Origin of the sequence: Lentihominibacter sp., from assembly GCF_046951855.1 — a bacterium.
GTDB lineage: Bacteria > Bacillota > Clostridia > Peptostreptococcales > Anaerovoracaceae > Lentihominibacter > Lentihominibacter hominis.
Window position 1 is genome coordinate 1 of sequence record NZ_JBKTXS010000011.1, and the last position, 57,671, is coordinate 57,671.

Here is a 57,671-nt window from a genome sequence, read left to right on the forward strand (position 1 = left end):
CCGCACCGCCGACAATGAATTTTGGAGTAACCTTGCAAGGGAAAGCCAGCAGGAGTTTAAGCGGAGCGGCACAGAGGGCAAATGTATCGAAGCAAGGGAATTGATTATCGCCCTGCCCGAAGTTTATACAAGATACGAGCCGCAGGAAGTCCTTGAAGATTTTACGGAGGAGTTCCGCAAGAGATATGGTGTGGAGTGCGTGTCAGCCCTCCACCACAACAAACGCAAAACCAATTATCATATCCATCTTATCTTCAGCGAAAGAAAACTGCTTCCTGAGCCTGACATCAAGAGAGCCACACGCAGCGTGTTCTATGATGAAACGGGCAAAAGGGTACGCACCAAGAAAGAAATCACAGGGGAGGACGGGCAGATACGCAAAGGCTGTACCGTCATTAAAAAGGGCGAGGTTTACGAAAGCCACCTCTTTACCGTGAAAGATGATAAATTCAAAAGCGAGCCTTTTCTTCGGGAGGTAAAAGAGATTTACACTGACCTTATCAATCGCCATATTGCTGATCCCGAACAGCAGTTAAAGGTATTTGATAAGAACAGCGTTTATCTTCCCACCAAGAAAATCGGTAAGAACAATCCCAAAGCCGCCGAGATTGAAGCCGACAACGCCGCAAGGCAGGAATGGAACAGGACGGCGGATATGGCATTGTTATCGGGGATTGAGGAAACAAAGATACTGGAAATCAAGAAAGAGGAAATCCACCAAAAGGCAAGTCAGTCCATTAAAGAAAAGGGCTGGCTGCCTACCTTGTTCCGCAGCATTATCGGCAGGGCAAAGGAGCTTCTGCAAAGCCTTATCCGAGAAAAGGATATGCCGCCCAAGCCTACGCTGGATATGGATATGGCGGAATTTCGACGCATGAAAAATCTGATGATAAAGGCGCAGGAGGGCGCAAGGGAAATCCGCCGTTTGCAGGACGATGTTCTCCCGAAACTGAAAGCGCAGCTTGCAGACACAAAGGGGCTTTTCAAAGGCAAGGAGCGTAAAGCCCTGTCCGAGCAGATACAGCAGACGGAAAAGGAAATCGCTGCAAAACTGGATATGCTGCCCGATATTCTGAAAGAGGACGGTTATCCCGATGTGCAGGCGTTCATGCGTACTTTCCGAGAAATGGAAAGCGTTGTGGAACAGTACAGCCGTGACCTTGCCGAGTGGGAGCGTCAGACCAGCAGGAAACCGTCAGCCGCCGCCAAAGAGCAGCGCAGACCACCCGAAAAGCAGAGCGTATTAAAACATTTGCGGGAGATACAGGATAAAAATAGGCAGAAACCACCCCAAAGACAGCGCAAAAAATCCATTGACAGAGATAGCCGATAGATATGGAAAAACCGCCGTTATGGTGTTACCCATAGCGGCGGTGGTACATAATTATTTGCTGACTGCAAGCGTGATTTTCATATCCTGAACATTGATGATTGTTTCTTTTTTGCACTTCGGACAGTAGAGAGGAAAGTTTCTCATCTCAGTATTTTCCTGTATCATTGTTCGGGTTTTATTGCCGCAGACAGGGCAAAGTATCCATTCTGTTTTCATAATGTCGACCTCTTTGCGTTTCTCACTAATGGGAAAATATGAAATCTATATCATTCAATTTCAGTTAGAAATCTAAATTCCCCAATCCTGACTAATCATTTGCAGCTTTACCATATGCGGATAAATTTTGCCTGTGTTCATCAGTTTTTCCGGCGTTCCCTGTTCGGCAACCGTACCGTTTGAAAGCACAACCACTTTATCTGCGCCGCTTACGGTACGCATACGGTGGGCGATAACAAGTACGGTCTTGTCCTTTATCAGTCTTGACAAAGCAGCCTGTATCAATGTTTCATTTTCCACATCAAGACTTGCCGTTGCTTCATCAAGTAAGATAATAGGGGAATTTTTGAGAAAAGCGCGGGCGATTGAAATTCTCTGCCTTTCCCCGCCAGACAATTCGCAACCATTTTCACCAATCATACTGTTATACCCGTCTGGGAGCTTTTCTGCAAATTCTTCACAATTTGCTAGTCTTGCCGCCGCAATTACTTCTTCGTCGGTCGCGTCCTTTCTGCCTATTCTGATATTCTCCATGATTGTGTTGTTAAACAGCGTCACATCTTGAAATACGATAGAGTACAGAGACAGCAAGGTTTCCGGCTCTATTTTCGATATATCCATACCACCGACAGTAATCTTCCCTTTGTTTATGTCCCAAAACCGCGAGGCAAGACGCGACACCGTAGTTTTTCCGCCGCCGGACGGTCCGACTAAAGCGGTAACTTCTCCCTGTTTTGCCGTAAAAGACACATCTTTCAATACGGTTTCCCCAGTATTATAAGCAAATCCTACATGGTCGAATACAATGTCATAACCTTTATTTATCAGTTGATTTTCCCCTGTCTGAATAGGTTGGTCAAGGATTTCGTTCATGCGGTCTATGTTCGTTTTCGTAGAGATTACCGCAGCAAGATTTTGCAATGCGCCTTCAAGCGGGGCATAAAGCCTTGAAGCTACAAGCAAGAACATAAAAAACAGCGGAATATCAATTTCTCCACGAATAAGCAGCGTAGAGCCTACAAGCGCAACCGTAGCAATTCCAAACTTTAATATTAGTGTTGAAGAAACAACAAAAAGTGCTGTTCCAAGTTCTGTTATAATGTGCCGTTTTTCTACATAGTCAATTTTTTTGTCAAGTCCTTTCAGATAACTTTCTTCCGCATTGTTTGATTTCAAGTCCTGTAAACTTTCGATACACTCTTGTACACCGCTTTCAAGCGCGACATTTGCCGCTACAGATTTACAGTTAAAGTATTCCTGTATGCGAGCTGAAAAGAATGTGATTGTAAATGCAATCGGTAAAACCCACACCGCCGCAAGAGCCATTCGCCAGTCGTAAGCAAAAAGGCAGATTGCAATTAGTGTTGTTGAAATGAGGGAGCCTGCCAATGCGGGTACATAATGGGAGAATGCAGTTTCAAGCGTAGCACAGTCTCCCATAATAGAATTGGTTAAATCCGCAAGGTCTTTTTTGCCAAAAAAGGACAACGGGATTTTGCGTAGCCGTTCCGCTAAGGATATACGCCTTACCCCGCTTTCCACATAAGTCGCTAAGTAAGTGGCGTTATATTGAAACCAAGTCGCAATAAATATAAGGCATAAGCAAACCAAAGAACCAACCGCATAAAAAGCAATGCGGCTTCCATTCAAGTTCCCATTCATGGTGTCAATGACAAAGTAATAGAGCAATCCCACAGGGAGCATAAAGGATATATCCTGTACGACGCAGGCAATACAGCCTTTTATCAAATCGACAGCCCCCTGTCTTGATAATGCAAAACGTCTTTGCAATGTCTTAATCATGCGTTTACCTCCTTTGCAATCTTCCATTCTGCCGCTTCGGAATAATCCTTCCACATTTTTGTAAATATGCCGTTTCTTTCTATCAGTCCGCTATGTGTGCCGCTTTCGACAATTTCACCGTCTTGCAGTACATAAATGCAATCCGCGTCTGTGATTGACGACAACCTGTGTGCAATCATAATGACGGTCTTTCCCTTTGAAAGCGCGGATAAAGCCTGCTGTACGCGCACCTCATTATCGGGGTCGGCAAATGCGGTCGCTTCATCAAGGATTATGATAGGCGCATTTTTCAAAATCGCGCGGGCAATCGCTATTCTTTGCTGTTCGCCGCCGGACAGATATACGCCTTTTGCGCCGACAACCGTATCAATGCCATTCGGTAATTTTTCAATAATATCCAAGCACTGTGCAGCTTCCAAAGCATGGGCGATTTCTTCGCGTGTAGCGTCAGGCTTTGCCATACGCACATTTTCCAATATGGACGCTTTGATAAGTCGGCTGTTCTGAAATACAAAGGACACCTTATTCATCAATGTTTCTTTCGGAATGTCGCATATGTCGATATTCCCTATCAGTACGCGCCCTTTTTGCGGGTCAAAAAATCTTGTGACGATATTTGCAAGCGTTGTCTTGCCGCCGCCGGACGATCCTACCAATGCGACTGTCTGCCCCGGTTTTATGGAAAGAGATACATCATTGAGCGCGTTTTTCTTTCCGTCATAGCTGTAACTAACGTGTTCTAATGTAATCCCATTATCTTTAGGGATATTATTCACGCTGCTTTCAGATAATGGTTTTTCGTTCAGCACTTCATTAATCCTGTTAATTGCGTCGCCTACAATCATTGCGTCCTCGCTCATAAACATAATTTTTGTGAGCGTCGTACCAATGACGGGCGTAATCACAATATAGAAAATAAGGTTTAACAGAAGTTCATTTGTTACGCCGCCCCTTGTAAAGAGAATACCTCCGGCAATCAGAAACGCGAATACACTGTTAATTGCCGTTGTATAGAACATCATAGGCAGACGCAGCCCCTTTGTGTATGCGATTACCCATGTTTCGTAATTGTCTATCGCGTTTTTGAAGCGTTTGAAAGAAAAGATTGTCTGTCCGAAAGTCTTTACTACGGGTACGCCCCGCACATATTCAACGGCTTCATTTGACATATCGGCAAGCGCATTTTGATATTGTTCCATTCGCTTTTCCATGTCTTTTCCTGTCATTTTCATCATAATCAGAAAACCAAGCACAACGGGAACAAGGCTTAAAAGCCCTAACCGCCAGTCAAAAGCAAGCAACAGGAAAAGTAGCCCTATAGGGGTGGCAATCGCCCCCGCTTTGTCGGGAAGCCTGTGTGCAAGATACGTTTCCGTAGCAGCACTGGAACCGTTTACTATTCTCCGCAGCTTTCCACTTCCATACTTCTCCGTTACTCCGAGCGGCAATGCTGCAATATGGCGCATAAGCTCTTTTCGGATATTAGCGGCAACCCGGAACGCGCTCAAATGCGAACACATCAAAGCGGCTATGTAAACAACAATAGAGATAACTGCAAACAATACGGCAGACCAACCGTAGCCTGTGACATTCTCCGCCTGTGAGAAGTCCGGGGAAACCTCCAGTATGTCGTGAATAATACACCATATATACCAAAAAGGTACAAGAGCCAACAGTGCACTCATTACAGACAGTACCCAAGAAAGATAGGTCAATATCTTATGCCCTCCGGCATAACCCATCAGTCTTGATAGATTTGACTGTTTTTTCATTGATAAAACCTCCTTGAAAATTTTTTATGATACGAGAACAAAATGAACGTCCTCCAATATCCTCATTTCAGTTAGTGTTGCCCTTGTGAAGTTAGCAGTAACTAACCTGTGTATAAAAATTATAGGGCAGATTGCCCTAACGAATTTATTCATTTTTATTGCCCCATAATTTTCATCCACCCGGCGGTATAGAAATCTCTCATTTCTTTCAAATAGTGCTTTGCTTCTTCAAGAGGCATTTCATGTATAATCAGCTCAAAAAATGTATTAAACATTCCTGTAATCAAGATATGCTCCAACCGTTCATCAATGGGGGGAGCAGGTCTGCCTATCTTTTCAAGAACTGCTAAATAATCATGTGTTCCTTTTGTTTCTATTTCCACCATTTCATCAATCAATTTTGAAAAACGTGTTCCCTCCGAACAGCAAAGTATGAGCTTAAATTCATTCAAGTGTTCATAGGCATACAAGAGCATTTCATACATACATTCGCCGGAAGTAGAAGTAAGATTGTTAGGTTGTTCTTCTGGCGGAATTTCAGCAAATTCTTTTTGAGCCTTGCAAAATCGTTCCAGTAAAAAATTGTAGTGTTCGCCTACCAATGCTTCAAACAAGTCCTCTTTACTATCATAATAGCCATATAAAGCCCCTGTGGTTACGCCTGCTTTTTTAGCAATATTTCGTAATGAAGCAGATGTGAAGCCTTTTTCAAGAAATTCCTGTATAGCAGCCGATAAAATCATCTGCAATGTCGTTTTTTCTTCGTTGCTCATTTTTAATCCTCTTTTTATAACACTGTTATATAACATCGTTATAATAGCACCTCGCAAAAACTTTGTCAATTCCCCAATATTATTTTCCACTATCCAAATATCATTTTCTGTCTGCTCAGAGATGTAAATTTCATTATCTTTTTGTTTGAAAAGGTGTTAAATGACCGTCTTTCAGTTAACACCCCTTGAAAGTGCGTTTACCCCCCCCATATATTCTAGGACTTTCGCCTGTTTCGTCCATTTGCCCTCGTAAATTGTGCCCCTTGTTAGATAACGGGGACTTTGAATGGCTTGCAAGCATGACGGGATTACTTCGCCAGTTGCTGAAATTGTGAGCGTATCCGTTAAGTATATCAGGTAAAATTTAAAAATTGTTTTACTTTCGAGCAACCACACAAAGCCAGCCTTTAGCATTTTTGTTCGTTTCTATATGCGTAAATCCTGCTTTTTCCAAAGAATATTTAATCTCTTTGGAAGTATAAATTTTCATTCCTTTTATAATCTCTGTCCATTTTTTATCTTTGTCATTTTCGCCATTTGACTCATTACAAACCATAAAAATTCCACCTTTTTTTAGCACTCTATATATCTGGCTAAAACTTTGGTCAATATCAGACCAAAAATATATTGTTTCAAAAGCAGTTGCTAAGTCAAAGGTTTCATTGGCAAAAGGAAGTTCCTGCACATTTCCTTGCAGAATTTCACAATGCTTTCTTTCTACTGCAAATTTATTAACTTTTTTTGATTTTCTAACACTAACCTCTGAATAATCAATGCCAAAAACTTTACCCTTTGGACTTTTTTCTAATAGTTTTTTTATATTTGCACCACCACCGCAACCAACGTCTAATGATATATCGTTCTTATTAATTTTTATATGCTTCAATCCCCATTCTGCCATAGGAGAATGACCTATATTCATCATATTAACCATAAGGCTTCCGCCAAGTCCTTTAGGTTTACAAGTGTTTTGAAAAAAAGACATAATTACACCTCTCCTTACATCAATCAAGTTAGCTTTGACTAATTCATTCTATCATTATTATAAAATTCGTGCAATAAAGTCTTAAAATAATTGCAGAAATGAGATAGTGTATTTACGCAGGTTTTCTCAATTTAGTATCTGTTTTCAAGTCAAAGAGGGTAGACAAAAAATATTATCTGCCTACCCTCTTTTTCATCTTATAAGCGTTACATTACTATGCGTAGATAATTTCTGCATTGACGATTTCTCTTGCTCTTGCCTGTATCTCGTTTATTCTGCCAACCCACAACATCGGGCGTTCTGTTTTGAGCTGTTCAGTAACGCCCTCCTTATCAGCCATTTGCTCAACCAATCGAAACATCATCTCCGTTGCCTGTTCGTCAATATCAGCAAGATAACTGTTCAATCTGCCACTTGTGAGTAGCGTGATGTAAACTGCTTTCTTGCATTCCTGTAAATAGCGTTTGTGTCGCTGTCCCCATAAGCCGATAGGCTTGTTTTCTTTTTCGGTTGGTAAAGTAAGGCAAGGAATATAATAATCCCCCTGCAATTCATACCAAAGTCCGTTGCTTTCATCGTAAATATATTTCTCCATAGTGTTATCCTCCAAAATAATCTATTCGCACATACATCACAGTTTCCCGATTACCACACTTTGTTATATTGTGTTATCAGATTTTTCTGCCCTTGATTTTGCCCTTATGATTGTGCAGAACAAGGGTAACATTGTGTGAAATCATATAAAGGGATAAGGTGGACTGATTGCGATAAATCCTTTATTTTCAAGGCTTTCGGAGGATTTTATTAAAACTCTATGAGGTGCGATAAACACCTGTGAAATTATGAATTTCTAATTATTATTTAAACGAAAAGACATATGCATAGATTATGGAGGATACAGAACCATTGAATTGTACAAAGAAAGAGATAAAGATTATTTAGAAAGATCAGGAATTTTTAACGCCCTCAGATATTATTTAAATAAAGTTGAAGATTTTGTAAAAGCAAACAGTCAATGACATGTAAAATATAGTTGAAAAGGAGCCGAAAGGCTCCTTTTTTATGTAAAATATTCAAAAGTAGTTTATAATCTGTGTTTTTTTGCCAAAAATCGAACATGTGTTTACAATAAATAATTGAGGTGTTATAATGAAAACTAAAGATTTTAAACGGCGTTGCCGAGATGAAGTTTTCAGTGAAACATGCCCACAGAGGGGCACGTTATAATGAAAACTAAAGATTTTAAACGGCGTTGCCGAGATGAAGTTTTCAGTGAAACATGCCCACAGAGGGGCACGTTATAATGAAAACTAAAGATTTTAAACGGCGTTGCCGAGATGAAGTTTTCAGTGAAACATGCCCGCAGAGGGGCACGTTATAATGAAAACTAAAGATCTGTCAGATATGCAGAAAGGATTTTTTTCCATGAGTCAATTTAAAGTGATATCGGATTTTGATCTGATGGGAGATCAGCCTAAGGCAGTGGATACTCTTGCCAATGGCATAATGGAGGGTAAACGGGCTCAAACGCTGATGGGTGTTACAGGTTCCGGAAAGACCTTTACGATGGCAAAACTTATAGAACGAGTACAGAAACCAACATTGGTTATTTCACATAATAAAACACTGGCGGCTCAGCTTCATGGGGAATTCAAAGAATTTTTCCCAAACAATGCTGTAGAATATTTTGTTTCGTATTATGATTATTATCAGCCGGAGGCGTATGTTGCTTCCACTGATACGTATATTGAGAAGGACTCTGATATAAATGCAGAAATAGAGAAACTGAGGCATTCGGCTACTGCAGCTCTTTCCGAGAGGAGAGATGTCATAATAGTAGCAAGTGTATCCTGTATATATGGACTGGGAAGTCCTATAGACTACGAGAATCAGGTGATATCTCTGAGGCCCGGGATGGAAAAGGACAGACAGGAACTTATGCGCAAACTTGTGGACATACAGTATATACGAAATGATATTGCTATGGAAAGAGGAAATTTCAGAGTAAGAGGCGATACCATAGACATATATCCTGCAGGCGCTGAAAATGCAGTAAGAGTGGAACTTTTCGGTGATGAAGTAGAGAGCATTAAGGAGATCAATCCTGTTACAGGTGAAATAGTAGGCATCAGAAATCATGTGGCTATTTATCCTGCTTCTCATTATGTTACAAGTAAAGAGAATATCGATAGAGCGGCAGTAACTATAAATGAAGAACTGGATGAGCGTATCAAATGGTTCAGAGACAGAGGGAAACTGATAGAAGCCCAGCGTATTGAACAGAGAACCAGATACGATGTTGAGATGCTCAGAGAAGTTGGTACATGTAAGGGAATAGAGAATTATTCGAGGCATATCACAGGACTGAAGCCTGGATCTAGGCCATATACGCTGATAGATTATATCCCTGATGATTTTCTTATAATAATAGATGAATCTCACGTAATGCTTCCTCAGCTTCGAGCTATGTATGCAGGAGATCGTTCCAGGAAACAGTCTCTGGTAGACTACGGATTTAGACTGCCGTCGGCTCTTGATAACAGACCTCTTAAATTTGAGGAATTCAATCAGCTTGTAAACCAGATAGTTTATGTTAGTGCGACACCTGCGCCTTATGAAAGGGAGCAGAGCGGAGGGATTTCCGCAGAGCAGATCATAAGGCCGACAGGCCTTCTCGATCCTGTTATAGAGCTTCACAGTACGGAAGGGCAGATGGATCATTTGATCGCAGAGATCAATAAGACGACAGAACGCGGTGAAAGAATTCTTGTTACTACGCTTACAAAGAAAATGGCCGAGAGTCTTACGGATTATTTGAAAAATGTTGGAATAAAGGTCAGGTATCTTCATTCCGAGATAGATACTCTTGAGAGAATGGAGATTCTGAGAGACTTGAGGCTTGGGGTGTTTGATGTTTTAGTGGGAATTAATCTTCTGAGAGAAGGTCTTGATATACCGGAAGTCTCTCTTGTGGCTATTCTCGATGCTGATAAAGAGGGTTTTTTGAGAACCGAAACTTCGTTAATACAGACTATAGGAAGAGCGGCGAGAAATGTTGACAGCAGAGTAATAATGTATTGTGATGGCATAAGCGCGGCAATGAAATCAGCTATAGATGAGACGGAAAGACGGCGAGAGATACAGGATAGATATAACAGGGAACACGGAATAACCCCGAAAAGTGTTAAAAAAGCCGTTAGAAGTGTGATAGAGGCAACCAAAGTAGCGGAGGAAGAAGGTAAGTATGAAGGCAAGAGTCCTCTCGAACTTACAAAGAAAGAACTCAAAATCTATATAAGCAGGCTTGAAGATGAGATGAAACAGGCGGCGGCAGATTTGCAGTTTGAGCGTGCAGCGCAGCTGAGAGATATGGTATTTGAGTATAAGGCTAAACTGTAATATGGATAAAAAGAGGAATATAATATGGCTAAAGATATTGTAATAAAGGGAGCTAAAGAAAATAATCTGAAAGGTATAGATGTGACTATACCAAGAGATAAGCTTGTGGTTCTCACAGGATTATCAGGTTCAGGAAAATCGTCACTGGCTTTTGATACCATATATGCTGAAGGTCAGAGAAAATATATGGAGAGTCTGTCATCATATGCCAGACAATTTTTGGGACAGATGGAAAAACCCAATGTGGAATATATAGAGGGTCTTTCGCCTGCAATTTCCATAGATCAGAAGACGACTAACAAAAATCCAAGATCGACAGTGGGAACCGTTACCGAGATATATGATTATCTGAGGTTGATGTATGCCAGAATCGGTATACCGCACTGCCCTGTATGTGGAAGAGAAATTACGAGTCAGACCATAGATCAAATTGTGGAGCTTCTGGCAATGGAAGGTGAAGGAACGAAGCTTACTATTCTTGCGCCTGTCATAAGGCAGAGAAAGGGACAGCATGAAAAGGTTCTGGACCGGATAAAGAAAGAAGGATTTACACGGGTAAGAATTGATGGCGATATAAAGATACTGGGCGAAGATGAAGTTAAACTTGAAAAGACCTTTAAGCATACTATAGAAATCGTTGTGGACAGGATCAGAGTAAAGGACGGGATACAGAGCAGACTGTCAGACGCATGTGAATTGGCTATCAGTCATGGCGAGGGACTTGTTCAGGTAATAGTAGATAAAAATGGGAATATAGAAGAGAAAACATTCAGTACCAGCTTGGCATGCCCTGAACATGGAGTAAGTATAGAGGAATTGGAACCCAGAATGTTTTCTTTCAATAATCCTATGGGAGCATGTCCTGAATGTAATGGGCTTGGATTTATACAGAGTATAGATCCCGATTTGATAATAACAGATCAGGATAAGAGCATAAACGATAAGTGCCTCAGCAATGTATTTGCGACTATGGAATATACAAGTTTTTATTGGCAGGTGATAAAAGCTTTAGCTGATAAATATCATGTTGATATGGATACGCCTTACAGAGATTTACCAAAGAAGTTTAAAGATGTGCTTCTGTACGGTACCGGTGACGAAAAGCTGCAATATGTCTATACGAACAGAAACGGTGATACTCAAAACAGGAATCATACTTTTGAGGGTATAATAAATAATCTTGAGAGAAGGTACAGAGAGACCGGATCTGAATGGATTAAAGAAAAGATGGAAAAATATATGAGAGTGACCGAGTGTCCGGTCTGTAAAGGTAATAAGCTTAAACCAGAGCTACTGGCAGTAACTGTGGGCGGAAAAAATATAATGGAATTCTGTGATATGTCGGTTGCTGATGCGATAGAGTTCGTAAAAAATCTTGAGCTTTCCGAGACTCATATGAAAATAGCCGAGGAGATAATTAAAGAGATTCGAGGACGTTTGACTTTTCTTGCTAATGTAGGTCTGGATTATCTCACACTGTCAAGAGCATCGGCTACTCTTTCAGGTGGAGAATCACAGCGTATAAGGCTGGCTACTCAGATAGGTTCCGGATTGGTGGGAGTTTTGTATATACTTGATGAACCGAGTATAGGGCTTCATCAGAAGGACAATGAAAAACTTCTTGAAGCACTCAGACGTCTGACAGATATAGGAAATACACTGATAGTAGTGGAGCATGATGAAGATACCATGTATGCTGCCGATCATATAGTGGATATAGGTCCGGAAGCCGGGATAAACGGCGGAGAGCTTGTAGCGCAGGGTACTGTTGAGGACATAATGAAATGTCCGAGATCTGTTACAGGACAGTATTTAAGTGGGAAAAAGAAAATAACTGTGCCGGAGATAAGAAGAAAAGGAATCGGCAAATTTTTGGAGATAAAGGGAGCTGCAGAAAACAATCTTAAAGGTATAGATGTCAAGATACCTCTTGGTGAAATGGTATGTGTCACTGGAGTTTCGGGATCAGGAAAAAGCAGCCTTATAAACGAGATCCTTTATAAGGCAGTGGCCGCGGAAATGTATGGGAGTAAAGATAAACCGGGTAAATATAAACGAATAAACGGTCTTAAAAATATTGATAAGATTATAGATATAAATCAGGCGCCTATAGGCAGGACTCCGAGATCCAATCCAGCTACTTATACAGGGGTATTTACTCATATAAGAGACCTGTTTTCACAGCTTCCGGAAGCAAAACTGAGAGGCTATGGAAAAGGAAGATTCAGTTTCAATGTTAAAGGCGGCAGATGTGAAGCATGTAATGGGGATGGGATCATAAAGATTGAGATGCATTTTCTTCCTGATGTTTACGTTCCATGTGAAGTATGTAAGGGAAAACGGTATAACAGAGAAACGCTGGAGGTTAGATACAAAGGCAAGAGTATATTTGACGTACTGGATATGAATATTGAGGAGGCCGCTGAATTTTTCCAGAATATACCGACAATATCAAGGCAGCTTCAGACACTTATAGAAGTAGGACTGGGATATATTAAACTTGGGCAGCCGAGTACGCAGCTTTCGGGAGGAGAGGCGCAGAGAATAAAACTTGCAGCCGAACTTTCTAAAAAAAGTACCGGCAAAACTCTTTATATATTGGATGAACCTACTACAGGACTTCATTTTGCTGATGTGGATAAGCTCATATCAGTGTTGGATAAGTTAGTGGATGCTGGTAATACAGTTGTAGTTATAGAACATAATTTAGATGTCATAAAACGTGCAGACTATGTAATAGATTTGGGTCCTGACGGAGGATTCAGGGGAGGAAAGATTATAGCGCAGGGAACTCCCGAGGAGATTGCTGAAACTGAAGGATCCTATACAGGAGAATTTTTAAAAAAGGTATTGTATTAGGTATTTATGGGAGATTGGTGGGGAACATGTACAAGAAGTTCATACAGAACAACTATGAAGAACTGCTGGGTATTCTCAATTGTCTTAAGGTCGGTGTATACATTACTGATAATGACGGTAATACTTTGCTGCTTAATGATGAATCATGCAAAACAGGAGGATTGGCAAGGGATGAGACTGTAGGAAAGAATATGCGTGAACTTGAGGATACAGGGTTTGTAGAGAAATCTGTTTCCCTTGAAGCTTTGAAGAGCGGAAAAGAGGAAGCGCTGATACAGAATCTTGGAGATGGAGATAAAGTATATGTAACTGGGATACCCTTATATCATGATGATGATGTGGATATAGTGATCTGTACTGAAAGAGATATAACAGAAACACTAACTTTGAAGGAGCTTTTGGAGGAAAAAAATAAAGATAATGCCAAGATAAAAGAAGAGATAGAGTATCTGCGAAGACAGAATATAGTAATGTGGGGAAATATGATTGCGGAAGATCTGGAGACAAAGAAACTTGCTGAAAAAGCTATGCGTGTAGCTAAGCTGGATACTACTGTACTTCTTACAGGAGAATCGGGAACAGGCAAAGAGGTATTTGCTAATTTTATATATCAGAACAGCGGCAGGGTAGGAAAACCTTTTATAAAGGTTAACTGTGCTGCCATACCGGAAAACCTCATAGAGTCAGAATTGTTTGGTTATGAAAAAGGAGCTTTTTCGGGAGCTGATAAAAATGGAAAGATAGGTTTGTTTGAGATGGCTAATCACGGAACGCTGTTTCTCGATGAGGTGGGGGAGATCCCTATTCATCTTCAGTCAAAACTGCTTAGGTCTATACAGGAAAAAGAGATAATGAGAGTGGGAGGAATCAAGACAATTCCGGTGGATATAAGATTTATAGCGGCAACCAATTGTGATCTTAAAGAAGCCGTTTCCAACGGCACTTTCAGAAGAGATTTGTATTATCGTCTTAATGTTATGCCTATAGAACTTTCTCCACTTAAGGGAAGAAAAAAGGATATAGAGGCTCTTTGTATATATTTTGTAGATAAATTCAACGTTGATTATAAGATGAATAAAATGATTTCCGCAGAGGCGATGAATGTGCTTCAGGAGTTTGATTGGCCCGGTAATATAAGAGAGCTTGAGAATGTCATGGAAAGAATTATGATAAGTTCAGATGATGAAATCATTACGAAATCTCATGTAGAGAGGGCAATCGGAATAGCGACAGATTCTGTGGGAATGGACTTGTCTAATCTCGAAGGAAAGAGTATGGAGCAGCTTTTGGGTGAATATGAGAAATATATATTGGAAGCTATGCTTTCAAAGTATAAACGGGCAAGTGATGTCGGAAGGGCTCTTAAAATCAATAAGTCCACATTATCAAGAAGAATGAAAAAATATGGCATAGAATGATTAGTTTCATAATTGAAACTAAAAAGTTTTATAATTGAAACAAAAAAGATGAAAAAGAATGTAAAACAGGCGAATTGTTTTAAAAATGAAACAAATTGCCTGTTTTTGTATGAAAATGATAAAAAATAAATAGCTTTTATATATGGAAAAGGGATAATATATACAGAGAATATTGAAAATTCAATATTCACAAAAAAGTTTTTTCTGTTGGCATGGCTTTTGCGTTATATATTTTTGTCGCGATACAAAACAAGGATCCTATCAAATCATGAAGGAGGACTTAAATTATGAAGGTATTGATCGTAGGTGCAGGAGGACAGGGTGGAGCTTGCGCATCTATCTTGGCAAGGCAGGAATCTGTTGAAGAAATAAGAATTGTTGACTTGAAGGAAGAGACTGCCAAGGCTGTAGCCGATAAGATCGGGAACGCTAAAGTTAAAACAGGTTCTGTGAATGCCACAGATCCGGATGATGTGGCAAGGGCTGCAGAAGGCGTGGATGTAGTTGTAGATATGGTTATGCCGTGGATGGCAACTTATGTGATGAAGGGTGCTTTAAAAGCTAAAGCAAATTATATCAATACAGCTTTTGATGATCCTTACTGGGATGAATTCCTTGAAGGAAAATCCATAGATGAACTCACTCTCTGCAAAGAATTTAAAGAGGCAGGACTCACCGCGTTGTTCGGATGTGGATTTGCTCCGGGAATGACTAATGTATTGGCAAGAAAGTTTGCCAATAAACTTGATTCTGTGGAAAGCATAAAAATGAGAGTCGGAAAAGCTAATCTTGTTCCGGGGGAAGGTCCTTATGACTGGGTACTTCGTCCATGGAATCCTGGATGGTCTCCGAAACAGGCCCTTGTAGACTGTGCATCTCCTACTTATGCACTGGAGGATGGCAAATACGTGAAGTATCCGCCTTTCGGAGGAATAGAAATGTGTGATTTTCCTGAACCTGTGGGAACACTTCCTGTGACACATCATTCTCATGAAGAGATATACAGCATGCCAGCCACCTTTAAAGGAGTAAAGGACCTGGACTTCAAGTATTATATGATGTATCAGCCTGCGATTTTTTATGCTTCAGGCTTGTGTTCTCAGGAGAAGATCAAAGTAGGCGATGTTGAGGTGGCTCCTATAGATGTGGTAGCTTCAATGGTTCCGCCTCCGCAGAACAATATATTCGGAGCGACAGATGAAGAGCTTGCAGAGGCTGATAAGAGAGCATTCATAGAACTTATCGTTGAAGTCAGCGGTGAAAAAGACGGAAAGAAAGTTACTTACAAGGCGAACTGCCCTAAGATGAATGCTCCCGGCCCTGAGCTTAAAAAGCTCTTTGGAACAGCTCTTGTTTATGTGGCGCTGCCTTTAGCTATAGGAACGACTATACTGGGAGATACTGAATTAAAGAAGGGTATCGTATTCTCAGATGAACTTGATCCGGATGATTTTCTCAAGAGAATGATGGATACAGGTTATCCATACAAATGGAAAGAAAGTGTTATAGAAGGATAAATTGATTTGTTTCATAAAACTGGAAAGGTTAAATCAGGTGGCAATATGGTCAAGCGTTTACAGGGAAAAAAGATTGAAAGTAATTTCTTGCATACTGATATAGTACGCAATAGAGAAGATGCTGTCAAAGAGAAGATCAAACTTCTTCATGGAAGTATTTTCGGCAAACCTCTGATCAAATTTGATGTTAACTCCATGACAGACGTATGGGTGCCTTATTGCTATCTGGTTTATCATTTTGACCTCAAAGGGAATAGTTACTTTAGCAGGAAGCGGCCGTCACGTGAAGGCAAGGTGGCTGTGGTGTTTGATCTGAACGAAGTTCATCCGATGCAATATGATATATATGAAAACGGAGATCTTAAATTCGTCGGTAAAAAGACACAAGAAGACCATCGTGAAAAATTGAAAGCTAATATTTCTTATAAAGAAATACTGGAAAAAACAGAGGACCATATCCAGATGAGGATAATGAAAAGGTTTTATGGTAAAAAGGGAGATCTGGACCTGATAAGCAAACAGGATTTTTTTAGACCCGCAGTTGAGCTCGAGGTTGTTTATAGGGGAGAGAATGTAAACAAGAGATATGTGTATCTTGATGAATTCGGTATTCAAAGCGAACATATACTGGGTTTGAAGTATCGAGTAGAACACAAATCTTGATTTAGGAATTTATGTATGGAGGAAGAAGATATGATAGATTTTACAAAGATGTGGTCTGGACTGGATTGGGGTGTCATCGTTCTTTACTTTGTTTTTATCATTGCTGTCGGTTTGACCATGAGAAGACGGGCAAGCAAAAATATGAAAAGTTATTTTGTAGCGGCCAGACGTTTGACAATACCTGTGCTTATCGGTGTGGGCGCGGCTAGCTGGATTGATTCGTGGTCCATCGTAGGTCTGGCTGAATGCGGCACTACCATGGGTATTTGTATTTTATTTATATATGTTATACCTAATACTATATTAAGACTGCCTCTTGCTTTATGGATAGGACCTTTAGTCAGAGATAAAATGCCTGACTGGGTAATAACAATGCCTGATCTGATGCAGTATATGTACAGCAAAAATACTAAACTGGTCATGGCCATGGGTATGCTGTGTACTATACTTTATGAAGCCGCTTTGCTTACTGCAGGCGGACAGGTGATATCATACGTCACCGGGATAAACATGTGGGTTGCATTTGCAATATTAGGAGTAATAATAGTACTTTATACATCACTTTCAGGAATGTTTGGTCTTGCTGTTACTGATATGGTACAGTTCGTTATAATGTCTATTGCGGCAGGTGTCCTTTGTTTCGGAATGTATACGCATTTTGATGGATTTGGAACTATATTCCAGCAGGCGCATGAGATAAATCCTAATCTTACATCGCCTTCCGGTGGACTGAGTGTCATGGAAATACTTTCATGGGCGATAGGTGCTGTTGCAATGTATGCTAATTCACAGTCATATCAGAGATTCGGATCGTCTAAATCAGGAGGAGATATCAAAGTATCATACTCATGTATAATGCTATTCAGCGTTGTTTTCAGTACTGTAATGGTACTCGCAGGGATGGCGGCTCTCGTTCAGTATCCTGAAATTGCAGCTCAGTCACCGTCTCAGGCATTCTGGGCTATAGTGTTTGAAACATTACCTATAGGTCTTAGAGGGTTGTTTGTAGCAGCGCTGCTGTCGGCCGTTATGTCTACAGTAAGTGCAGATTATTTGATTGCAGGAGCAGTTGTGGTACATGATATATACAGAGGGTTCATTAATAAGAATCTTTCTGATAGGGGTGAAGTAATCGCGACTAAAGTAGTAATCGCAATAATGGGTATTGTTATAATTTTTGCAACATATTTCTGGCAGGATGGTATTTCGAAAGCGTACTACTATATTGGAGGATTCCAGGTGGCCGCATTCTTTGTACCTCTTATGTTCGGACTGTTTTACAAAAAGAAAACACCTGCGGCCGGTTTCTGGAGCTTATTGCTGGCGATAGTTATGTATATGGTTTGGCAGTTTGCGCTGCAGTGTCCTGCAGGAATACCTACCAACTTAGCCTGCATAATTTTCAGCATAATAACTTATATAGTTATTTCTAAAGTTACCTATAAAGAAAATAAGCAGTTAGAAGCGTAAGGAGGTCAATTATGGATAAGAAAACAGAATCCAGAAAGCAGAAACTGGCGTACTTTTGGACAGCTGCCACTGTTGTAGCTTCAATTATTATAGGAGCCGGTGTTATTACTCATTCGGCGCAGGTACTTCCGCTGTTTCTGGCTATAGTAGCAATTTTATTCGGTCCTGTATGCGGGGTGCTGTATTTGATGGAAATAAAGAAAGGCGTACTGGCCGTTGATGATGATGAATAGGAGCGCTGAAAAAATGAGAAAAAAAGCTTTCAGATGCAGGAATATATATACTGCCGTGACAGATGAACTGATAGACGGATATGTAGTAACGGACGGGAACAAAATAATATTTGTCGGCAGCCAAGAGGACAGCAAGGAATATATTGATAGCAATACTGAAGTATTTGATGTGTCGAATAATTTCATCATGCCGGGATTTAATGATTTTCATGTACATCTTGTCAGTGCAGGTCTTCTTGAGGCAGATGGAATACTCAGATATACCAGATCAGAAGAAGAGGCCGCAAGATATCTGTGGGATTTGCATAAAGATGCAGCAGGAAAGAGTTTTATAATGGGCGGCGCATGGGATCCGCTTTTGTGGCCGGATCAGAAGATGCCTACAAAAGAAAGTCTTGATAAGTATTTTCCTGATATACCGGTGTTTCTTCTTAATAAAGAATGCCATGGTGCATGGGTAAACAGTGCTGCATTAAGGAGATTTGGGATAGATAAAAATACTCAGGATCCTTTGAATGGCTTTTATGGAAGATATGAAGACGGTGAACCTGACGGATATCTGCATGAAATGGCTGCAATAAATCTTCAGAAAAAAATATTTGAATCTATTAGTGATGAAGAATTAGCGCAGTATAGCAAGACATTAATAGATACTGCAAACAGACATGGGATAACATCTTTGGGAGATGTTGCGGGAACATCTCCCATGAGAGAAAATGCTTATAAGATAATAGAGGATAGTGGGCAGCTTACTGCCAGGATACATTTTTTCCCTTTATTTGATGAAGGAGTGGAAAGTGTTTTGGAAAAGAAAGTGAAGTATAACAGCTCAAAGCTCAGATGCAACGGAGTAAAAGCTTTTATAGACGGCACGCCTCAAGGTTATTCCGGGTATATGCTTAAAGATTACTCTGATCGTCCGGGAGAGAAGGGATCGCCTATGATAGATCCCGGGGAATTTATACAGCAAGTCTGCGATTTTCATAAAGCAGGTATTCAGACGAGAGTTCATGCCTGTGGAGATGCAGGGGCAAGGCTTTGTTTGGATGCTGTTGAGGAAGCTTACAGACGGTATGGAAGGACGGATTTGAGACATTGCGTAGAGCATCTGGAAGCTATGGATCCGGCAGATTTGGAACGTTTTGGAAATCTGGGAGTAATAGCATCAGTGCAGCCGGAACATATGCCTAAATATGATTTTGATCAGCATCCATTTCATAAAATTTTAGGTGAAGAGAGAATGAAATATTCATGGCCCTTTGAATCTATACGAAAAAGCGGAGGTGTTCTGGCATTCGGTACCGATTGCCCTGTAGTGGATATTTCTCCTTTCAGAGGAATTTTTCGGGCAGTGACAAGGCTTACCAATGAAGGTGAGCCTCAGGGCGGATGGAATCCTTGGGAAAAAGTAAGCATTCATGAAGCTCTTAAGGCATATACGTTCGGAGGAGCATACGCATCATTAAGAGATTATGAACTTGGAACCATCGGAGTCGGCAAACTGGCAGATATGGTTATAACCGAACATAATCTGTTTGAATGTGCAACGGATAGACAGGCAATGTTTGATATGAAGGTTGTCATGACAATTATGGACGGTGAGATCGTATATAACTCATAAAGCTTTGGGCGAAAATGAAATGAGGTAAAAATATGGATCAAGTTGTTGATTATGGTCTTTTGACTCTGCTGCCGCCGCTAGTGGTTATAGGTATGGCGCTGCTGACAAAAAGAACCATTGAACCGCTGATTGTAGGAGGTGTGCTTGCCTTTGTAGTGGCAAAGGGAGTAAATTTTATTCCATCATATTTGGAAGCTCTGTATTTTACGATATCAGATAATGCGTCAATGCTGGTGACTATGGGACTGTTCGGAAGTTTGGTTATGCTGTTTGAAAAATCACGAGGTACTTTCGGCTTTTCGAAAATAGTCGAAAGACTGGCCAATAAACCGGAAAAGTCACTGATGACAACATTTTTTCTGGGGATCGTCGTATTTATGGATGATGCCTTGAATATTATGACGCTGACATCAGCAATGAGAGGAGTGTGTGACAGACAGAAAATACCGAGAGAAATGTTCGCATATGTTACAGCTTCTACAGGCGCTCCTGTGTGTGTATTGCTGCCGCTGTCGACCTGGGCGGTATTCTTTGCAGGAATTTTTTCAGAACAGAAAGAACTGCAGGTATATGGATCAGGCATGGATATTTATATCCATGCCATGCCATTTATATTTTATGGGATGACAGCTCTTATAGTAGTGCCTCTTGCTATATATGGCGTAATTCCTAAACTGGGAACAATGAAAAAAGCATATGAAAGAGTAGCTGCAGGAGGAAATGTTTATTCAGAACAAAGTGCTAAATTCAATGTGGTGAAGGAAGAAAATGGGTTAGAAGAGAATAATGGAAAAGATGGAAAGATAATAAATTTCCTTGCTCCAATGATCGTATTGATTGCAGTTGCCGTGATTACCGGAGAAGTTTTATTCGGTTTGATTGCTGCTATAATATTGGCTTTGCTCATGTATCTTCCTACCAAAACAATGAGTTTTACTGAATTCGGAGATGCTTTTGTAAACGGATTCGGATCAATGACTCCTATGCTTTTTATCATTGTCTGTGCTCTGACTATGAAGATGGGATTGGATGAAATAGGTCTTCCGGCATATGTCATAAATGCTGTACTGCCGTATATGAGTGCCGGACTATTCCCGGCGATAGCTTTTGTTGTAGTAGCGGCTTTGGCCTTTGTTACAGGAAGCAACTGGGGAATACCAGCCATCACGGTGCCGATTCTCATTCCATTGGCAGCAGCTACAGGTACTAATGAGCTTTTAGTATTGGGCGCTATCCTTTCGGGAGGAACATTTGGAAGTCATGCATGCTTTTATTCTGATTGTACAGCTCTGACTTCCCAAGCTTGCAAAATGGAAAATTTGGACCATGCACTGTCGCAGCTGCCATATGCTGTGATATCGGCAGTAGTAGCGATCATGCTGTTTATAGTATTTGGATTTGTGTTGTAGTTTTGTTGCAGCAGGTGAGATCATATGTCGAATAAGTACATAGTTTTAGCAAATGCAGGAATTTTATTTATAGCAGTTAGCTGGGGACTGAACTTCAGCGTGATCAAGTGGGCGTTATCGGATATTACACCATTGTATTATTTGACTATGCGGTTTCTTCTATCAGGAATATTGCTGGCAGTAATTTTTTTCAGACTGGTATGTAAAATGAAAAAATCGGAAGTATACTGCGGAATATTCTCAGGCATTTTCCTGGCCGCTTCCTTTACGGCACAAACTGTCGGATTGCAGTATACGACACCGGGAAAGGCCGGATTTTTGGCAAATGCATGTGTAGTAATAGTGCCGTTTCTGATATGGCTGTTTTATAAAAAACGGCCGGAAAAGAATGCGCTTGTGGGTGCCTTTATAGCCTTTGCCGGACTGGCGGTAATGTCACTGACCGAGAGTTTCACCATTCAGCTGGGGGATTTCTTACAGCTCATGTGTGCATTGTGTTTTGCCGGACAGATGATGGTTATAGACCGCTATGCCGAAAATGTGGATCCTGTAAGGATGTCAGTAGTACAGGTAATATCAGCAGGTTTGATAACATTGATATTTGCCTTGATTCTCGAACCTGTTCCGGATTTATCGGCAGGAAGCTTTCCGGTAGCTGTAGCCGTAGGATATGGCGTGATATTCTGCACAGCACTGTCTTTTGTGATTCAGGGATATGCTCAGAAAGTCATAAAACCATCTAATGTATCTATCATATTATGCTTTGAGGCTGTGTTTGCCTTTGTTTTCGCTATAGGTTTCGGATACGAGCAGGTGACATTCAGGAATGTGGCAGGAAGCGTGATGGTTATAGGAGGATTTATGATTTCACAGATAAGTTTAAAGCAGCCATACGGAAAAGAACTCAATTGAGTTTTTATAAAAATTATCTCCAACAATAATTACTTGTAACAGGCAGGCGGGATTTTACCGTCTGTCTGTTATTTTGTTTAAACTATTGACTTATCCCTTAGGGCAGAGTTCATAATTTAATTGAGCAAGTGCATTATATGAAAAAGGAGGCGGATTTTATGAAATCTATTATCAATGAACCTGTTATTGTGAATGACGAAAAAACCACACTGGTTAGAAATGCTATAGAGCACAGAGCCACATGGTTCTATCTGCTGCTGGAGGAAATAAGAAAAAGAGGAATGGATATGGAGGATATAGGGAGGTCGGCAATATATGAATGCGGCTGTTTTCATGGGATGGAAAGAATATTAAAAAACTGTGAGAATCCGGAAAACCTGCGTTCATTTTTGAAAGTTTTTGCAGATGAAACAGGTCAAAAGGTATTTGAGATGGAAATAGTAGAGAATACCAAAGATAAGCTGTACATTGATTTTCATTATTGTCCTCTTGTTTCCGCTTGGCAGAAACTGGGCGTAGAAGTTGAGGACATACCTCTTCTTTGTGACATAGCCATGGATGGAGACAGAGGAATCTGCTCTAAGATGGATGGTTATGAGTTTAATCTCGGGAAAGTCATAGCACAAGGGGACGGCATATGTGAAATAAGAATAGACAGGAAGGCTGAATGATCCTGTCTTGTATGAAAGGAGGTATAAATTTATGAACAGAGAAACAGAAAAAGCTTATAAGAGTATTCTGCAATACGAACTGGTTCCCGCATTCGGGTGTACCGAGCCTGGTGCTGTAGCTTATGCAGCGGCAAAGGCAAGGAGCATTTTGGGAGAATTTCCGGAACATATAGATATAATGTGCAGCGGCAATGTCATAAAAAATGTAAAGGGAGTGGTAGTACCTAATTCAGGGGGCATGCATGGAATAGAAGCAGCGGCGGTACTGGGATCTATGCTGGAATGCGGAGGTGATGAGCTTGAAGTTCTAAGCAGTGCTGATGAGGAAGATATAAGGCGTACGAAGGAGCTCTTGGGAACAGGCTTTTGTAAATGCGGCCTGGAAGAAGGCGAAGGCAATATGTATATCCGTGTTTTAGTCGTAAAAGGAGAAGATGAGGCAGAAGTAAGAATTAAAGGGCAGCATACTAATATAATTTATGTGAGGAAGAATAACGAAGTGCTTTCCAGTGTGGAGGACAGCCGGCAGAGCAATGATATAAGCAAGCTTAAAAGCCTTTTGAATGTGAAAGATATTGTTGAGTTTGCTGATACAACAGATTACAGTGAAATAAAGAATTTGCTTGATGATCAGATAAATTTTAATATGCAGGTAGCATTTGAAGGTATTAATAATGATTACGGTGCGTCAGTAGGGAAAACGTTGCTTGATAATAATGGCACAGGGATAAAAGTAAGAGCCAAAGCAATGGCAGCTGCAGCGTCAGATGCCCGCATGGGAGGATGTTCGCTTCCTGTCATGATAAATTCATGCAGCGGCAATCAGGGAATAACAGTAAGCGTTCCGGTAGTGGAATATGCAAAGGAATTGAAAGTTTCGGAAGACAAATTATATAGGGCGCTGATGTTGAGTAATCTGATTGCTGTACATATAAAGAATCATATAGGAGTGCTCTCCGCCTTCTGCGGTGCAGTCAGCGCAGGATGCGCCAGCGGAGCTGCTATAACATATCTTCATGGCGGAACTTATGAGCAGATATGTTCAACGATCATAAATACATTGGGAAATCTCAGCGGAGTTGTTTGTGACGGTGCAAAGTCCAGCTGTGCCGCAAAAATAGCATCTTCAGTCGATGCCGCTATATTGGCTCACGATATGACTATGGCGGGCAGATGTTTTTCATATGGAGAAGGTTTAGTCATAGACGATATAGAAAAAACCATTGCCAATATAGGCATTGTAGGAAAAGAAGGAATGCGCGAAACAGATGTAAAGATATTGAATCTTATGCTTGAGGATGAAAACAGAAAGAATTGACTTGATATAGATCAGCGGTATATTATTATTTGGGACAGATAAGATAAAATAATACGTGTTTATAAAGGAAGGTGTCAAATGATGAACACAAAGGCTGTTTGCCAGCGATTGTCCGTAACTCCTAAAATGTTGAGAATATATGAGGAGCAGGGACTTATTCATCCCGAAAGACTTGATAATAATTATAGAAATTATTCCATGGAAAATCTAATACAGATCGAGACTATTTCTGTTCTGCGGCATTTGGGATTTTCTATTTCTGAAATAAAGTCTATTCTGACATTTGACAAAACTAAAAATGAATATTTGGATATGTTATATCTTCAGTATAAAGCTCTCGATGCTCAGATAAGAGAACTGCAAAATAAAAAAAATGAGCTTAAAGGCAATATAAATAAGCTGATGGACAGTTGTGAAGATGAAAATTTCAATGATATTCTAATCAGGGAAAGAAATAGGAGCTATAAGAAACTGTTAAATTACGATGATATAATAAATGCTTGGAATTTTGACGAAATGGCCTCTGATTTTATAAACAGGTATATGAAGGAAGATATTCCTTATCAGAAAACCATCAGACGTTTGCAGGAAATGATCAGATCGATGGGGAAAAACACCTTTACAGATGTGGGCTGCGGAACGTGTAATCTGTGGCAGGAGATAGGAGATGAAAAAGATATATTGGCTATCGATTCAAGTCTTCCAATGCTGCTTGAAAGTAAGAAAAAATTTCCATGGATAAAAGTGTCTATGGATGATATTCTTTCCTTAGATATAAATTCTTATCGGAAAAGTGATGTAGTGGTATCTGCTTTTATGCTTCATCATATAGATTACTGTGATCAGTATAAGGCGGCAGATAATATTCTGAAACTTTGCAGAGAAGGCGGAATTGTTCTGATAGCCGACAGATGTTACAGAGATCCTGCGATGAAAGGCAGTGATAAGACAGAGTTTTTCATAATAGCAGAAGAAATGAAACAGTATTTGCAACTGAAAAACACTGAAGTGAAAATCGAGTATACTGATGAGAATATGGTGATTTTTATTGTAAAGAGACTGGTATGATGAACGACAAAGGGGTATAAGATGGATGAAGTACAGCACTTTTTTAAAGGATAATTACGATATCGTCCTTGATATAATTGATAAAATGAGGACCGGTATATGGATAACGGATGGAACAGGGGAAGTCATAATAGTAAATAGTGAATCTGTAAAGACAGGAGGCCTTACAAGAGAGGAAGTAATAGGCAGAAATATGTCTGAACTGCTGGATATGGGGTATATAACAGAGTCTGCCGTTATGAAGACTATAGGAAGTCACAGAGAGGAATGTATTGTAGAGGAGCTTGGAGCCGGAGGTCATTGTATGACTACAAGTGTCCCTCTGTTTTGGAAGGGTAGTATCGATCTTATAATCTGTGTGGAGCGCAATATAAGCGAGGTTGAAAGACTGAAAACTCTTCTCGGTCAGCAGGTTGAAAAGAAAAACAAGCTGCAGAAGGAATTGCTGAGATTTAAGAACCAAAAGGATGACTTGTCAGGACAGTTTATAACAAAAAATATAAATATGCTTCATATCAGGGAACTTGCTGAGAACATAGGAAAGATAGATGTGACGGTTATGATAATGGGGGAGTCGGGAACCGGAAAGGAAGTTATAGCGGATTTGATTCATAAGAACAGCAGCAGAGCTGAAGCTCCTTTTGTGAAGGTCAACTGTGCGGCTATACCGGAAACTCTCATAGAATCTGAGTTTTTTGGATATGAAGGAGGGGCTTTTACAGGAGCGGGAAAAGGCGGAAAGATGGGCTTATTTGAGCTTGCTGACGGAGGTACTCTTTTTCTTGATGAGGTAGGGGAATTATCTGTACAGATGCAGTCAAAGCTGCTTCGTGTGATTCAGGACAAAGAAGTGAGAAGAGTGGGCGGTGAAAAATCTGTACATATAGATATAAGGATAATAGCGGCCACTAACAGAGATCTGAAAAGAGAAGTGGAAGAGGGGCGTTTTAGGAACGATCTGTATTACAGATTATTTGTTGTACCTGTTAATATACCTTCACTAAGAGAGAGAAAAGAAGATATCGAGCTTCTGGCAAGACACTTTCTTGACATATTTAACAGTGAATATAATTTACGCAAAACAATAAGTGATGATGCTGTGAAGGTGATGGAATCATATAATTGGCCCGGTAATGTAAGAGAGCTTAGAAACGTGGTGGAGCGTTTGTCTGTAAGTACGGCGAGAAGTGAGATATCGGCAATTCAGGTTGAATTTTGTCTGAATAATAAAGCACCTGCTGTTTCGGATTATATTGGAACGGAAAGTGATCTGTATCTTGAAGATATAGTGGGCAGATATGAGAAACAGGTAATATCCAAGATATTGGAAGAGTGTGGAACAATAACCGCTACGGCTCGGATGCTTCATGTAGATAAGTCGACTATTTCCAGGAAAATAAAGAAGTATGGATTATAAATCGTAAGTTTGTTGCGAGATGACAAAATTCATTGCATATGTGCAATGAACCTGGCTTAAAAAAGCTCGATACATGATGCTGCAATCTTTATAAAATAGCAATATATAATTTAACAATAGGAACATCCAAAAAATCTGTTGCTTTACTGCAATAGATTTTTTTTAACGTTGGTATTTCAACGTTTTTTTTTTGGCATAATAATTGCTCAATATATAAAATAAGAATATTTTGAAAAATATAAATAATTTTATTAAGGAGGTAATGATGACAAGGATAGAAGTTGAAAATAAGTATTTGATAAGTGAAACAAAAATAAGAGGTATTGCATTTTGTTCGGGAGCTTGATAAATGTGGAGGGAAAAATGAAGAGAATATTAAGCGGAGTCAGGATAATAGATTTTACACAGGGACATACGGGAAGTTACGGTACGATGCTTCTTGCTGATTTCGGAGCAGAAGTCATAAAAGTAGAAGATCATAATATCGGCGGAGATGTACTTAGAAAAAGTTTTCCCAAAACAGAGAACGGGAGCGCTTACCATGCCTATATGAACAGAGGGAAGAAAAGTATATGCATAGACAGGAAGAATGAAAGGGGACAGCGGCTTATTAGGAAGCTTATAAAGAATGCTGATGTAGTGTGCGAGTCTTTTCCTGCAGGAGAGCTGGAACAGTGCGGATTGGGATATGAGATGGCTTTTAAAATAAATCCCGGAATAATATATGCTTCACATACAGGCTTTGGAAAAACGGGGCCTATGAGCAATACCGCAGGAAACGATATTACTGCAGAGGCTTTATGCGGTCTTATGGAGATAACCGGCTTTGAGGAAAGAGAACCTACTGCTCATGGGTCGAGAATGGCAGATCAGTTTGGAGGTGTGTTTCTGGCGTTTTCAATAGTTTCTGCATTAATGGCAAGAGATATTACCGGAGAGGGGCAGCAGATAGATATAGCATCTGCAGACTGTATGTTTTCCGCGCTTGAAGATATCCTGATTGCTGAGATGATGACCGGAAGACGTTTTAGGAGGGAGGGAAATCGGTCAAGAGCAATTGCTCCTTACGATACTTTTCAGGTGAAAGACGGCATAGTATCAACTGCCGTGTCGACTAACTCTCAATGGGAAAAGTTCTGCATAGCTATGGATATGAGTGAGCTTCTGGATGACCCCAGATATAGCAGCAATGAATCCCGGGGAGAATATTATTTAAGGGGCCTGAGAGATGTGATAGCTGAAAAGTTCAAAAAAATGACAAAGAATGAAGTGGAAAACCTTCTCAGACCTTTAAACGTACCGAGCGGACCCGGATATACTGTAGAGGAGGCTTTCAGAAACCAACAGCTTAAAGTAAGAAATATGATAGTGGAAGTTGAAGACAGGCAGCTGGGGAGAATAAAGATGCCGGGAATACCTATTAAAATGCAGGGAATAAATGATCAGCCTGTAGGATCAGCGCCGATTCTCGGAGAGGATACTGAAAAACTTCTTACAGACGCAGGTGTGAGCAAGGAAAATATCATGAACTTGGAAGAATGTGGAGTAATAATGTGTAAAGGAGGAAGATCGATATGAGACCGCTGGAAGGAATAACCGTAATAGACTTTTCGCAGGCATACAGCGGACCATACTGCGCTATGAATCTGGCGGATTACGGAGCAAGGGTAATCAAGGTGGAACGTGTGGACGGAGGGGATCAGTCCAGATCATGGCATCCATATGCGTCTAATGGCAATAGCGGATACTTTGCTGTCTATAATCGCAATAAAGAAGGAATAGCCGTAGACCTAAATAAGCCTGAAGGAAAAGAAATAATAAAGAGGCTTTACAGAAAAACAGATGTGGTTTTGGAAAATTTCAAATACGGAACCCTCGATAAGCTGGGAGTGGGTTATGAGGAAATGAAAAAAGCCAACCCGGAGATAATATTTGCTTCAATAACAGGATTTGGTCAGACCGGTCCCCTTCGTACCAATACAGCCTATGACAATGTCATAGAGTGCATGTGCGGATTCATGGAGATGACAGGATTTCCCGATGATATGCCGCTTCGTTCAGGAGCTTCGGTAGGTGATAGTTATACCGGACTAATGATGGCTTTTGCCATCGTACTGGCCTGTTATGACAAACGGCGTACAGGAAGAGGCAAACGGATTGATGTGTCAATGCTGGATACTATGTTTGCCGCTATTGAGGATGCAATACTGGCATATTCCCTTACAGGGAAGCAGATAAGCAGAACAGGCAATGCCAAACCGAGAGAAATAGTACCTTATGATACATATTTCTGCGCTGACGGCTTTATCGCGACAGGAATAAATGACGAGACTATGTGGCCGGATTTCTGTGCAGCAATTGGGAGGCCAGATCTGAAAGAGGATCCGAGATATTCTACAAATGATCTCCGGTGTGAAAATTTTGAAAGTTTCACTGAGCTTATGAAAGAAATATTTGCAGAGAAAACTGAGGAAGAAATATTCAGAGATTTTGCAGAATTCAATATACCTGTATCTGCTTCTTTTGATCCTCTTGATGCTATAGAACATCCTCAGATCAAAGCTCGGGATATGTCCATTGAATTTGAAGATGCCAATGTAGGTCATCTCAGGACATTTGGGTTTCCGGTTAAATTCAGCAAGACTCCGGGCTGCATAATGAAATCATCTCCCAGGCTGGGAGAAAATACTCGGGACATCCTTATGGAGGTGGGGTTTTCCAGTGAAGAAATAGATAGGTTGGCTGCCGATAAAGTGATCAGTATATCAGAAGGAGGAGTATTATGAGCAGTGGATTTGAATGGTTGTGTCTGATTCCGCCATTATTCATTATAGTATGGGCGGTTGTGACAAAAAAAACGTTTTCGGCTCTTATTATTGGAGCAGCTCTGTCGTATGTGCTGATGTACAAAGACGACTTTTTTAAACCGTTTGTTGACTCTCTTTATTCTGTTCTCATGGATGCAGATACCATATGGGTGATACTGCTTACTATATTCATCGGGATATTTATAGAACTGGTGACTCATTCGGGAGGTGTTGATGCTCTGACGCAGTATATATTGAAAGTAGCAACTAATCAGAGAAGGACTCTTTTGAGTACATTTATATTGGGATTGAGTTTTTTTATAGGAGATGTTTCAAATATAGGGACAGTAGGGGCTGCAATGAAGAAAACTTCGGACAAAAATAGAATACCGAGGGAGGCTTTGGCATATATACTTGATTCCACGGCAGCACCTGTATGTATCATGGTTCCGGTAAGTTCGTGGGGAGTGTTTTTCGCAGGTATATTCATGGCGGAGAAATCACTTGATCTTACCGGGACAGCTATGTCAAATTATTTACATGTAATACCGTTTATGTTCTATTCCATGGCAGCTATACTGGTGGTATTCCTGTTCTCTGCAGGATGGCTGCCTAAGCTAGGCATGATGAAAACAGCGTACAAAAGAGTGGAATCCGGAGGAAATGTATACAGTGAAAGAAGCTCGTATTTAAATGAAGGGAAAAGAGAAAGCGACATGGAAAAGCCGGCAGCTTGGAAAATTCTTCTTTTTGTGATACCTCTTGTGATCCTGGTTGTGTGGGCAATAAAAGGCATGTTCATGGAGGGCGCAATGATAGCTATAGGCATCTGCGGCGTGCTCTATATACCTCTCAGGGTTATGGGTTTTGCCGATTATTGCAGAAACTGTATGAATGGTTTTAAAAACATGATATCACCGGTAATAATTATAGTGGGAGCTTTTATGGTAAGGGATGCTCTCATAGCTATGGAGCTTCCTGAATATATCAGCGGAGCTGTTGAATCGGTGCTGAGTCCCGCCATATTTCCGGCTTTGACTTTTGTTGCTGTAGCGATGCTGTCTTTTACTACGGGAAGCAACTGGGGAGTGCCGGCTGTCATGGTACCGATAATAGTACCTATTGCCATCAGCATAGGGTGCAATCCGTTTATCATTTTGGGAGCCATTGCCTGCGGAGGATGTTTCGGAAGCCATGCGTGCTTTTATTCTGATGCCACGGTATTCACTTCGGCCGTATGTAAGATAGAGAATATGGATCATGCGTTGAGCCAGCTTCCGTATTGTATTTTATCAGCAGTGATAACAGTTATTGCATATCTTGCAGCAGGGATAATGATGATGTGATAATAGTGATGATGACAAATAGGGAATCAAAGTGAAAAAACAGCCTCAAAGATTTTAAATTTTGGGGCTGTTTTTTTGTGTTTTTTTATAAATCCAACAAATTGACAATTTATTATTGAAGTGATAGCATAAATATATAAAGATTAAACAAAAAAACAAGGAAGTGAAAAAATTGAACTTTTCTAAAAATTTGCAGATGGATGTATCAGAATTAAAAAGTTTGATAAAAGATTCCGATTCATTGAGCAGGCAGATTTATTATATTGCGGCGCTGACCGCAAAAGGTGTTTTGACGCTGTTATTTTGCAGCGTTTTTGTTATTGTATACTCTGTTTTGTTTGGTTTTGACAACAGCAGTGTGGGAGTTACTGTTTTGCTGTGTGTATTGACCTTTCAATCAACGGATTTTGGAGTTTCCCTTAAAGACTCCTTTAAGATATTTACTATATATTTTCTTATTATAATGTTTTTGCCTATGGCGGCGAATATGGTCAATCCATTTTTTGGATTATTGATAAACATTGTAGGTATATTTATAATATACGTACTTTGCTGCTCAAAAGTTGAATATTTTAACCATTCTATAATGGTTTTGGGATATTTGCTGATATATGGATATAATGTTACGGGAAAGCTTTATTATTCAAGAGTGGTAGCCATAGCAGTCGGTTTTCTGCTTACGTGTCTTGTTTTTTTTCATAAGCATTATAAGATGAAAGAGACGAGGAAGATTTCGGATATTATTAAGGAGTTTGGGTTTAAAAACTTGAAGTCTCAATGGCAGGTGAAGGCTACATTGGCTGTAACTTTGTCAATTTTCATAGGAGAAATATTAGGTCTTCCTAAAGCAATGTGGGCAGGTATAGCTGCAATGTCAGTACTTGTTCCGTTTGAACATGAAGTAAAAAACAGATTTGTTCACAGAATACAGGGAACTGTGCTTGGGATAATTATATTTTTTATAATATGTCTGTTTTTGCCGGAAAATGTGTATGGCTTTATAGGAATAGCAGGAGGTTTTTGTTTGAGTTTCTGCAGTAAATATATTTCAAAAGTTCCTTTTAATACATGCGGCGGGCTTTGTGTAGCTGTCGGAACATATGGACTTAAGTTAACGATGATTGCCCGGCTGGTTCAAAACGTGTTCGGAGTTTTATGCGCAGTGATAATCACTTATATTATCAGTTTATACAATAAGAAGAGGAACACTTTATAATTAATTTGTCTATAATAGCCCGTCAAAAAATTCTGAGATATCAGCGTTAAAAATATTGCATAGGGCTATAAGCTCGCTTACTTTTACATTCATTCTGTTAGTTTCTATTTTTGCATAGGTACTTTTTGACATTTCTATTCCTGTGAGCTGAAGTTTTGCTACGACCTGATCCTGTGTCAGTTTCGATCTTTTTCTCAAACGCTGAATATTATGGCCTATGTCCATGTCAGGTCTGATTTTTTGCATATCCTTAATCTCCTTGGTTTTTAATGATAGTGAAGACAATGCTTGATTATCTTCAACATTGCGATTATAATGTTTCGTAATAACGAAATGTTTCGCTATCACGAATTATTATTGACATAAATAAACGAAACCTCTTTCATTTGCGCATGTGAAAAAATCTGTTTCATATAATTTAAGAAGCAGATTTTAGTCTGTGAAACAGATACTTATGATAAGTCTATGATGTCAAGGGAGGCGTTTAGATGAGCGGAATCGGTGAAAAAAAGCTTTTGCTGGACAATTATGAAAAATTTCTCAATATAATAGACGCCCTTAAAGTGGGAGTTTTTATAACAGACGGACAGGGTAATGTACTGATGGTGAATAAAGAATCGGAACGTACCGGCGGAGGAATGGCTTTGGAAGATATTCTTGGCAAAAACATGAGATATCTCCAAGAGGTGGGATATGTCGACGAATCTTCTGTACTTAAAGCCATAGAAAATAGGGATGAATGCAGAATGATCCAGAAACTGGCTGATGGAGGAAGTCTTTATGTCACTGCAGTTCCTTATTTTAAAGATGATAAAATAGAACTTGTTATATGCACCGAAAGGGATGTTACCGAGACTAAGATTCTTGAAAAGCTGCTGGAAGAGACGAAAGAACTTTCGGAAAGACAGGCAAAGGAACTTGAATATCTCAGGGCAAGCAGTAAGTCAAGAAAACCTAAAGTGATAGCAAAAAGTGAAAAAATGAAAAAAATACTTCAGACAGCAAGACGTATATCTCAGCTGGATACTACAGTACTTATATCAGGAGAATCAGGAGTAGGCAAAGAAGTGATCGCAGATTATATATTTAATATGGGCAGCAGAAATGATAAACCTTTTGTAAAGATAAACTGTGCAGCAATCCCTGATAATTTGCTTGAATCAGAACTGTTCGGATATGAAAAGGGGGCTTTTACCGGAGCAGATAATAAAGGAAAACCGGGACTTTTTGAAATTGCGAATGGAGGTACATTATTTCTTGATGAAGTAACAGAAATTCCGCTCAGGCTTCAGGCAAAGTTTCTGAGAGTATTGCAGGAAAGAGAGTTCATGAGGATAGGGGGAAAAATGCCTATACAAGTAAATGTACGTATAGTAGCGGCAACCAACAGAGATTTAAAAGAAGCTATAGAATGCGGCGCCTTCCGGGAAGATCTTTATTACAGATTGAATGTGGTGCCTCTTGAAATTCCTCCTCTCAGAGAGAGAAAGGAAGATATTAAAGCTCTGGCAGAGTATTTTGTTGAAAATTTTTCAGAAGAATATAATATAAAAAAGAATATATCCACAGGTGCATTATCTGAACTTATGTGCGCCCCGTGGCATGGGAATATAAGGGAATTGAGAAATATGATTGAGAGGGCCATGGTTGTATATGACGGAGAACATATAACTGCAAGGCAGGTAAAGAATCTTTTGAAATCTGCCGGAAGAGATAAAAACAGATTATCGGCCAGCGAAAATATTACATTAAACCAGCTTATGGAGGAATATGAAAGAGAGGTATTGGTAAGTTATCTCGAACAGTATCATACTGCTGCAGAAGTAGCCAGAAAGCTGCATGTAGATAAATCTACCATAGGTCGAAAATTAAAAAAATACGATATAATATTTAAGTAATCATAATAAAAATTGCAAGAGCAAATAAAAAGTTGCATATAAACAACTGTTAAGGTTGGCTATATGCAACTTTTTATTTGCTTAGAAAAAACCTTAAAAAAATGCAAGTTTTAAGGAAATTGTACATATATAAAGAATCAGAGTGTCGGGAAAAGGAGGAAGAGTTGCAAAAAGGACACTTCAGTAGACAAGAGATATTCTAAGAAGATTTGGAAAACATTGAAAAATCAATGATTTCAGAAAAATATTGAAATTGGCATGATTAATGCAATAAATATAGGCGTGCACAAGAAAACAACTGAATGTTCTTAAGAATTGTCGCTGTAACAATGATTACCGCTGGTGATCAAATATAAGAAACACCGCGAGGGTGTAACTCAGATGATCGTCTGTGACGATCAAATATAAGAAAGGAGAGGGAGATGTATGGATAATTTCGGTATATTGACGTTGATTCCTCCTATCGTGATCATAGTTTTTGCTTTAGTCACCAAAAGAACTTTTGAGGCGCTTTTGTTAGGTGCAGTTATCGGCTTTCTGATGACAGATAAAGGGAATGTGCTTGGAGCCACATTAGATGGATTTTCTGTCACAGCTGCTGACAATATGTGGATGATCATGGTATTTGGTTTGCTGGGGGGTTTCACATTCCTGCTTCAGCGATCAAGGGGCGCGTTAGGGTTCGGTAAGTTGCTTCGGAAATTTGCCAAATCAGAAAAAAAGACGCTGATAATCGGATGGATATTGGGAATTATTGTATTCATGGATGATTATCTTAATATTTTGACTATATCCACATCCCTTAGAGAAACCTGTGATAAATACAAATCACCGAGAGAAATGCTGGCATATGTCATAGATTCAACAGGGGCTCCTGTATGTGTACTGATTCCATTATCCACATGGGCTGTGTTTTATGCAGGTGTAGTAGGTGAAGAAGCGGGTATGGCATCATTTGGAAGCGGCATGGACATATATGTGCAGTCATTGCCGTTCATATTTTACGGATGGACCGCTGTAATCGTCGTACCGCTTGTCATATTAGGCGTAATACCAAAGATGTTTGGCATGAAGAAAGCCTATGAGAGAGTAGCCTCAACAGGAAGAGTGTATTCCGAAAAAAGTGAAAAATACAATAAAGGTATAACAGAGTTTGATAAGCTCATGGAATCTGAAGGAATGGATACTGACGGTAAAGGTGGAAACATTTGGTTCTTCGTTGTTCCGCTGGCTGTGGTAATAGCAGTGTCTATTTGTACAGGAGATATTCTCATAGGGCTGGCAGGAGCTATCATAGTTATGCTGATAATGTATCTGCCTACAAAGGCTTTGTCTTTTGAAGGCTTTTGTGAAGGGTTTGCGTCGGGGTTTGCTTCTATGGTTCCGATGATGTTCATAACTATAGGAGCCCTTACTGTACAGCTTTCTATGGATGGAATAGGGCTGCCGGAGTTCGTTATTAACGCAGTACTTCCGTATATGAATGCAGATCTGTTTCCGGCTATTACGTTCTTGGTGGTTGCAGCGCTGTCATTTATTACAGGAAGCAATTGGGGAATACCTGCTCTGACTATTCCTATATTAATACCGCTTGCGTTGGCAGGGGGAGCTAATCCTTTGGTGGTATTCGGTGCGATAGTATCAGGAGGAACGTTTGGAAGTCATGCGTGCTTTTATTCAGATGCCACTGTACTCACATCTCAGGCATGCGGTATGGATAATTTGGAACATGCATTTACACAGTTCCCATATGCAGTGATATCTGCAGCGCTGGCTCTTATAGGATTCCTGATCTGTGGATTTGCTCTTTAAAGAGTAAAAAAATAAGTAAATTAAAGTTAAAGATAAAAGGAGGATTAAAATGGCAAGAATTGAAGCGGAGAGAAGAGATTTACTGAGTGAAGTGAGAAAAGGAAGTGACGTTACTGAACTGAAATTCAGGCTTTCTATTCATGGTGAGGATATGCATTATCCGGGAGAGATGATTTCGGGATGCAAACTTATGGAAAAATGCATAGACTGCTGTACAGAGCTGAGCAATATCAGAGATGGCGGTGATGGAGGACTTTTTGTCCATACAGAAGGCAATATACTGAGACCTGTACATATGCTGGATGCAGTGGAAATTATCTGCTGGCTTATCAAACAAGGGAATACATCAAGAGTCTACGGCTATGAAATGTATAAGACATCGGAATATAATCAGCAAACTGATCGTTCGGAAGTGTTTGACGATCCTATACTTACAGTTAAAGGTGATGTGACATTTGTAATAACAGCTCCTGATAAATAGATGTAACCAGTGAAGATGCGGAGGGGAAAAATGTCCAGAATATTAGATGGAGTGAGGATCATAGATTTTACTCAGGGTCATACGGGGAGCTATGGAACGATGTTGCTTGCTGATTTTGGCGCAGAAGTGATAAAAATCGAAGATCACAAGACAGGGGGAGATGTTCTCAGAAGCAGCTTCCCTAAAAATGAAAAAGGCAGTGCATACCATGCTTATATGAACCGGGGAAAAAGGAGCATCTGTGTAGACAGACATTCTCCTGAGGGCCGGGAAATTATAAAAAAGCTGATAGTCGGAGCTGATGTGGTATGTGAGTCGTTTGCAGCAGGAGAGCTAAAAGCGTGCCATCTGGATTACGATACTATGGTCAAGATCAATCCGAAAATAATATATGCTTCTCATACAGGATTCGGAAAAACTGGACCTATGAGTGTAACAGAAGGAAATGATCTCACTGCAGAAGCTTTATGCGGACTTATGCAGATAACCGGATTTCCGGACCATAAACCTACAGCTCATGGTTCGAGAATGGCGGATCAGTTTGGCGGTGTATTTTTGGCCTTTGCCGTAATAGGGGCGTTGATGGCAAGAGATGAAAGCGGAAAAGGGCAGCAAATAGATATAGCTTCTTCAGATTGTATGTTTACAGCTCTGGAGGACAGTGTGGTAGAGGCTGCTATGTCAGGAAAACGCTTTGAAAGAGAAGGCAATCGTTCAAGAAGTATAGCTCCGTATGATACTTTTGAGGTAAAAGACGGGATCATATCTACTGCTGTATCTACCAATGCTCAGTGGAAAAAGTTCTGTGAGGCCATGGATATGGAAGAACTTCTTGATGATCCAAGATATTCCACTAACGAATCACGGGGAGAAAACTATGATAGTAGTCTCAGAAAAATAATAGCAGATAAATTCAAAGATATGACCAAATGGGAGGTGGAAGCCTTACTTAGGCCATATAACATTCCCAGCGGCCCGGGCTACACTGTACCGGAAGCATTTGACAATGAGCAACTCAATTCGCGAAACATGGTTATAGAAGTGAAAGATAAAGCTATCGGAGCTATAAGAATGCCGGGTTATCCCATAAAGATATCGGGAATAGATGACGTGCCTTCAGGATCAGCACCTCTTTTGGGGGAGGATACGTTACAGCTTCTTGAAGAACTGGGAATGGACGGCGGACAGATACGCGATATGGAGAAAGCCGGCATCGTAATGTGTGAAGGAGGTAACGAGAGATGAGACCGTTTGAAGGAATAACAATACTGGATTTCACACAGGCATACAGTGGACCATATTGCGCTATGAATCTGGCAGATTACGGAGCGCGAGTCATTAAAGTAGAACGAGTAGACGGAGGAGACCAGTCAAGATTCTGGAATCCTTACGCTGCCAATGGAAACAGTGGATATTTCGCTGTATATAACAGAAATAAAGAAGGCATTGCGGTTGATATGAGTGAGCCCGAGGGAAAAGAAATTATAAGAAAACTCTACGGGCAGGTAGACGTAGTGCTGGAAAATTTCAAATTCGGCACCCTGGATAAACTTGGGCTGGGATACGAAGAAATGAAAAAAGTGAATCCGCAGATTATATTTGCTTCTATAACAGGCTTTGGCCAGACCGGTCCTTTGAAGACAAATACTGCATATGACAATGTTATAGAATGTATGTGTGGATTTATGGAAATGACCGGATTTCCACATCTTCCTCCTCTCAGATCAGGAGCGTCAGTAGCTGATAGTTACACGGGCCTGACTATGGCTCTTGCCATAGCACTGGCTTGCTACGATAAGAAGCGTACCGGAAAGGGTAGGCGCATAGATGTGGCTATGCTGGATACCATGTTTGCTACCATAGAGGACGCAGTACTTACATATGCGCTGACAGGAAAACAAATAAGCAGGACAGGTAACGCTAAACCGAGAGAAATCGTACCGTATGATACATATGATTGCGCAGATGATTTTATAGCAGTTGGAATAAACGATGAATCTATGTGGCCTGATTTTTGCGATGCTATCCAGATGCCGGAATTGAAAAGTGATCCTCGCTATGCTACGAATGACTTAAGATGTGAGAATTTTGAAAGTTTTACAAGGCTAATGCAGGATGTTTTTAAAGATAAAACATCATCATGGCTTATGGAAAGATTTTCAGAATACAGAATACCGGCAACCACTATAGTTGATCCGGTAGATGCAATGAAGCATCCTCAGATATTGGCAAGGGATATGATCATAGATATAGATGATCCTAACGTAGGGCATTTTAGAGCTTTCGGAATACCTGTAAAATTCAGTGGAACCCCGGGTTATGTAAAGAAGCCGTCACCTCTTTTAGGGGAGAACAGCTGTGATGTTTTAAAGGAAGCAGGATATACTCAGGAGGAAATTGATGGGCTGATAGCCGGTGGGATAATAGGAACAGCAGATGCTGTATAACATAAAGGATCAGGATGATAAAAATTCAGAAACAGCAGTTTCCGTTGAGGAGACTGCTGTTTTTGTGTATAAACATTGATATTGTAGTGATTCGGAATAGGTGTTATAATAATAAACGATGTGCCGATGAAAAATTTGTTTTATTATGTAGGAAATATTAATAAAGTTGGCTTTTGAATCGGAATAGGCAGGGTTGGCTTTGTTTTTTAGTCGAAGTTTTTGTTTTAGACTGGGTGGTGAAAAGTTGAAAGAAAAGAGCTCAGCATTCTTACTGATGTGTCTACTGGTGTGTTTGTGGGGGCTTGATTATGTCGTTGCCAAAGAAGCTCTGACGGTGCTGGAGCCTATGAATCTTCTGTTTTTAAAATACTGTATAGGAGCGTTGCTGGTACTGGCCATAAAGCTTAAACAGGACAGAAAGACGATAGTTCGCGTCAAGGACATACCATTTTTTATAATTTGTTCACTGACGGGAGAGATACTTTATTATTTTTGTGAATATACGGCGATGGATTATCTGCCTGTATCACTTATCACGATAATATTATCATTTGTTCCGGCGGTGTCAATGATAGTAGAGAGAATTGTTTTTAAAAGAAAATTCACAGTAAAGATGCTGCTTGGAATAATCATATGTATTGCAGGGGTTGCCATAATAATAGGCGCTGATTTCAGAACTTTGTTTCAGGGAAGGATGATAGGGTATCTTCTTGCCTTTGGAGCTGTAATTTCATGGAATATTTATAATTTTATAACGTCATCGTTATCAAAAAATTATTCCAGCCCCAGCATGGCCTTTAATCAGCTTTTATGTACTATTCTGATTATAGGTCCGTATGCCATACATACGATGCCGCCCATTGATTCATTTTCAAAAGGCGTAATAGGCGGAATAATATATCTCGGTTTAGTAAACGCAGGTCTTGGATTTACTATTGTTGTAAGAGGGCTGAAGGTACTTGGGCCAACTATATCGGCTATGTTTTCAAATTTTCTTCCTGTTACAGCGACTTTTTTCGGCTGGTTGTTCTTGGGGGAATCCATCGGGATAATGCAGTTTATAGGCGGGATTATAGTTGTAGCGTCATCTTGTATAGTTATCAAAGAGAAAGGTAAGATGGAGGAACAGTTAGATGATAGAGAAGCTGAACCTGACGATGTTGACTGATTTTTATGAAATAACCATGGCCAATGGCTATTTTTGCAGTGATATGGCTGATGACATAGCGTATTTCGATATGTTTTTCAGAAGAATACCCGATGAGGGCGGCTATGCTATAATGGCAGGGTTGGAGCAGCTTATTGAGTATTTAAAAGGATTGGAATTTACAGATGAAGATATAGAATTTCTGAAAGGAAAGAATATTTTTGATGAAAAATTTCTTAACTACCTCAGAGATTTTAAGTTTACATGTGACGTGTGGGCGGTACCTGAAGGAACGCCGATTTTTCCTGGAGAGCCTATAATAACTGTAAGGGGACCTGTGATGCAGGCTCAGTTTATAGAGACAATGATGCTTTTGATAATAAATCATCAGAGTCTCATAGCTACAAAGGCAAGCCGTATTGTAAGAGCAGCGTCGGGGAGACCTGTGATGGAGTTCGGAACAAGAAGAGCTCACGGAGCCTCGGCAGCAGTATATGGAGCTCGGGCGGCATATATCGGCGGCTGTGCAGGAACAGCATGTACCATATCTGACAGAGATCACGGAATACCGGCTATGGGAACTATGGCTCATAGCTGGGTACAGATGTATGATGATGAATATGAGGCATTTAAAAAGTATGCGGAGATATATCCCACGAATTGTACGCTGCTGGTAGATACTTATAATGTGCTTAAGTCAGGAGTTCCTGCCGCCATAAAAGTTTTTAAGGAAGTAAAGCCTGAGAAGATGGGAATAAGGATAGATAGCGGAGACATAACTTATCTTACAAAAAAAGCAAGGAAAATGTTAGATGAGGCAGGACTGAAAGAATGTTCAATAGTGGTTTCAAATTCTTTGGATGAATACCTTATAAGAGATATTATATCAGAGGGTGCATGTGTTGATTCATTTGGAGTAGGAGAGCGTCTTATTACAGCAGGTTCAGAGCCGGTTTTCGGCGGAGTGTATAAGCTGTCTGCTCTTGAGAAGAACGGGAAGATGATACCTAAGATAAAGAAAAGCGAAAATGTCGAAAAAATAACCAATCCGGGTTTTAAAAGCGTTTTCCGTATCTTTGACAAAGATAGCAGCAGAGCTTTGGCAGATATAATCGTTTTAGACGGAGAAACTATTCCCGAAGGCGAGGAGTATGAAATCTTCGACCCTGAAGCTGTATGGAAGAGAAAGAAAATAAAAAACTTCTATGTCAGGAATTTGAGAGAACAGATCTTTGAGGGAGGAAAATGTGTGTATAAATGTCCTTCTATTGACGAAATTCGAGATTACTGTACACAACAGCTGGATGCTATGTGGGATGAGATGAAGCGTTTTGAGAATCCACAGACTTATTATGTAGATCTTTCTTACAACCTATGGAAATTAAAACACGATATGATAGAAGATCTGTAAACAGAAAACATCTATAAACTTTGATTCAAGCGTAAATATGAATTGATCCGGGAGTCCGTCAGGCAGACGGCGCTCCCGGTTTTTTGATGATCTTAAAAAATATTCCCTGAATCAAATCTTTGCCAAATCCTAACTTTCGCTGTGTTATAATGTCCGTGCCGGAGGAAGATATGAAAAAAATAAAAGATCAAATAAAAGACTTTTTTATAATGATGATAGTTTTAGCATTATCATTCGGCTTGATTATTTGTATTCAGAGATTCTTTATAACAGAGGTGATCGCCCCGATCATTTTTGTATTAGCAGTATTTATTGTAGCATTGACTACTAAGGGATATATATGGGGGATCGTGACTGCTTGTCTGAGCGTAGTAGCTGTAAATTTCGCTTTTACATTTCCTTATTTCAAATTCAGTGTTTCTATCTCGGAGAATATTTTTTCCGGGATAGTTATGCTTTTTGTTGCAGCTATGACCAGCACCCTGACTACAAAAATAAAAAAACAGGAACGGCTGCGAAGAGAAGCAGAGAAAGAGAAGGTAAGAGCAGATTTGCTGAGGGCTGTATCTCATGATATACGTACACCGCTTACTACTATTTACGGATCAAGTTCCACTGTAATGGAGAACTACGATATGCTTTCAAAAGAGCAGCAGATGAAATTGCTGGCAGGAATAAAGGAAGAGGCAGAGTGGCTTATCCGTATGGTGGAAAATCTTTTGTCCGTTACACGTATAGATGGCGGTAATGTTTCAGTAATAAAAACTCCTACTGTTCTGGAAGAGCTTATAGATTCGGTGTTGATGAAATTTAAAAAACGATATCATGGACAGAATATAGATGTAAAGATGCCGGATAGTTTTATAAGTATTCCTATGGATGCCATACTTATAGAGCAGGTGTTGCTTAATTTTTTGGAGAATGCTGTGCTTCATGCAGAGGGAATGACAAAGGTATCTATGGAAGTGTTTATAGATGGAAACAATGCTCTGTTTGAGATCTCTGATAATGGCTGTGGGATACCCGAGGATAAAGTTGAGGCTATGTTTGCAGGTTACGGCGGATCCGGCGAGTTTGTAGCTGATGGAAGCAAACAGAGTTTAGGTATTGGACTTTCGGTATGTGCTGCGATAATAAAGGCCCATGATGGAGAGCTTAGAGTAAAAAGCAGTGAATATGGGACAGTCATAGGATTTTCTCTCAAAATGGAGGATACATAATGGGTAATAATAAGTATAAAATATTGATCGTAGAAGATGAAGTCAATATTCGCAGCTTTGTGGAAGCTATATTAGAGACAAACAGATATCAGGTAATAACTGCTGAGACATGTGAAGAGGGAATAATAATGTTTTCTTCTCATAATCCTGATCTTGTTATTCTTGATTTGGGCCTTCCCGATAAAGATGGCTTGGAATTTATAAAGGAAATACGGGCAGGATTTATAACTCCTATCATAGTATTGTCTGCGAGGATGGCCGAGCGCGATAAAGTTGTGGCTCTGGATATGGGAGCCAATGATTATATATCCAAGCCATTCGGTACTGAAGAACTTATGGCGAGAGTCAGGGCTACTCTCAGAAACAGTCGATATAATGTGGCTGCCGGAATATCTCCTGCAGGCAAGTTCAAGGCAAACGGCCTCAGTATAGATTACGATCGCAGGGAAATAACTGTAGACGGGAAAAAAGTCAGCCTTACACAGACAGAATATAATATTGTTGCATTTCTTTCGGAGCATTCCGGTAAAGTCATGACATATGCTTCTATCATACGTGCTATATGGGGTACGGAAGATCGTGGAAGTATAAAAAAATTACAGGTGAATATGGCTAATATCCGAAAGAAATTCGGCAGCAAACCGGGCAGCAATCATTATATTTTAAATGAACTGGGAGTAGGATACCGTATGATCGACGGTGAGTGAGCGTAAAGCGAAGCTAGTGATTTTAATTACAATATGGAAGGATAATATGTTTAAGTTAATAAAAAAACAGTCTACAGGCAGACTCATCGCTATGGGATTTGCTCTGACGATTTTACTGGGTTCAATTCTGCTTATGTTGCCGTGCAGCGTTAAAGAGGGGGTTACTCTTCATTATATAGATGCACTTTATACATCTACGAGCGCCGTTTGTGTAACAGGGCTTATAGCTGTTGATGCAGGAGATACATTCACATCTTTGGGACAATTTTTTCTTGGATTTCTCATTCAGGTGGGAGGACTGGGCGTCACTGCCGTGGGAGCTGGTGTTATAGTAGCTATAGGTAAGAAAGTGAATTTCAGAGGAAGAAATATTATCGGGGAGGCGATGAATATTAACTCCCGTAAAGGTATGGTCAAATTCGTAAAAAGTATATTTTTTACGACTCTGGTTTTTGAATTATTGGGAGCTGTATTCAGTTTCACTGTTTTTATTCAGGATTACCCTCCTCTCAAAGCTGTAGGAGTCAGTTTGTTTCATTCGGTAGCGGCTTTTAACAATTCCGGCTTTGATATCTTGGGAGGTATGAAAAACCTGATTCCGTATCAGCATAATGTAGTGCTTAATATTGTTACATGTGTGCTGATATTCTTCGGAGGTATAGGATTTCTTGTAATAAAAGAGATTTTATCCAAACGTCTGCACTGGAAAAAGTTTTCAATGCATACCAAAGTGGTGCTTTCTGTAAGCATAGTGTTGATTATAGCTGGAACATTGCTGATAAAACTTACAGAAGATGTAACATGGATGGGAAGTTTTTTTCATAGTGTTTCGTCCAGAACAGCAGGATTCTCCACATATCAGTTAGGTGAATTTTCTGATGCGGGGCTTCTGGTATTGACAGTATTGATGTTTATAGGAGCATCTCCGGGATCAACAGGAGGCGGCATAAAGACAAGTACGTTTTTCGTATTGCTTCAGGGGATCAAATCATCTGCTACCAATAAGATGGAAGAAGCGTTTCATTATGCTGTTCCGGCTAATGCTTTTCATAAGGCTGCAGTAATAACCCTGATAGCATTGGGAGTGATACTTTCCGGAACATATATAATGATTATAATGGAGCCTGATGTTTCAACGATGGATGCGTTGTTTGAGGTGACAAGCGCATTTGGTACTGTGGGCCTGTCTACAGGAATAACATCGGGGTTGAGCGTAGGAAGCAAACTTCTTTCAATCATTGTTATGTATATAGGAAGACTTGGCCCCTTGACAATTGCTTCATTATGGTATTTTATAAAAGGTGAGAGAACTCGTTATCCTGAAGGAAATATTTCCATTGGTTAATATAGGAGGAAAAAATGTTTGGCAGATACAGAAGTGAAAAAATTTCGTACGGAATAGTAGGTCTGGGGCGTTTCGGATATGCTTTGGCAAAAGAAATGGCCGGACTGGAAGCAGATTTGCTGATTCTGGATAAGAATGAAGAGAAGGTAAGGGAAATAAGAGAATATACGGAAAATGCGTTGGTTATAAAGAATCTTGATAAGGGTTCTCTTTTGGAAACAGGCATTCAGAATTGTGACGTGGCCATCGTCTGTATAGGTGAGCAGATGGATATATCTATATTGACTACGCTGAATCTTGTGAGTCTTGGCATACCGGAAGTTATTGCTAGAGCTACAAGTACAGAGCATGGGCAGATTCTGGAAAAGCTCGGTGCGAAAGTAGTTTATCCGGAGCATGATATGGCAGCCAGACTTGCACATAAATTAGAAGATGCTGATATGCCGGAGTTTGCGGAGCTGGATGAACATATAAATATATCAAAATTAACCATTTCATATGATATGGAAGATGAATCCATAGCTGAAGTGAATTTACGAGGAAAGTTCGGAGTTAATATAATCGCTATAGAGAATGAAGAAGAAGTATTTTATGATATAGATCCGGATTATGTATTCAAAGAAGATGATGTCATTTATGTGATAGGAGATAAGGAGAACCTCAACGAACTTACAGAATGGATAGATGATGATTGATTAAAAAATTCCGGGTATACATCAATACCCGGAGTTTTTTATTTATTTTTTGTTTGAGGCATTCAGTACATTCTTTATCTTATGCTGTACCATTCCTTTGATTGCATCTCTGGCAGGTCCGAGATATTTTCTCGGGTCAAAATCTTCGGGATGTTCTGCAAAATGTTTTCTTATTTCGGCAGTCATAGCAAGCCTGAGATCAGTATCTATATTTACTTTACAGATTCCGTATTTAGTAGCGGTTTTTATCATATCTTCGGGAACTCCCTGCGCTCCAGGGATATTTCCTCCGTATTCGTTGCATTTTGAAACAAATTCGGGAAGTACTGTAGATGCTCCATGAAGAACAAGAGGCGTATCAGGGATCAGCTTATGAATCTCTTTGAGTCTTTCAAAATCAAGATATGGTTCACCTTTAAATTTATATGCTCCATGGCTCGTTCCTATAGCTATCGCCAATGAGTCGACGCCTGTTTTTTCGACAAATTCAGCGGCCTCTTCGGGAACTGTAAAAGTAGCGTTTCTCGCTGATACTTTTACGTCGTCTTCGACTCCGGCCAGTTTGCCGAGCTCAGCTTCCACTGAAACTCCTTTGCTGTGAGCATACTCCACTACCTGTTTTGTAAGTTTGATGTTTTCCTCAAAAGGATGCTTTGATCCGTCTATCATTACAGAAGTAAACCCATCGTCTACACATTTCTTACAGATATCAAAATCAGCACCGTGATCCAGATGAAGCACGATGTCAAGTCCGGTATCTATGATAGCCGCTTCCACCAACTTCACAAGGTATGTGGGATTGGCGTATTTTCTCGCGCCTGCGGAAACCTGCAGAATAAGAGGAGCACTTTCTTCCTGGGCAGCTTCTACGATACCCTGAATGATTTCCATGTTGTTGACATTAAAAGCGCCTACGGCATAATCCTCTGTAAGTGCTTTTTTGAACATCTCTTTTGTAGTTACTAGAGCCATGATTACCTCCTTTAATCGGTTATAATATCTAAAATCTCTTCTTGTAAAGAGCTTACTGGTATTTGGAATGTTCCGACTTTCAGAGAAGAGGCTTTATCGGAACTTGTAATATATTCCTCAAAGTCTGCAGCTGCCGCAATAAGACCTGCTTCTTCAAGTTTTTGAGATACTGTAGCGGCAGTATCCGAGTCTTCTATGGTGACTGATATTGTTTCGGTTTCAGAAGTTGATTCAGTCGTTTTTTCCGTTTGTGTTGCGGCTGCTTCACGTGCCAGCTTTTCAGGATAATCCATAATAGCCCCTATTCTGGTATATATTATGAAAGCAGCTACAGCCAGTATTATCAATACAATGATTATATCGTTTTTATTATAAAAAAAGTCTTTAATCTTTCTCATATTAATACTCCTTTTGATGATATTCATCACATACATACTTACTTTAACATATTTCGTGTATTTTCTCAAATCCAAAAGGAGGCTTTTTCATGAAAATTTCTTCACAGATGAAAATTTCTTTACAAAAAATTGTATTTGCATAGGCACTTGTTGTATAATCATAGACATGGTGAAATTAATAATAAGTGAAAATGAGGCAGGTCAGAGACTTGACAGGTTTTTGAGGAAGTATTTGAGAAAAGCTTCTCTGGGCTCTATATATAAAATGATCAGAAAAGATGTGAAGCTTAACGGAAAACGTGTCCGTGAAGATACGATGCTTTGTTCGGGTGATGAACTCAGTCTTTATATGAAAGAAGAAAGAGTGAAGATACTTACAGCTCCCGATAAAAAAAAGACTGCCAGAAAACAGTTTAAAATTATATATGAAGACAATAATATATTGATAGTCGATAAACCTTGGGGACTTCTCACTCATGGTGACTCTCATGAGAAAAAAAATACCTTGGCCAATCAGGTATGCGGTTATCTTCAGGAATGCGGCGAATACGATCCGGCACATGAAAGAACGTTTACACCGTCTCCTGTAAACAGGCTTGACAGAAATACTACGGGGCTGGTGATATTCGGAAAGAATTCGGAAGCGCTGAGAAAGCTGACCGCGGTGATACGTCGCAGAGACGGTATTGAAAAATACTATATGACGATAGTGTGCGGATGTTTGAAGCAGCCTATAGTGCTGGAGGACAGACTTGTTAAGGATCAGGGCAGAAATATTTCACAGATTGCAAACGGGAATAGGGGAAAGGATGCTGTTACCTATGTTGCTCCTGTTGTATCATGTAAAGAATTTTCTCTTGCCGAGGTAAGAATATTGACAGGAAGGACCCATCAGATAAGAACCCATCTTTCACATGCAGGATTTCCTCTTGCAGGAGATGCTAAATATGGAGACAGAAATGTAAACGCAAAACTTAAAAAACACGGTATAACAACGCAGCTGCTGCATGCCTGTAAACTGAAGTTTGCAGATTCGGCAGACGTAATAAAGGAACTTCGGGGCAAAACTGTAGAAGCACCTATGCCTGCTGAATTTCTCAGGGTCAAAGAGCTTCTGATATCCGAAAAGTAACAGAAAGGGTTAATTATGAACAGATCGACAAATGAGCAGAAGTATGCGAGAAGGAGAAAGTCACCTTATATGGTGGCTGTAGCTTTAGCTATAGTTATGTTTATGGTGGTGGCTCCGGAGGTGAACGAAGGAGATGCTATGTCCCCTACGATAAATGACGGACAGCTTCTTGTGGTAAGCAAAACATCTTATTCAGCAAAACGGGGCATTCCTGACAGAGATAAACTGGTAATTCTTGAAAAAAACGCAAAAAATGCACAGAACGTCTCCAAAGATAATATAATAGCTCGTGTAGCGGGGCTTCCGGGAGAAACTGTTGAAATAAAAGACGGAAAAATATATATAGACGGAGATGAATATGTTACTGAAAACGGCATAAAAGGTTCTGACGGAGATCTTAAGGTAAAGTTAACGAAAGATGAAGTTTTCCTTCTCTGTGACAATAGAGATAAATACATAGACAGCAGAAATGAAAAACTGGGACCGGTGAACATGAAAGACATTAAAGGCAATGTTCTTTTCTGTATATGGCCATTTTCCAGATTCGGAGGCATTGATTAAATGAAGGAATTTATAAAGGATATAGCAATAGCTTTAGTAATAGTGATCGCCATAACGCTGATAATAAAGCCTACGATAGTCAAGGAAAGTTCTATGGAGCCTACTCTTTATGAAAATAACTATTTATTTGTTAATAAGCTTGCCTATCTTACAAAAGATCATCCCGATTATGGGGATATTATAATCTTCAAGTCTGATATAGATAAAGATGACGGAAGCGGCAAGAAGATATTGATAAAACGTGTCATTGCAGTTGAGAATGATGTTGTTACCGTTTCTGAAGGAAATGTGTACAGAAACGGTATAAAACTTGATGAAAGTTATACCCTTGAGGGATTTACGTCAGGCGATATAAAGGACTATGCCGTACCGGAGAATGAAGTCTTTGTTATGGGAGATAATAGAGGTGTGAGTCTGGACAGCAGATCAGGCGAAGTGGGGACTATAAGCGAAGATTCGATAATAGGAAAAGCATTTTTCAGGCTGTATCCGTTTAGTGAAATAGGATTATTGAAATAGTAATAAAAGTAGAGTACATATTTTCGGCGGGGAGGTTTTTTATGCTTAAAAAAATGTTACTTTACTTATTATCAGCCGGTATAGGTATATTGTCAGCTGTTGTTCTTTCTGGGGTATTTACTGTCACTACCGTGATGGGAAGCGGTATGGAGCCGACAATAGATGATGGAAGCAAGGTTCTCATAAATAAAATAGCATATGGGGCTGACAAAAACAAGAATCCTGAAGTGGGCGATGTAGTGGCTTTTGGAAGTGATGTATATGGAGAAGAAGGCGAAGGTGCAATTCTTGTAAGAAGAGTAGCCGGAAGTAGCGGAGATGTGGTGGAAATAAAAGATAATATTTTTTATTTGAATGGAAAGCCATATGAGAAATATATGGCGGAAGCCGTGCATATGGATCCTATTGACGAAATTAAACTTGGCGACAATGAAATCTTTGTGCTGAGTGATAACAGAAAATCTTCTATGGACAGCAGAAATGAAGCTATAGGAGTCATAGACAGCAGGGACTGTATAGGCAGGATCTGCTTTAAATAAAAAGACGGGAAGAGATGATTGCTTTCTCCGGTCGGATTTATGAAAGGAAGAGTATATCTGATGAAGGTTGTGGCCAATAATAAAAAGGCAAGACATGATTATTTTATAGAAGAAACATATGAAGCTGGGATAACTCTTACAGGAACTGAGATAAAATCTGTCAGACAGGGAAAAGTCAGTATAAAAGAGAGTTATGCCAAAATAGAAAATGAGGAGCTTATTCTTTATGGTATGAATATAAGTCCTTATGAGCATGGCAACAGATTTAATGCTGAGCCGCTCCGTTCGAGAAAACTTCTTCTGCACAAACGTGAAATAAGGAAACTAATAGGGTATACTACATTAAAAGGCTTGACTTTAGTGCCGCTTAAGATGTACATTAATGGTAGAGGTTTGGCAAAGGTTGAAATTGCAGTAGCCCGAGGAAAGAAGGAATATGATAAAAGACATGATATTGCTAAAAGGGACGCTGACAGAAGGATGCAGCAGGCCATGAGAAGGTAAGGAGGCTATATTATGCAAAGTTTCTTAAGTAAAATGGGAAAGACAGCAAGTTCTGCTGTAAGCAAAGCAGGAAATAAAGCCGGTGAACTGATTGAGATAACTAAACTGAAGAGCCGGATCAGTTCGGAAAAACAGGCGATAGTATCTGCAAAGCAGGAAATCGGTGAATATTGTTATGATCTCTTTAAATCTGAAAATATGAAAGACAAGAATATAAAAGAATATTGTGAGAAGATCAAAGCATGTGAAGATAATATAGAACAGCTGGAACAGGAGATACAGGCTGCTAGAGAAGAATATAAGGCAGAGTCTAAAGAAGAGGAAGATACTGCGGTTGAGTAACCATAACCGATAGTTTCATACATGGGGATGTTTTTGGTTTCGACGGGGGTGTGGAAGCCGGATAAGCGAGCCGTAGTCGCCAAGTCTACGTTAAAAGTGGCCGTTTAAATACAAACGCTAAAAAGAATAATAATTTCGCACCTATGGCTATGGCTGCGTAGTCAGTCATAAGCTGTGCGTGTCAGCTTCGGTTTACCTGTAGGCCGGATGTCTGGCATCGATTATACAGGAAAACCTTGCGAGAGTTCCCGGTATCGTAAGGGAATAACGGGATAGCTGATCGTAAAGCCTGCTTTTGGGCGATGCGAGAAGTGAAATAATAAAACAAAAGCTTCGCTCGGAGAAAATCCGGTGGAAATGCTTTCGGACACGGGTTCGACTCCCGTCATCTCCACCATACACATAAAACCCGCCTGTTAAGGCGGGTTTTATTATATCTTAAGATAAATTACAGTTTCAAAATGAGGCTTATAAGGAGTAAATATCAAAGATATGATAAAGAATCATTATAGAAGTTTATGTGGAGAAATGTATGATATTTTTGCATAAAGATGCACCGCCGGATGAATTGAAATTTTATCTTTCATATACGTAAAAAGGAATGTCTGTTTTGGAACCTTTGTGTGGCAGCGGCAGGTTTATGCTTCATTTTATGGAAAGAGGTATCGATATTTACTGATATGGATATATGCTGTTTATTTGATCAATATTATAACTTTAAATTCTGCATCTGTATATGAAATATCTATAGTTCCGCCGTAACGTGAAACAATGCTCTGTATAGAAGAAAGTCCGATTCCGTGGTGTTTGGAATTATTCTTATCTGTAAGAAAACGGCCTTTCTGCTGGTGAATGGGATTTACTTTAGTATTTATGATTTCATAGCTGAAATATCCGCTATCTGAGCACCTCGCTTTTAGGGAAATACGTCTTTTGGTTTTATCCGGAATTTTTCGTATTGCCTCGATAGCGTTGTCCAGCGTATTGGTAAAAATAGAGCAAAGGCTTATGTTGTCTATTATTACGCTGTCAATACTGATGTTGAAAAATATGTCGGTTTTGAGTTCTGAAAGCTGATTGTATTTTATGTTTAGTACGGCGTTTACGACTTTGTTTTTGCAGAATCTTCGGTTTGGAGCCTCAAGGCTTACGGATAAAGTTTCAAAATATTCCAGGGCTTCTTTGTTGTTTTTATTTTTAAGCAGCAGACCGATTATTGTCAAATGATTGTTCATATCGTGACGGAGTTCACGGATCTTTGTCTGATTTTTTTCTAAGATTTCATAATAATTTTTTTGGAGTTTGAGATTCTTTTTTTCCATATCAGCATAAATCCCGTCAGCAAGATTAGATGCGAGACGAATGCTGCAGGAACTTGTTATTATACATGCAATAACACATGGCCATACTTTATATGTTTCACTGGGTGTAAAATATACGCAGGTGAAAATACCTGCAAAAGGTGCGAGACATATGATGATCATAATGGTCCATGTTCTGTTGTCTAGAAGTTCTTTCATTTTTATCAGGGATTTTTTTGAATAATAATAAAAAACGTACCAGAAAAGAACGACAAACAAGTATGTATTCACGGAAAAGATAAGATTTTCTATAGTATCTGTCTCAGTATAGTGACGAAAGAAAAAGAAGCTTCCTATTGCATTGTGAAGAAAGTTCAGACCTGTTGCTATAGGAAACAGAATTACCGCCATAGCCAGCTTGATCAGAGGTTTTCCTTTGAATAAGAGAAAATTTATCAGAAGGAACAATATGGCCACTATTGTGATATTTACAGGGTCACCTGCTAAAATAGCGAATGTGGAAACTATGGACAGACCACCCCAGATAATAAAAAAGAAAATTTTAGGTTTTTTTCTTTCCAGACAGCAGGAAATGATTTTATAAAAAATGTATCCTACGATGAATTGAAGGATGTTCGAAAATACTGTTAAGATTGTTATCATTAATTCCCGTTCCTCATATTCTGTTCTATTGCAGCATCATTTTAGCAAAAGCCATAGCCAGTTCATGTCTGTAGGTGCGGCTGACAGGAAGCTTCTCATCATGGCATATGCAGTAGTTTGAACCGATTTCTGATACATAGTTGAGATTTATCAGATATCGATTGTGAATCCTCTGATAACACGGAGGCATCTTTGTTTCCACGTCATTCAGTTTTCCGTAAAAGATATCAGTGCCTTCCGTACTTACAGCAAATATATTGCGTTTGTCACTTTTAAAGTAAGTTACCTTTTGTGTGTTGATACATAAAATACCGGATCTTTGTTGGATTACTAGAGAATGTTCTTTTCGGATATCCAGTTCAGAAATCGCCCTGTCAAGAACTTCTTTGATTTTAGTTTCACGATAAGGTTTTAAGATATAGTGAAATGCCTGCACTTCATAACCCTGAAAAACAAAATCCGGATAAGCCGTAACAAATATAATAAGCATTTTTTTTCCTGATTTTCTCAGTTGGCGCGCAGTTTCCATGCCATCTACAGATCCCATTTTAATATCAAGGAAAAGCAGATGGATATCTTTTTTATTTTTATATTCCAGAAGTTCCTCGCCTGATGTGAATTCAGTTATATGATAATTGATACCGGTAAGATCCATATGTATTTCGATTAAATGCCGAAAATCTTTAAGAAGTTTTTTATCGTCATCACAAATTGCAATATTCATAGTTATCTCCAAAATATTTCGCAATAGATTAACATATTTTTTTATCTATTGTCAAACTTGAGAGTCAAACTTTACAGTAAAGATACCAAACTTGTCATTTTGTTTGCTGTTACTTTCTATCCGGCTTTACTAAAATTAATGCGGACAAAAATAGTAAAAGAGAGTGAGGGCGAATAATGTTACAAGTAGAAAACCTGAATAAAAGCTATAAAAACGGATTTAACATTTATCCGGTTTTAACGGATGTATCTTTAAAGGTAAACCAAGGAGAATTTGTTGCGGTAATGGGACCTTCAGGCAGTGGCAAGACTACACTGCTCAACTGTATTTCCTGCTTTATTCCTTATGATAGCGGTACGATTAGATTAGGAGGGAGGGTAATTTCTGATTTGAGTGAGAAAGGACTATCTAAAGTTAGAAATGAAAAGCTGGGGTTTATTTTTCAGGATTTTATGCTCCTTGATGGTCTTACGGTAAAGGAAAATGTCTGCCTTCCTCAGATCATCGCCAAAAAGCCTATCGTAGAGATGGAGGAAAAAGCCGGCATGCTTTGCAGTTTGTTTGGTATTAGTAAGATTATGGAAAAGTATCCGGCGGAAATATCGGGCGGAGAAAAGCAGCGTGCGGCAGTGGCAAGATCTCTGATGAACGATCCTTACGTTATCTTGGCTGATGAACCCACAGGGAATCTGGATAGCAAGTCATGCAAAGCAGTTATTGATGCTTTTTTACAGGCAAAGAATCAGGCTGGAGCTACGATTTTTATGGTGACACATGATAGTTACGCAGCATCATTTTGCGACCGGGTTATTGTACTGAAAGATGGCTGCATTCATCAGGAGCTTACAAGAGCGTCAACAAGACGCGCATTTATGGATGAACTTCTTAACACTCTCAGGATTTTAGGAGGTGACATCGATGACAATGAATAAGCTTTATGGAAAACTGAGAAAAAATGACAGAGGTCAATATCTGCTTCTGGGATTCTGCAGTTTTTTGTCGGTACTTTTGATAACATCTTTTGCTTTGATGTATTTTGGGCCGACAGTACAGAATTTTTTGCCGGAAGGAGGAGATACCCGTAAAATGGCAGCATTATTGTTTGTTGTTACAGCGATTGGCTGCTTTATTTTCACTATTTATGCATCAAATTTGTTTTTTCGATATAAAGCCAGAGAATATGGTATTTTTATGGCGTTAGGTTTTTCCAAAAAATCTCTTGAAAAACTGCTGTTTCGTGAGCTTTCTCTAATTACCGCAGCATCTTCATTGCTTGGACTGATTTGCGCTATACCGGTTTCATATTTTATCTGGAAAGTATTTGAATTGTTTATTATTTCTACTGAGCAAATGAGTTATCATTTTGGATCATTAGGTTTTGTTCCCGGGATTATTTTCAGTATAGTATTGGTATTGATGTTGGGAGCTGTGGGAAAACGGTTTATCAGAAAGTCAAGTATTATGGATATCCTCAGGACTCAGCATAAATCAGAAATGGTGAAGGAAATAAAACCGTGGATATTTCCGACAGGCATAGTTTTTATTGTTGTCGGTATAATTCTCGGTACAGGATTGCCGCAATTTTCTGCAAGAGTATTTGGTTTTCATTTGCCCGGTATCGTCAATCTCATATATTTATTATCGGTTGCAGGGATTTATATGGTGCTTCTCAGTATAGTAAGTCAGAGCCGTTTGAAAAAGAATAAAGAAAAGTATTATAAGAATCTTGTTTCTGTAAGTTTAATGCGATTTACTGCAAAGGCAGCAACCAGGAATATGTGTGTTATTGTACTGTTAATTTTCGTATGCTGTTTCTCAGCTTTTTATGGGATGCAGTATTCCTTAGCTCCTGATATAGCCAAGGATGAGGGTGGAAAAGCTTTTTCCTTTCATAGTCCTGTGTTGGAAAAACAGATAACCAAAAAGGATATTTATGAAACTGCCGCAGAATATGATATGGATATAACCGAATTTGCAGAAAGTGATGCTGCAAATCTTGTTATTTCATATCATTCAGTAGATCTTACAGATGATGATCGTTATGTAGAAAAATATGATAAAGATAAAAAGAGCGCACTGTTTATATCTGCATCCGATTTTAAGAAGGTTTCAGGGCAAGATGTTAAGATAAGATCAGGTACTTATAAGACAGTTGTTCCGGTAGATTTTAAAGAGAATTTTTTTGATAAAACCGATGGGCTGGATAAGATCAAAAATCCCGATTCTCGAAAGTTCATGGATGTAAAATTTGACGGTACACTGGAATTCAGTTCATTTTATTCTATGAGTACTCCGTTTGCCTATGTTTTAGATGATGCTGACTATGAAAAAATAACGGAAAACCTTTCTGATATTTATAGAGAAAATTTAGTATTTTTTAATGTGGCAGATGTAAATAATTCCTATGATTTTGCAAAAGATTTGCTGGAGCAATATGTAGTGAATTGTACAGAACTATCAAATCATCTGGGTTACTGGGATTTATGGGAAGAGAAGCAGGCGCAGGCTGTTGGTGAGGAATACGGATACAGCGGTACTATTGATATGACTACAGAAAACGATTTGCTTCTTTCGGACTGGAAATATGCGCCGGGGTTTAATATTATATTAATCCAGGATCAGATGCAGCTTATCAGTGTTTATGTAATGCTTTGTCTATATATTTTTATTATTTCACTTGCAGCAATTTCTGTTATGACTTACGTCAGGAGTATTTCTGTTGCTGCAGATAATTACGAATTGTTTGCCAGCTTGGAAAGGCTGGGAGCTGACAGGCAGTATCGAAGAAAGATATTGAAAAATCAATTGTCGAAGATATTTCAGTATCCTGCGGCAATAGGTTGCGGTATAGGATTCATATTTTCATTTGCTATGGATTTTTTTAATGACGGAAGAATAGCAGAAACCGAAGTGATTGCGTTGATTGTTTTGGGCGGAATCATATTGATGATCGCGGCAGTCCTCTTTGCAGTATATAAATATTCGATAAAAAAGGCTATGACAAAAATTTTACTGTGACATACTGTTTTGTGAATACTTTAATTGCTACTAATATTATGAAAATAAAGTAATATTCAGTAAAATTATAAAAGGACGTTCTATAAAAGTCAGAAAGATGACAATAATATCATGTTCATTGAGAAGACAGAATGATACAATGACTCTACAAAGTAGCGGAAAATTCAAAAAAATCTGCGAAAAGGGGTGAAATGGATTACAGATAGTAAGGTAAATTTCATTTAGGGAGGAAGTATCATGAAAGTTAATTATGAAGGCGGTCAGGTGCTGACTGATGTAGTACCTGGCTTGAAAAAAACTCGATTCTCTTTTAGCGCGGTGCTGTTCTTTATTTTCTGTTCAGTCAGCGGAGGAGCTTTTGGGATCGAGTCCATCATTCCGGCTTCAGGACCGGGGCTGACCCTTGTTCTTCTTGTGGTTATACCACTTATGTGGGCGCTGCCGATGGGGCTTTATGTATCTGAGCTTACGAATCTGGCACCTGTAGATTCGGGTCCTTATGTATGGGTGAAGATGGCATTTGGTGAATTCTGGGGCTTTGTCTTCGGATTGTGGATGGCCGTGGCATGGTATTTGACGGGTGCGTCTTATATTGTTCTCGCAACGGATTACATAGGCATGTATATAGATATGAGTCCTATGGTAACACTTGCGGTAAAAGTTGCTATTATTCTTGTATTTACAGTAGTAAACCTGCTTGGTCTCCAGGAAGTAAATGTGGTTAATACAATATTTACATTTATAATTCTTGCGGCATTCCTTGCTGTAGCCATTGTCGGTCTGGCTCATTGGGAGAATAATCCGTTTGATCCATTCATGAATGTTGAAGCTGGAGCATTTTCCAGTCTTGGAGTAGGTATCGCCATAGGTGTGTGGATGTTCTGCGGTTATACGGCAATAGCAAATCTCGGCGGAGAGATTGAAAATCCTCAGATTATTCCTAAGGGAATGAAATGGTGTATTGTTTTGATGATGGTAGCTTATATTCTTCCTACTCTCGGAGGAATAGTATCTACAGGTCCGTGGAGCGAATGGGGTTCTACCATAGATTACTCGAGTGTCCTTTTCACACATGTTGGAAAATGGGCAGGAGTTGCCTTTATGATCACGGCGGTAATATCTCAGCTGGCTCTTCTCAATGCGACGACAGCTACGGCATCAAGGTCATTTATGATTCTGGGAAAAGATCATTTATGTCCTAAGTTTTTATCGACAGTTTCCAAGAATCGTAAAGTTCCCATTTGGCCGATCGTTATACTTGCAGTGCTTAACGTTATACTGGTAAATCTGGACTTTGAAATTCTGGTTATCATTCTCTCGCCGCTGCTCTTCGTATGTTATGCAGGATTTGCTGTTGCATTTCTGAAATTGAGGAAGCTGTATCCGGTGCAGAAGAGGGGGGATCTGTACTATGTCAAAGGCAGATTTTCTCCTTACTACATAGTAATATCAATGATGATCATCGGAATAGTGGGAATCCTGATGAACGGAACTGAATACTTCCTGCTTGGCTATGTTCTTATTCTGTTTGCTCTTCTTATGTACATTATCTGTAAGAAGATATACGGAGGTCTTTCTGTTGATAATCCTCTTCAGTACCCGAGAAATC

The 57,671-nt window shown here is 39.6% G+C and carries 50 protein-coding genes and 1 other RNA gene (1 of these 51 running past the window's edge); 40 read left to right on the forward strand and 11 right to left on the reverse strand.

Annotated elements, in window-relative coordinates; all coding sequences use genetic code 11:
- Positions 1–1,333 (forward strand): MobA/MobL family protein (locus ACLR96_RS04510; protein ID WP_412265271.1); only part of this gene is annotated, 1,333 nt, incomplete at its 5' end.
- Positions 1,334–1,384: 51 nt separating this feature from the next.
- Here ACLR96_RS04510 and ACLR96_RS04515 read toward each other — a convergent pair.
- From ACLR96_RS04515 to ACLR96_RS04540, 6 genes are all read right to left on the reverse strand, one after another.
- Positions 1,385–1,549: a cysteine-rich KTR domain-containing protein gene (locus ACLR96_RS04515; protein ID WP_054689890.1), complete on the reverse strand. Its 165-nt coding sequence runs from the start codon at positions 1,547–1,549 to the stop codon at positions 1,385–1,387.
- 72 nt (positions 1,550–1,621) lie between these two features.
- The gene (locus tag ACLR96_RS04520; protein ID WP_147514140.1) at positions 1,622–3,352 is read right to left on the reverse strand and encodes an ABC transporter ATP-binding protein; all 1,731 of its coding nucleotides are present in this window, start codon (positions 3,350–3,352) and stop codon (positions 1,622–1,624) included.
- Positions 3,349–5,124 (reverse strand): ABC transporter ATP-binding protein, encoded by a 1,776-nt coding sequence (locus tag ACLR96_RS04525; protein WP_119204755.1) that lies wholly within the window; start codon positions 5,122–5,124, stop codon positions 3,349–3,351. The genes ACLR96_RS04520 and ACLR96_RS04525 overlap by 4 nt, the downstream gene beginning before the upstream one ends.
- 155 nt (positions 5,125–5,279) lie before the next feature.
- Positions 5,280–5,897, reverse strand: a complete 618-nt coding sequence (locus ACLR96_RS04530) for a TetR/AcrR family transcriptional regulator (RefSeq protein ID WP_119204756.1) — start codon at positions 5,895–5,897, stop codon at positions 5,280–5,282.
- A gap of 376 nt (positions 5,898–6,273) precedes the next feature.
- A complete protein-coding gene (locus tag ACLR96_RS04535; RefSeq protein ID WP_119204757.1) occupies positions 6,274–6,882 on the reverse strand; it encodes a class I SAM-dependent methyltransferase in 609 nt (202 codons plus the stop codon).
- Between the two features lie 214 nt (positions 6,883–7,096).
- Positions 7,097–7,477, reverse strand: coding sequence for a TnpV protein (locus tag ACLR96_RS04540; protein WP_046446979.1), 381 nt, complete (start codon positions 7,475–7,477; stop codon positions 7,097–7,099).
- Between the two features lie 830 nt (positions 7,478–8,307).
- On the opposite strand from ACLR96_RS04540, the gene uvrB reads away from it, so the two are divergent.
- From uvrB to ACLR96_RS04630, 18 genes are all read left to right on the forward strand, one after another.
- Positions 8,308–10,281 (forward strand): excinuclease ABC subunit UvrB, encoded by a 1,974-nt coding sequence (uvrB, locus tag ACLR96_RS04545; RefSeq protein WP_412265323.1) that lies wholly within the window; start codon positions 8,308–8,310, stop codon positions 10,279–10,281.
- Between the two features lie 24 nt (positions 10,282–10,305).
- Positions 10,306–13,140, forward strand: a complete 2,835-nt coding sequence (gene uvrA / locus ACLR96_RS04550; RefSeq protein ID WP_412265277.1) for an excinuclease ABC subunit UvrA — start codon at positions 10,306–10,308, stop codon at positions 13,138–13,140.
- A gap of 26 nt (positions 13,141–13,166) precedes the next feature.
- Entirely contained in the window at positions 13,167–14,558 is a 1,392-nt protein-coding gene (locus ACLR96_RS04555) for a sigma-54 interaction domain-containing protein (RefSeq protein WP_187524786.1), read from the forward strand.
- 287 nt (positions 14,559–14,845) lie between these two features.
- Complete coding sequence (locus ACLR96_RS04560) at positions 14,846–16,075, forward strand: saccharopine dehydrogenase family protein (RefSeq protein ID WP_187524785.1); 1,230 nt, start codon at positions 14,846–14,848, stop codon at positions 16,073–16,075.
- A gap of 45 nt (positions 16,076–16,120) precedes the next feature.
- On the forward strand, positions 16,121–16,738 hold the full coding sequence (locus ACLR96_RS04565) for a hypothetical protein (protein ID WP_187524784.1): 618 nt from the start codon (positions 16,121–16,123) through the stop codon (positions 16,736–16,738).
- Positions 16,739–16,768: 30 nt separating this feature from the next.
- Positions 16,769–18,208 carry a sodium:solute symporter family protein gene (locus ACLR96_RS04570; protein ID WP_187524783.1) on the forward strand — a complete coding sequence of 480 codons (1,440 nt, stop codon included), beginning with the start codon at positions 16,769–16,771 and terminating at the stop codon, positions 18,206–18,208.
- Positions 18,209–18,219: 11 nt separating this feature from the next.
- A complete protein-coding gene (locus ACLR96_RS04575; RefSeq protein WP_187524782.1) occupies positions 18,220–18,441 on the forward strand; it encodes a hypothetical protein in 222 nt (73 codons plus the stop codon).
- Positions 18,442–18,454: 13 nt separating this feature from the next.
- Complete coding sequence (locus ACLR96_RS04580; protein ID WP_412265283.1) at positions 18,455–20,062, forward strand: amidohydrolase; 1,608 nt, start codon at positions 18,455–18,457, stop codon at positions 20,060–20,062.
- Between the two features lie 32 nt (positions 20,063–20,094).
- The gene (locus ACLR96_RS04585; RefSeq protein WP_412265285.1) at positions 20,095–21,471 is read left to right on the forward strand and encodes a Na+/H+ antiporter NhaC family protein; all 1,377 of its coding nucleotides are present in this window, start codon (positions 20,095–20,097) and stop codon (positions 21,469–21,471) included.
- Between the two features lie 24 nt (positions 21,472–21,495).
- On the forward strand, positions 21,496–22,383 hold the full coding sequence (locus tag ACLR96_RS04590; RefSeq protein WP_187524779.1) for a DMT family transporter: 888 nt from the start codon (positions 21,496–21,498) through the stop codon (positions 22,381–22,383).
- Between the two features lie 158 nt (positions 22,384–22,541).
- Positions 22,542–23,054: an L-2-amino-thiazoline-4-carboxylic acid hydrolase gene (locus tag ACLR96_RS04595; protein ID WP_412265287.1), complete on the forward strand. Its 513-nt coding sequence runs from the start codon at positions 22,542–22,544 to the stop codon at positions 23,052–23,054.
- A 31-nt stretch (positions 23,055–23,085) separates the two neighbouring features.
- On the forward strand, positions 23,086–24,372 hold the full coding sequence (locus tag ACLR96_RS04600; protein WP_412265289.1) for a serine dehydratase subunit alpha family protein: 1,287 nt from the start codon (positions 23,086–23,088) through the stop codon (positions 24,370–24,372).
- 78 nt (positions 24,373–24,450) lie between these two features.
- A complete protein-coding gene (locus tag ACLR96_RS04605; protein ID WP_187524776.1) occupies positions 24,451–25,440 on the forward strand; it encodes a MerR family transcriptional regulator in 990 nt (329 codons plus the stop codon).
- 25 nt (positions 25,441–25,465) lie between these two features.
- Complete coding sequence (locus ACLR96_RS04610; RefSeq protein ID WP_187524775.1) at positions 25,466–26,857, forward strand: sigma-54 interaction domain-containing protein; 1,392 nt, start codon at positions 25,466–25,468, stop codon at positions 26,855–26,857.
- A 363-nt stretch (positions 26,858–27,220) separates the two neighbouring features.
- On the forward strand, positions 27,221–28,435 hold the full coding sequence (locus ACLR96_RS04615; RefSeq protein WP_412265292.1) for a CaiB/BaiF CoA transferase family protein: 1,215 nt from the start codon (positions 27,221–27,223) through the stop codon (positions 28,433–28,435).
- A complete protein-coding gene (locus ACLR96_RS04620; RefSeq protein WP_187524773.1) occupies positions 28,432–29,643 on the forward strand; it encodes a CaiB/BaiF CoA transferase family protein in 1,212 nt (403 codons plus the stop codon). Before ACLR96_RS04615 ends, ACLR96_RS04620 begins: the two co-directional genes overlap by 4 nt.
- A complete protein-coding gene (locus ACLR96_RS04625; protein WP_412265294.1) occupies positions 29,640–31,010 on the forward strand; it encodes a Na+/H+ antiporter NhaC family protein in 1,371 nt (456 codons plus the stop codon). Before ACLR96_RS04620 ends, ACLR96_RS04625 begins: the two co-directional genes overlap by 4 nt.
- Before the next feature lie 172 nt (positions 31,011–31,182).
- A complete protein-coding gene (locus ACLR96_RS04630) occupies positions 31,183–32,226 on the forward strand; it encodes an FUSC family protein (RefSeq protein ID WP_412265296.1) in 1,044 nt (347 codons plus the stop codon).
- Positions 32,227–32,235: 9 nt separating this feature from the next.
- Here ACLR96_RS04630 and ACLR96_RS04635 read toward each other — a convergent pair whose 3' ends face one another.
- The gene (locus ACLR96_RS04635; RefSeq protein WP_187524770.1) at positions 32,236–32,472 is read right to left on the reverse strand and encodes a helix-turn-helix domain-containing protein; all 237 of its coding nucleotides are present in this window, start codon (positions 32,470–32,472) and stop codon (positions 32,236–32,238) included.
- Positions 32,473–32,714: 242 nt separating this feature from the next.
- Here ACLR96_RS04635 and ACLR96_RS04640 point away from each other — a divergent pair, with 242 nt between their 5' ends.
- The 11 genes from ACLR96_RS04640 (at position 32,715) to ACLR96_RS04690 (ending at position 45,389) form a co-directional block, all read left to right on the forward strand.
- On the forward strand, positions 32,715–34,124 hold the full coding sequence (locus tag ACLR96_RS04640) for a sigma-54 interaction domain-containing protein (protein WP_187524769.1): 1,410 nt from the start codon (positions 32,715–32,717) through the stop codon (positions 34,122–34,124).
- Between the two features lie 426 nt (positions 34,125–34,550).
- Entirely contained in the window at positions 34,551–35,936 is a 1,386-nt protein-coding gene (locus tag ACLR96_RS04645; RefSeq protein ID WP_187524768.1) for a Na+/H+ antiporter NhaC family protein, read from the forward strand.
- A gap of 49 nt (positions 35,937–35,985) precedes the next feature.
- Positions 35,986–36,417 carry a hotdog domain-containing protein gene (locus ACLR96_RS04650; protein ID WP_187524767.1) on the forward strand — a complete coding sequence of 144 codons (432 nt, stop codon included), beginning with the start codon at positions 35,986–35,988 and terminating at the stop codon, positions 36,415–36,417.
- A 30-nt stretch (positions 36,418–36,447) separates the two neighbouring features.
- Complete coding sequence (locus ACLR96_RS04655; RefSeq protein WP_412265307.1) at positions 36,448–37,662, forward strand: CaiB/BaiF CoA transferase family protein; 1,215 nt, start codon at positions 36,448–36,450, stop codon at positions 37,660–37,662.
- The gene (locus tag ACLR96_RS04660; protein WP_187524765.1) at positions 37,659–38,864 is read left to right on the forward strand and encodes a CaiB/BaiF CoA transferase family protein; all 1,206 of its coding nucleotides are present in this window, start codon (positions 37,659–37,661) and stop codon (positions 38,862–38,864) included. The genes ACLR96_RS04655 and ACLR96_RS04660 overlap by 4 nt, the downstream gene beginning before the upstream one ends.
- 244 nt (positions 38,865–39,108) lie before the next feature.
- The gene (locus tag ACLR96_RS04665; RefSeq protein WP_187524764.1) at positions 39,109–40,032 is read left to right on the forward strand and encodes a DMT family transporter; all 924 of its coding nucleotides are present in this window, start codon (positions 39,109–39,111) and stop codon (positions 40,030–40,032) included.
- The gene (locus ACLR96_RS04670; RefSeq protein WP_187524763.1) at positions 39,998–41,422 is read left to right on the forward strand and encodes a nicotinate phosphoribosyltransferase; all 1,425 of its coding nucleotides are present in this window, start codon (positions 39,998–40,000) and stop codon (positions 41,420–41,422) included. The genes ACLR96_RS04665 and ACLR96_RS04670 overlap by 35 nt, the downstream gene beginning before the upstream one ends.
- A gap of 170 nt (positions 41,423–41,592) precedes the next feature.
- Positions 41,593–42,642, forward strand: coding sequence for a sensor histidine kinase (locus ACLR96_RS04675; protein ID WP_187524762.1), 1,050 nt, complete (start codon positions 41,593–41,595; stop codon positions 42,640–42,642).
- Entirely contained in the window at positions 42,642–43,349 is a 708-nt protein-coding gene (locus ACLR96_RS04680) for a response regulator transcription factor (protein WP_187524761.1), read from the forward strand. The genes ACLR96_RS04675 and ACLR96_RS04680 overlap by 1 nt, the downstream gene beginning before the upstream one ends.
- Before the next feature lie 46 nt (positions 43,350–43,395).
- Entirely contained in the window at positions 43,396–44,694 is a 1,299-nt protein-coding gene (locus tag ACLR96_RS04685) for a TrkH family potassium uptake protein (RefSeq protein WP_412265311.1), read from the forward strand.
- A 14-nt stretch (positions 44,695–44,708) separates the two neighbouring features.
- The gene (locus tag ACLR96_RS04690; RefSeq protein WP_187524759.1) at positions 44,709–45,389 is read left to right on the forward strand and encodes a potassium channel family protein; all 681 of its coding nucleotides are present in this window, start codon (positions 44,709–44,711) and stop codon (positions 45,387–45,389) included.
- A gap of 42 nt (positions 45,390–45,431) precedes the next feature.
- On the opposite strand, the gene fba is transcribed toward ACLR96_RS04690, so the two are convergent.
- Both fba and ACLR96_RS04700 read right to left on the reverse strand, forming a co-directional pair.
- The gene (gene fba, locus ACLR96_RS04695) at positions 45,432–46,361 is read right to left on the reverse strand and encodes a class II fructose-1,6-bisphosphate aldolase (protein ID WP_187524758.1); all 930 of its coding nucleotides are present in this window, start codon (positions 46,359–46,361) and stop codon (positions 45,432–45,434) included.
- An 11-nt stretch (positions 46,362–46,372) separates the two neighbouring features.
- Entirely contained in the window at positions 46,373–46,759 is a 387-nt protein-coding gene (locus ACLR96_RS04700; RefSeq protein WP_187524757.1) for a hypothetical protein, read from the reverse strand.
- Positions 46,760–46,925: 166 nt separating this feature from the next.
- Between ACLR96_RS04700 and ACLR96_RS04705 the strand changes: the two genes are divergently transcribed.
- From ACLR96_RS04705 to ssrA, 7 genes are all read left to right on the forward strand, one after another.
- Positions 46,926–47,891 carry an RluA family pseudouridine synthase gene (locus tag ACLR96_RS04705; RefSeq protein WP_187524756.1) on the forward strand — a complete coding sequence of 322 codons (966 nt, stop codon included), beginning with the start codon at positions 46,926–46,928 and terminating at the stop codon, positions 47,889–47,891.
- A gap of 15 nt (positions 47,892–47,906) precedes the next feature.
- On the forward strand, positions 47,907–48,452 hold the full coding sequence (gene lepB / locus ACLR96_RS04710) for a signal peptidase I (RefSeq protein ID WP_177269910.1): 546 nt from the start codon (positions 47,907–47,909) through the stop codon (positions 48,450–48,452).
- Positions 48,453–48,971, forward strand: coding sequence for a signal peptidase I (lepB, locus tag ACLR96_RS04715; RefSeq protein ID WP_177269908.1), 519 nt, complete (start codon positions 48,453–48,455; stop codon positions 48,969–48,971).
- A 41-nt stretch (positions 48,972–49,012) separates the two neighbouring features.
- Entirely contained in the window at positions 49,013–49,510 is a 498-nt protein-coding gene (gene lepB / locus ACLR96_RS04720) for a signal peptidase I (RefSeq protein WP_177269906.1), read from the forward strand.
- A 39-nt stretch (positions 49,511–49,549) separates the two neighbouring features.
- Entirely contained in the window at positions 49,550–50,014 is a 465-nt protein-coding gene (gene smpB / locus ACLR96_RS04725) for an SsrA-binding protein SmpB (protein WP_177269904.1), read from the forward strand.
- 12 nt (positions 50,015–50,026) lie between these two features.
- The gene (locus ACLR96_RS04730) at positions 50,027–50,356 is read left to right on the forward strand and encodes a hypothetical protein (protein WP_177269902.1); all 330 of its coding nucleotides are present in this window, start codon (positions 50,027–50,029) and stop codon (positions 50,354–50,356) included.
- Positions 50,357–50,379: 23 nt separating this feature from the next.
- Positions 50,380–50,753: a transfer-messenger RNA gene (gene ssrA, locus ACLR96_RS04735) on the forward strand.
- Positions 50,754–51,051: 298 nt separating this feature from the next.
- Here ssrA and ACLR96_RS04740 read toward each other — a convergent pair.
- Together ACLR96_RS04740 and ACLR96_RS04745 are read right to left on the reverse strand one after the other, a co-directional pair.
- Positions 51,052–52,320 carry a sensor histidine kinase gene (locus tag ACLR96_RS04740; protein ID WP_177269900.1) on the reverse strand — a complete coding sequence of 423 codons (1,269 nt, stop codon included), beginning with the start codon at positions 52,318–52,320 and terminating at the stop codon, positions 51,052–51,054.
- 25 nt (positions 52,321–52,345) lie between these two features.
- A complete protein-coding gene (locus ACLR96_RS04745; protein ID WP_177269898.1) occupies positions 52,346–53,044 on the reverse strand; it encodes a LytR/AlgR family response regulator transcription factor in 699 nt (232 codons plus the stop codon).
- A gap of 176 nt (positions 53,045–53,220) precedes the next feature.
- Between ACLR96_RS04745 and ACLR96_RS04750 the strand changes: the two genes are divergently transcribed.
- The 3 genes from ACLR96_RS04750 to ACLR96_RS04760 form a co-directional block, all read left to right on the forward strand.
- Positions 53,221–53,976, forward strand: coding sequence for an ATP-binding cassette domain-containing protein (locus tag ACLR96_RS04750; protein WP_177269896.1), 756 nt, complete (start codon positions 53,221–53,223; stop codon positions 53,974–53,976).
- Positions 53,963–56,062: an FtsX-like permease family protein gene (locus tag ACLR96_RS04755; protein WP_177269894.1), complete on the forward strand. Its 2,100-nt coding sequence runs from the start codon at positions 53,963–53,965 to the stop codon at positions 56,060–56,062. The genes ACLR96_RS04750 and ACLR96_RS04755 overlap by 14 nt, the downstream gene beginning before the upstream one ends.
- 237 nt (positions 56,063–56,299) lie before the next feature.
- A protein-coding gene (locus tag ACLR96_RS04760; RefSeq protein WP_177269892.1) for an APC family permease crosses the window boundary here: on the forward strand, positions 56,300–57,671 show its 5' portion. It continues 272 nt past the right edge of the window; only the first 1,372 of its 1,644 coding nucleotides appear in the window; it begins with the start codon at positions 56,300–56,302; its stop codon lies beyond the right edge, outside the window.

Bases quoted from the DNA above. Each gene is read 5' to 3' on its own strand.
- ACLR96_RS04535 (WP_119204757.1), bottom strand. From the start codon at position 6,882: ATGTCTTTTTTTCAAAACACTTGTAAACCTAAAGGACTTGGCGGAAGC.
- ACLR96_RS04655 (WP_412265307.1), top strand. From the start codon at position 36,448: ATGTCCAGAATATTAGATGGAGTGAGGATCATAGATTTTACTCAGGGT.
- ACLR96_RS04540 (WP_046446979.1), bottom strand. From the start codon at position 7,477: ATGGAGAAATATATTTACGATGAAAGCAACGGACTTTGGTATGAATTG.
- ACLR96_RS04515 (WP_054689890.1), bottom strand. From the start codon at position 1,549: ATGAAAACAGAATGGATACTTTGCCCTGTCTGCGGCAATAAAACCCGA.
- ACLR96_RS04690 (WP_187524759.1), top strand. From the start codon at position 44,709: ATGTTTGGCAGATACAGAAGTGAAAAAATTTCGTACGGAATAGTAGGT.
- ACLR96_RS04685 (WP_412265311.1), top strand. From the start codon at position 43,396: ATGTTTAAGTTAATAAAAAAACAGTCTACAGGCAGACTCATCGCTATG.
- ACLR96_RS04645 (WP_187524768.1), top strand. From the start codon at position 34,551: ATGGATAATTTCGGTATATTGACGTTGATTCCTCCTATCGTGATCATA.
- ACLR96_RS04590 (WP_187524779.1), top strand. From the start codon at position 21,496: ATGTCGAATAAGTACATAGTTTTAGCAAATGCAGGAATTTTATTTATA.
- ACLR96_RS04595 (WP_412265287.1), top strand. From the start codon at position 22,542: ATGAAATCTATTATCAATGAACCTGTTATTGTGAATGACGAAAAAACC.
- lepB (WP_177269906.1), top strand. From the start codon at position 49,013: ATGCTTAAAAAAATGTTACTTTACTTATTATCAGCCGGTATAGGTATA.
- ACLR96_RS04585 (WP_412265285.1), top strand. From the start codon at position 20,095: ATGGATCAAGTTGTTGATTATGGTCTTTTGACTCTGCTGCCGCCGCTA.
- ACLR96_RS04745 (WP_177269898.1), bottom strand. From the start codon at position 53,044: ATGAATATTGCAATTTGTGATGACGATAAAAAACTTCTTAAAGATTTT.
- ACLR96_RS04670 (WP_187524763.1), top strand. From the start codon at position 39,998: ATGATAGAGAAGCTGAACCTGACGATGTTGACTGATTTTTATGAAATA.
- ACLR96_RS04660 (WP_187524765.1), top strand. From the start codon at position 37,659: ATGAGACCGTTTGAAGGAATAACAATACTGGATTTCACACAGGCATAC.
- ACLR96_RS04525 (WP_119204755.1), bottom strand. From the start codon at position 5,124: ATGAAAAAACAGTCAAATCTATCAAGACTGATGGGTTATGCCGGAGGG.
- ACLR96_RS04580 (WP_412265283.1), top strand. From the start codon at position 18,455: ATGAGAAAAAAAGCTTTCAGATGCAGGAATATATATACTGCCGTGACA.
- ACLR96_RS04675 (WP_187524762.1), top strand. From the start codon at position 41,593: ATGAAAAAAATAAAAGATCAAATAAAAGACTTTTTTATAATGATGATA.
- uvrA (WP_412265277.1), top strand. From the start codon at position 10,306: ATGGCTAAAGATATTGTAATAAAGGGAGCTAAAGAAAATAATCTGAAA.
- ACLR96_RS04650 (WP_187524767.1), top strand. From the start codon at position 35,986: ATGGCAAGAATTGAAGCGGAGAGAAGAGATTTACTGAGTGAAGTGAGA.
- uvrB (WP_412265323.1), top strand. From the start codon at position 8,308: ATGAGTCAATTTAAAGTGATATCGGATTTTGATCTGATGGGAGATCAG.
- ACLR96_RS04640 (WP_187524769.1), top strand. From the start codon at position 32,715: ATGAGCGGAATCGGTGAAAAAAAGCTTTTGCTGGACAATTATGAAAAA.
- ACLR96_RS04620 (WP_187524773.1), top strand. From the start codon at position 28,432: ATGAGACCGCTGGAAGGAATAACCGTAATAGACTTTTCGCAGGCATAC.
- ACLR96_RS04730 (WP_177269902.1), top strand. From the start codon at position 50,027: ATGCAAAGTTTCTTAAGTAAAATGGGAAAGACAGCAAGTTCTGCTGTA.
- ACLR96_RS04530 (WP_119204756.1), bottom strand. From the start codon at position 5,897: ATGAGCAACGAAGAAAAAACGACATTGCAGATGATTTTATCGGCTGCT.
- fba (WP_187524758.1), bottom strand. From the start codon at position 46,361: ATGGCTCTAGTAACTACAAAAGAGATGTTCAAAAAAGCACTTACAGAG.
- ACLR96_RS04575 (WP_187524782.1), top strand. From the start codon at position 18,220: ATGGATAAGAAAACAGAATCCAGAAAGCAGAAACTGGCGTACTTTTGG.
- ACLR96_RS04625 (WP_412265294.1), top strand. From the start codon at position 29,640: ATGAGCAGTGGATTTGAATGGTTGTGTCTGATTCCGCCATTATTCATT.
- ACLR96_RS04740 (WP_177269900.1), bottom strand. From the start codon at position 52,320: ATGATAACAATCTTAACAGTATTTTCGAACATCCTTCAATTCATCGTA.
- ACLR96_RS04705 (WP_187524756.1), top strand. From the start codon at position 46,926: ATGGTGAAATTAATAATAAGTGAAAATGAGGCAGGTCAGAGACTTGAC.
- ACLR96_RS04560 (WP_187524785.1), top strand. From the start codon at position 14,846: ATGAAGGTATTGATCGTAGGTGCAGGAGGACAGGGTGGAGCTTGCGCA.
- ACLR96_RS04755 (WP_177269894.1), top strand. From the start codon at position 53,963: ATGACAATGAATAAGCTTTATGGAAAACTGAGAAAAAATGACAGAGGT.
- ACLR96_RS04750 (WP_177269896.1), top strand. From the start codon at position 53,221: ATGTTACAAGTAGAAAACCTGAATAAAAGCTATAAAAACGGATTTAAC.
- ACLR96_RS04605 (WP_187524776.1), top strand. From the start codon at position 24,451: ATGATGAACACAAAGGCTGTTTGCCAGCGATTGTCCGTAACTCCTAAA.
- ACLR96_RS04615 (WP_412265292.1), top strand. From the start codon at position 27,221: ATGAAGAGAATATTAAGCGGAGTCAGGATAATAGATTTTACACAGGGA.
- ACLR96_RS04600 (WP_412265289.1), top strand. From the start codon at position 23,086: ATGAACAGAGAAACAGAAAAAGCTTATAAGAGTATTCTGCAATACGAA.
- ACLR96_RS04565 (WP_187524784.1), top strand. From the start codon at position 16,121: ATGGTCAAGCGTTTACAGGGAAAAAAGATTGAAAGTAATTTCTTGCAT.
- smpB (WP_177269904.1), top strand. From the start codon at position 49,550: ATGAAAGGAAGAGTATATCTGATGAAGGTTGTGGCCAATAATAAAAAG.
- ACLR96_RS04520 (WP_147514140.1), bottom strand. From the start codon at position 3,352: ATGATTAAGACATTGCAAAGACGTTTTGCATTATCAAGACAGGGGGCT.
- ACLR96_RS04700 (WP_187524757.1), bottom strand. From the start codon at position 46,759: ATGAGAAAGATTAAAGACTTTTTTTATAATAAAAACGATATAATCATT.
- ACLR96_RS04635 (WP_187524770.1), bottom strand. From the start codon at position 32,472: ATGCAAAAAATCAGACCTGACATGGACATAGGCCATAATATTCAGCGT.
- ACLR96_RS04555 (WP_187524786.1), top strand. From the start codon at position 13,167: ATGTACAAGAAGTTCATACAGAACAACTATGAAGAACTGCTGGGTATT.
- ACLR96_RS04680 (WP_187524761.1), top strand. From the start codon at position 42,642: ATGGGTAATAATAAGTATAAAATATTGATCGTAGAAGATGAAGTCAAT.
- lepB (WP_177269908.1), top strand. From the start codon at position 48,453: ATGAAGGAATTTATAAAGGATATAGCAATAGCTTTAGTAATAGTGATC.
- lepB (WP_177269910.1), top strand. From the start codon at position 47,907: ATGAACAGATCGACAAATGAGCAGAAGTATGCGAGAAGGAGAAAGTCA.
- ACLR96_RS04570 (WP_187524783.1), top strand. From the start codon at position 16,769: ATGATAGATTTTACAAAGATGTGGTCTGGACTGGATTGGGGTGTCATC.
- ACLR96_RS04610 (WP_187524775.1), top strand. From the start codon at position 25,466: ATGAAGTACAGCACTTTTTTAAAGGATAATTACGATATCGTCCTTGAT.